The sequence below is a fragment of the Methylobacterium sp. J-059 genome (assembly GCF_022829485.1).
GTDB lineage: Bacteria > Pseudomonadota > Alphaproteobacteria > Rhizobiales > Beijerinckiaceae > Methylobacterium.
In genome coordinates this window covers 1-43,156 of record NZ_JAKSYA010000144.1, presented here as the reverse complement: position 1 = coordinate 43,156, position 43,156 = coordinate 1, and the positions used below count along the sequence as shown (strand labels likewise).

Annotated in this window: 36 protein-coding genes and 2 pseudogenes; 16 read left to right on the top strand and 22 right to left on the bottom strand. The window is 68.3% G+C overall.

The window, feature by feature from the left end:
* Nucleotides 1–1,091 (bottom strand): DUF2252 domain-containing protein (locus tag MKK55_RS21605; protein WP_243937596.1); only part of this gene is annotated, 1,091 nt, incomplete at its 3' end.
* 138 nt (nucleotides 1,092–1,229) lie between these two features.
* Complete coding sequence (gene xth, locus MKK55_RS21600; protein ID WP_147726667.1) at nucleotides 1,230–2,024, bottom strand: exodeoxyribonuclease III; 795 nt, start codon at nucleotides 2,022–2,024, stop codon at nucleotides 1,230–1,232.
* 101 nt (nucleotides 2,025–2,125) lie between these two features.
* Here xth and MKK55_RS21595 point away from each other — a divergent pair, with 101 nt between their 5' ends.
* The 3 genes from MKK55_RS21595 to glpX all read left to right on the top strand — a co-directional run bounded on the left by MKK55_RS21595 (nucleotide 2,126) and on the right by glpX (nucleotide 5,441).
* Nucleotides 2,126–2,806, top strand: a complete 681-nt coding sequence (locus MKK55_RS21595) for a ceramidase domain-containing protein (protein WP_243937594.1) — start codon at nucleotides 2,126–2,128, stop codon at nucleotides 2,804–2,806.
* Nucleotides 2,807–2,975: 169 nt separating this feature from the next.
* A complete protein-coding gene (locus MKK55_RS21590) occupies nucleotides 2,976–4,298 on the top strand; it encodes a homoserine dehydrogenase (RefSeq protein WP_243937592.1) in 1,323 nt (440 codons plus the stop codon).
* A 147-nt stretch (nucleotides 4,299–4,445) separates the two neighbouring features.
* The gene (gene glpX, locus MKK55_RS21585; protein ID WP_243937590.1) at nucleotides 4,446–5,441 is read left to right on the top strand and encodes a class II fructose-bisphosphatase; all 996 of its coding nucleotides are present in this window, start codon (nucleotides 4,446–4,448) and stop codon (nucleotides 5,439–5,441) included.
* Between the two features lie 59 nt (nucleotides 5,442–5,500).
* Here the strand turns inward: glpX and MKK55_RS21580 are convergent, their stop codons facing one another.
* Entirely contained in the window at nucleotides 5,501–6,487 is a 987-nt protein-coding gene (locus tag MKK55_RS21580) for a L,D-transpeptidase (protein WP_243937588.1), read from the bottom strand.
* Between the two features lie 445 nt (nucleotides 6,488–6,932).
* On the opposite strand from MKK55_RS21580, the gene MKK55_RS21575 reads away from it, so the two are divergent.
* The 5 genes from MKK55_RS21575 to MKK55_RS21555 all read left to right on the top strand — a co-directional run bounded on the left by MKK55_RS21575 (nucleotide 6,933) and on the right by MKK55_RS21555 (nucleotide 12,623).
* A complete protein-coding gene (locus MKK55_RS21575; RefSeq protein ID WP_147844085.1) occupies nucleotides 6,933–7,196 on the top strand; it encodes a hypothetical protein in 264 nt (87 codons plus the stop codon).
* Between the two features lie 400 nt (nucleotides 7,197–7,596).
* A complete protein-coding gene (locus MKK55_RS21570) occupies nucleotides 7,597–8,850 on the top strand; it encodes an MFS transporter (protein ID WP_147728409.1) in 1,254 nt (417 codons plus the stop codon).
* A 418-nt stretch (nucleotides 8,851–9,268) separates the two neighbouring features.
* Entirely contained in the window at nucleotides 9,269–10,561 is a 1,293-nt protein-coding gene (locus MKK55_RS21565) for an MFS transporter (protein ID WP_147844086.1), read from the top strand.
* A gap of 10 nt (nucleotides 10,562–10,571) precedes the next feature.
* Nucleotides 10,572–11,792, top strand: coding sequence for a CaiB/BaiF CoA transferase family protein (locus MKK55_RS21560; RefSeq protein ID WP_243937586.1), 1,221 nt, complete (start codon nucleotides 10,572–10,574; stop codon nucleotides 11,790–11,792).
* A gap of 21 nt (nucleotides 11,793–11,813) precedes the next feature.
* Nucleotides 11,814–12,623: an enoyl-CoA hydratase/isomerase family protein gene (locus MKK55_RS21555; RefSeq protein WP_243937584.1), complete on the top strand. Its 810-nt coding sequence runs from the start codon at nucleotides 11,814–11,816 to the stop codon at nucleotides 12,621–12,623.
* Nucleotides 12,624–12,897: 274 nt separating this feature from the next.
* Here MKK55_RS21555 and MKK55_RS21550 read toward each other — a convergent pair whose 3' ends face one another.
* The 3 genes from MKK55_RS21550 to dctP form a co-directional block, all read right to left on the bottom strand.
* Entirely contained in the window at nucleotides 12,898–14,250 is a 1,353-nt protein-coding gene (locus MKK55_RS21550) for a TRAP transporter large permease (RefSeq protein ID WP_147726679.1), read from the bottom strand.
* Nucleotides 14,247–14,942 (bottom strand): TRAP transporter small permease, encoded by a 696-nt coding sequence (locus MKK55_RS21545; RefSeq protein WP_243937583.1) that lies wholly within the window; start codon nucleotides 14,940–14,942, stop codon nucleotides 14,247–14,249. The genes MKK55_RS21550 and MKK55_RS21545 overlap by 4 nt, the downstream gene beginning before the upstream one ends.
* A 112-nt stretch (nucleotides 14,943–15,054) precedes the next feature.
* Nucleotides 15,055–16,077: a TRAP transporter substrate-binding protein DctP gene (gene dctP / locus MKK55_RS21540; protein WP_147726682.1), complete on the bottom strand. Its 1,023-nt coding sequence runs from the start codon at nucleotides 16,075–16,077 to the stop codon at nucleotides 15,055–15,057.
* A 160-nt stretch (nucleotides 16,078–16,237) separates the two neighbouring features.
* Between dctP and MKK55_RS21535 the strand changes: the two genes are divergently transcribed.
* Both MKK55_RS21535 and MKK55_RS21530 read left to right on the top strand, forming a co-directional pair.
* On the top strand, nucleotides 16,238–16,894 hold the full coding sequence (locus MKK55_RS21535; RefSeq protein WP_147843307.1) for a GntR family transcriptional regulator: 657 nt from the start codon (nucleotides 16,238–16,240) through the stop codon (nucleotides 16,892–16,894).
* Nucleotides 16,895–17,051: 157 nt separating this feature from the next.
* On the top strand, nucleotides 17,052–17,978 hold the full coding sequence (locus tag MKK55_RS21530; RefSeq protein WP_243937582.1) for a class I SAM-dependent methyltransferase: 927 nt from the start codon (nucleotides 17,052–17,054) through the stop codon (nucleotides 17,976–17,978).
* A 4-nt stretch (nucleotides 17,979–17,982) separates the two neighbouring features.
* On the opposite strand, the gene MKK55_RS21525 is transcribed toward MKK55_RS21530, so the two are convergent.
* Together MKK55_RS21525 and MKK55_RS21520 are read right to left on the bottom strand one after the other, a co-directional pair.
* Nucleotides 17,983–18,684: a GntR family transcriptional regulator gene (locus MKK55_RS21525; RefSeq protein ID WP_147726689.1), complete on the bottom strand. Its 702-nt coding sequence runs from the start codon at nucleotides 18,682–18,684 to the stop codon at nucleotides 17,983–17,985.
* A 56-nt stretch (nucleotides 18,685–18,740) separates the two neighbouring features.
* On the bottom strand, nucleotides 18,741–21,698 hold the full coding sequence (locus MKK55_RS21520) for an FAD-binding and (Fe-S)-binding domain-containing protein (protein WP_243937581.1): 2,958 nt from the start codon (nucleotides 21,696–21,698) through the stop codon (nucleotides 18,741–18,743).
* A gap of 114 nt (nucleotides 21,699–21,812) precedes the next feature.
* Here MKK55_RS21520 and MKK55_RS21515 point away from each other — a divergent pair, with 114 nt between their 5' ends.
* Nucleotides 21,813–22,904, top strand: a complete 1,092-nt coding sequence (locus tag MKK55_RS21515; RefSeq protein WP_243937599.1) for a threonine aldolase family protein — start codon at nucleotides 21,813–21,815, stop codon at nucleotides 22,902–22,904.
* Between the two features lie 136 nt (nucleotides 22,905–23,040).
* On the opposite strand, the gene MKK55_RS21510 is transcribed toward MKK55_RS21515, so the two are convergent.
* The gene (locus MKK55_RS21510) at nucleotides 23,041–24,459 is read right to left on the bottom strand and encodes a TadE/TadG family type IV pilus assembly protein (RefSeq protein ID WP_243937580.1); all 1,419 of its coding nucleotides are present in this window, start codon (nucleotides 24,457–24,459) and stop codon (nucleotides 23,041–23,043) included.
* 301 nt (nucleotides 24,460–24,760) lie between these two features.
* Nucleotides 24,761–25,021 (bottom strand): PepSY domain-containing protein, encoded by a 261-nt coding sequence (locus MKK55_RS21505; protein WP_243937579.1) that lies wholly within the window; start codon nucleotides 25,019–25,021, stop codon nucleotides 24,761–24,763.
* Nucleotides 25,022–25,146: 125 nt separating this feature from the next.
* Here MKK55_RS21505 and MKK55_RS21500 point away from each other — a divergent pair.
* Nucleotides 25,147–25,803: pseudogene (locus MKK55_RS21500) on the top strand (magnesium chelatase domain-containing protein); the annotation flags it as partial.
* A gap of 562 nt (nucleotides 25,804–26,365) precedes the next feature.
* On the opposite strand, the gene MKK55_RS21495 reads toward MKK55_RS21500, so the two are convergent.
* The 5 genes and pseudogenes from MKK55_RS21495 to MKK55_RS21475 form a co-directional block, all read right to left on the bottom strand.
* Entirely contained in the window at nucleotides 26,366–26,575 is a 210-nt protein-coding gene (locus tag MKK55_RS21495; RefSeq protein WP_243937577.1) for a hypothetical protein, read from the bottom strand.
* A 26-nt stretch (nucleotides 26,576–26,601) separates the two neighbouring features.
* Nucleotides 26,602–26,832: pseudogene (locus MKK55_RS21490) on the bottom strand (histidine kinase); the annotation flags it as partial.
* A 218-nt stretch (nucleotides 26,833–27,050) separates the two neighbouring features.
* On the bottom strand, nucleotides 27,051–28,025 hold the full coding sequence (locus tag MKK55_RS21485) for an HWE histidine kinase domain-containing protein (protein WP_243937575.1): 975 nt from the start codon (nucleotides 28,023–28,025) through the stop codon (nucleotides 27,051–27,053).
* Nucleotides 28,026–29,241: 1,216 nt separating this feature from the next.
* Nucleotides 29,242–29,523: a hypothetical protein gene (locus MKK55_RS21480; protein WP_243937573.1), complete on the bottom strand. Its 282-nt coding sequence runs from the start codon at nucleotides 29,521–29,523 to the stop codon at nucleotides 29,242–29,244.
* A 2-nt stretch (nucleotides 29,524–29,525) separates the two neighbouring features.
* Entirely contained in the window at nucleotides 29,526–30,290 is a 765-nt protein-coding gene (locus tag MKK55_RS21475) for a Crp/Fnr family transcriptional regulator (RefSeq protein WP_243937571.1), read from the bottom strand.
* A 178-nt stretch (nucleotides 30,291–30,468) separates the two neighbouring features.
* Here MKK55_RS21475 and MKK55_RS21470 point away from each other — a divergent pair, with 178 nt between their 5' ends.
* Entirely contained in the window at nucleotides 30,469–31,179 is a 711-nt protein-coding gene (locus MKK55_RS21470) for a Crp/Fnr family transcriptional regulator (protein ID WP_243937569.1), read from the top strand.
* Nucleotides 31,180–31,226: 47 nt separating this feature from the next.
* Here the strand turns inward: MKK55_RS21470 and MKK55_RS21465 are convergent, their stop codons facing one another.
* Complete coding sequence (locus MKK55_RS21465) at nucleotides 31,227–32,354, bottom strand: HWE histidine kinase domain-containing protein (protein WP_243937567.1); 1,128 nt, start codon at nucleotides 32,352–32,354, stop codon at nucleotides 31,227–31,229.
* A gap of 597 nt (nucleotides 32,355–32,951) precedes the next feature.
* Here MKK55_RS21465 and MKK55_RS21460 point away from each other — a divergent pair.
* The gene (locus tag MKK55_RS21460) at nucleotides 32,952–33,305 is read left to right on the top strand and encodes a hypothetical protein (protein ID WP_243937565.1); all 354 of its coding nucleotides are present in this window, start codon (nucleotides 32,952–32,954) and stop codon (nucleotides 33,303–33,305) included.
* Between the two features lie 42 nt (nucleotides 33,306–33,347).
* Nucleotides 33,348–34,301: an alpha/beta hydrolase family esterase gene (locus MKK55_RS21455; RefSeq protein WP_243937563.1), complete on the top strand. Its 954-nt coding sequence runs from the start codon at nucleotides 33,348–33,350 to the stop codon at nucleotides 34,299–34,301.
* A gap of 94 nt (nucleotides 34,302–34,395) precedes the next feature.
* Here the strand turns inward: MKK55_RS21455 and MKK55_RS21450 are convergent, their stop codons facing one another.
* The gene (locus MKK55_RS21450; protein ID WP_313898979.1) at nucleotides 34,396–34,905 is read right to left on the bottom strand and encodes a response regulator; all 510 of its coding nucleotides are present in this window, start codon (nucleotides 34,903–34,905) and stop codon (nucleotides 34,396–34,398) included.
* A 131-nt stretch (nucleotides 34,906–35,036) separates the two neighbouring features.
* Between MKK55_RS21450 and MKK55_RS21445 the strand changes: the two genes are divergently transcribed.
* The gene (locus tag MKK55_RS21445; RefSeq protein ID WP_243937562.1) at nucleotides 35,037–37,580 is read left to right on the top strand and encodes an HWE histidine kinase domain-containing protein; all 2,544 of its coding nucleotides are present in this window, start codon (nucleotides 35,037–35,039) and stop codon (nucleotides 37,578–37,580) included.
* A gap of 72 nt (nucleotides 37,581–37,652) precedes the next feature.
* On the opposite strand, the gene MKK55_RS21440 is transcribed toward MKK55_RS21445, so the two are convergent.
* The 5 genes from MKK55_RS21440 to MKK55_RS21420 form a co-directional block, all read right to left on the bottom strand.
* The gene (locus MKK55_RS21440; RefSeq protein WP_243937561.1) at nucleotides 37,653–38,936 is read right to left on the bottom strand and encodes a cation:proton antiporter; all 1,284 of its coding nucleotides are present in this window, start codon (nucleotides 38,934–38,936) and stop codon (nucleotides 37,653–37,655) included.
* A gap of 153 nt (nucleotides 38,937–39,089) precedes the next feature.
* On the bottom strand, nucleotides 39,090–39,467 hold the full coding sequence (locus tag MKK55_RS21435) for an acyl-CoA thioesterase (protein ID WP_243937560.1): 378 nt from the start codon (nucleotides 39,465–39,467) through the stop codon (nucleotides 39,090–39,092).
* A gap of 61 nt (nucleotides 39,468–39,528) precedes the next feature.
* Entirely contained in the window at nucleotides 39,529–40,743 is a 1,215-nt protein-coding gene (tal, locus tag MKK55_RS21430; RefSeq protein WP_243937559.1) for a transaldolase, read from the bottom strand.
* A 97-nt stretch (nucleotides 40,744–40,840) separates the two neighbouring features.
* A complete protein-coding gene (locus MKK55_RS21425; RefSeq protein ID WP_243937558.1) occupies nucleotides 40,841–41,092 on the bottom strand; it encodes a hypothetical protein in 252 nt (83 codons plus the stop codon).
* A gap of 417 nt (nucleotides 41,093–41,509) precedes the next feature.
* Nucleotides 41,510–42,682 (bottom strand): chromosome partitioning protein ParA, encoded by a 1,173-nt coding sequence (locus tag MKK55_RS21420; RefSeq protein WP_243937557.1) that lies wholly within the window; start codon nucleotides 42,680–42,682, stop codon nucleotides 41,510–41,512.
* Nucleotides 42,683–43,156: the final 474 nt, after the last annotated feature.

Here is a 43,156-nt window from a genome sequence, read left to right as displayed (position 1 = left end):
GGGGCGTGGGCCGGGCGCACCGCCTCCTTCACCTGCAGGAAGAGCACGTCCTGGTCCGAGTTGCCGCAGAGCAGCGCCACGTAGGCGCGGGTCCCGACGCTGCCGACCCCGACGACGCGGTGGGCGACGTCGACCACGTGGTAGCGGCTCAGCATGAACCGGCGCTCGCGCGGCAGCGTCTCGGCGTAGTGCTCGAGCCCGGTGATCACCGACTCGCGGGTGTCGTCGTCGACGCGCGTGAGGATCGGGGCGTCCTCGCGGAAGCGCCAGCCTCCGTCGACGCGGCGCTCGCCGACGCGGGCGAGCAGGCTCTGGTTGTTCTTCTTGCGCGCCTTCTCCACCGCCTTGCGCACGACGGCCTGGGACGCCTCGTCGATGCGGACGCCGGAAAAATCGAGCTCGTCGGCGCGGGTGGCCTGCTGCCAGACGTCGAGGGACCCCTGCGGCGCGAGGTCCAGCATCGTGTGCTGGTAGCCGCCGACGGCGGCCATCACCGCCTGCCGGCGCTGATCGGCGGGCACCCCGTCCTCGCGGGCCGCGACCTCGATGCTGGCGACGAGGCGCTTCAGGTCCCACTCCCAGGGGCCGATCGTGACCTCGTCGAAATCGTTGAGATCAAGCACGACGTCGCCCTGCGGCGTCCCGAAAAGGCCGAAATTCGAGATGTGCGCGTCGCCGTTCATCACCACCATGATCTCGCTGCGCGGGCTGTGCGCGAGATCCCAGGCCATGACGTGGGCCGCCCCGCGCAGGAAGGCGAAGGGCGAGCTCGCCATGCGGGCGACGCGCAGCGGCACCAGCTCGGGCTGCCGCCCCTCGTGGGCGCCCGCGATCCGGTCGACCGGATCGGGCCGGTCGGCGGGCAGGTCGAGGGCGGCGTGAGCTGCGTGGTCCACCACCTCGCGCAGGCGCTTGCCGGCGGCGCGGCGCTTGTCCCAGGGCTCGCCGCCGGCGCGGAGATCGATGTGCGGGTAGTCGGCCAGCGGCTCCAGGACGCCGGCTTCGGCGGCCTCGTCCGCGGCCGCGTGGTCCTGGCCGGTCTCGGCGCCGGCGGACGCGTCCTCGCCGTGGATGGGGTTCGGTCGTTCCATGGCTGCCTGCGACTCCGATCGACCGGGGACAACCTTGACCGCATAAGTTCGTTGCGGCGGCGGGGATTATGTCGCCATCGAATCCGTGGGGCGTAGCGCGGAAGGGTTACGATATCGGACGCCGGGCCGATCCGGCCTTCACGTCAGCTCCACCGTCACGGGCACGTGGTCCGATGGTTTCTCCAATCCGCGCAGGTGCTTCTGCACCGAGGCCGCGACCAGGCGGTCGGCGGCCTGGGGCGAGAGCAGCAGGTGGTCGATGCGGATGCCGAAGTTTCGCGACCAGGCGGCAGCCTGGTAGTCCCAGAAGCTGTAGAGGCCGGGGCGCGGGTCGCAGGCGCGGACCGCGTCGGTCAGCCCTTCGGCGAGGAGCGACCGGAACGCCGCGCGCGTCGTCGGCAGGTAGAGCGCGTCGTCGGCCCAGGCCGCGGGCTCGGCCGCATCCTCCGGCTCGGGAATGACGTTGTAGTCGCCGGCCAGCACCAGGGCGGTCTCCTCGCGCATCCGCGCGCGGGCATGCAGGCGCAGGCGCTCGAGGAAAGCGAGCTTGTAGGGGTATTTCGGGCTCGCCACCGGGTTGCCGTTCGGCAGGTAGATCGAGGCCACCCGAACCGGCGCGACGCCGTCCCCGGCGACCAGCGCCTCGACGTAGCGGGACTGCTCGTCCTCGGCGTCGCCCGGAAGCGCGCGCAGAACGGTCTCCGGATCGTAGGTCAGCGGCGCGCGCACCAGCAGCGCGACCCCGTTATAGGCCTTCTGGCCCACGGCCTCGACGGCGTAGCCCGCAGCCTCGATCTCGGCGCGCGGAAACGCCTCCTCCTGGCACTTCAGCTCCTGCAGGCAGACCACGTCCGGCTTGGCCTCGTCGAGGAAGGCGAGCAGGTGCCCGACCCGCTGCTTGATCGAATTGACGTTCCACGTGGTGATGCGCATCGCTGGCGTCCTGGAGAGCGGAGCCCGTCATCGGGCCTTCGCACCGCCCTGACAAGCGGAAGGCCGGACGCATCGTCGTCCGTCCCGCAACGAGGTCGCCGGTGGACTGGTTCGAGCCGATCGCCGGCTATTGCGAGCGCGGGAGCCCGGCGTTCTGGGCCGAGCCGGTCAACGCCGTCTCCAACGCCGCCTTCCTCGTCGCCGGCACCGTCGCGTTCCGGCGTGCCCGCACGGTGGACGATCGGCCCGCCGCCGCTCTCGCGCTCCTGACGGCAATCGTCGGCGTCGGATCCTTCCTGTTCCACACCCTCGCCGTGCGCTGGGCGATGCTCGCCGACGTGGTGCCGATCACCGTGTTCATCCACGCCTACTTCTTCCTGGCGATGGTGCGGTTCCTGCGATTCGGGCGCGTGGCGGCGGCGGCGGCGACCCTGGCGTTCGCGGGCTTCGGCTTCGGGCTCGTCCCCGCCCTCGATGCCGCCGCCGGGCGCTCGGTCGAGGCCCTCACCGACGGCTCGGTCGACTACCTGCCGGCCGTGCTGGCGCTCCTCGGCGTCGCGGTCGGGCTGCGATGGCTCGGCGACCCGTCGTCGACCGCCCGGCGGCTCGCCGCGCTGGCGCTCCTGTTCGGCGTCTCACTCGCCCTGCGCACGATGGACCGCAGCGTCTGCGCGCGCGTGCCCGTCGGCACCCACGCCCTCTGGCACCTGCTGAATGCCGGCATCCTCTTCGGCCTGGTCGTCGCCGCCGTGCGGCATCGGGCGGCGTCGCGCCGCCGGTGACGGGGGGCGCCCGGAGACGACCGCGCGACCGGCCGATTTCTTGCGCCTCCCGGCAAATCGAGGCAGAAGGACGCCGCCGCAGCCGATGGGGCGCGCGGCGTACCCCGCGCCCGTCCGCGCTGGCCGACAGGCCGCCGACGGCGCAGGGCAGAAGGCTACGAAAACCAGCATGTCCCAGAGCTTCCGCCTCGGTGTCGCCGGTCTCGGCACGGTCGGTGCCGCCGTCGTCCGCATGATCGCGCGCCGCTCGGCGGCGCTCGCCGCCGCCACCGGCCGCGACATCCGCGTCGTCGCGGTCTCCTCCCGCGACCAGACGCGCGACCGCGGGTTCGACGTCGCCGGGCTGCACTGGTTCGACGACCCGGTGGAGATGGCGCGCTCGGCCGAGGTCGACTGCGTGGTCGAGCTGATCGGCGGTTCGGAAGGGCCGGCCAAGGCGGTCGTCGAGGCGGCGCTCGCCGCCGGCAAGCCGGTCGTCACCGCGAACAAGGCGCTGCTCGCCCTGCACGGCGCGGCGCTGGCGACGTCCGCCGAGACCGCGGGCGTGGCCCTGGCCTACGAGGCGGCGGTCGCCGGCGGCATCCCGGTGATCAAGGCGCTGCGCGAGGGGCTGGCCGGCAACGCGGTGAGCCGCGTCTACGGGATCATGAACGGCACCTGCAACTACATCCTCACCCGGATGGAGCGCGAGGGCCTGACCTTCGAGGCCTGCCTCAAGGACGCGCAGGCGCTGGGCTACGCCGAGGCCGACCCGACCTTCGACGTCGAGGGCTTCGACACCGCCCACAAGCTCGCGATCCTGACGAGCCTCGCCTTCGGCACCGCGATCGACGCCGAGGGCGTCTCGGTCGAGGGCATCTCCGGCGTGAAGCCGCTGGACCTGCTGATGGCCGAGGAGCTCGGCTACCGGATCAAGCTGCTCGGCGTCGCGCAGGCGACGGAGGCCGGGATCGAGCAGCGCGTGCACCCGACCATGGTGCCGAAATCCTCCAGCATCGCCCAGGTGATGGGCGTGACGAACGCGGTGACGATCGACGCGGACGCCGTCGGCGAGCTGACCCTGATCGGCCCGGGCGCCGGCGGCGAGGCCACGGCGTCGGCGGTCGTCGCCGACATCGCCGACCTCGCCGCCGGCCTGACCCGCCCAACCTTCGGCTGCCCGACCGCGCAGCTGCGCCCCGCCGAGCGGGTCGAGATGCAGCGCCACGAGGGCGGCTATTACATCCGCCTCACGGTCCACAACCGGCCCGGCGTCGCGGCGGGCGTGGCCACCCGCATGGCCGAGCGCGAGATCTCCCTGGAGAGCATCCTGCAGCGCCGCACCGGGGAGACGGCGGAGAGCGATCCGCACGGGCGCTCCGGGCAGCCGGTGCCGCTGGTGCTGATCACCTACGCCGCGACGGAGGGCAACATCCGCGCGGCGCTCGACGCCATCGCCGCCGACGGGCTGCTGGCCGAGGCGCCGCAACTCATCCGAATCGAGCGGGAATAAGCCTCCTCGGCGCTCGAAGGATAAGCACTATCGTTCCTCTTGGCTGGAAATTCGGAAACCTGAGTTATTTTCGTGCATCCTGCCTGCGCTAAGCTGTAGGAGCAGGGCACCGAAAACGTTCGGGCCGCGGGAAGGGCTTGGGAAACGATGGACGAGGCGCTCATGCAGGGCTCGCGGAGCGTCGTCGCGCGCACGCTCACCCTCGAACTCGCGCGCGTGACCGAACGCGCGGCCATCGCCGCGGCGGCCCTGCGCGGGCAGGGCAACGAGAAGGCCGCCGACCAGGCCGCCGTCGACGCGATGCGGGCCGAGCTCAACGCGCTGCCGATCGACGGCACCGTGGTGATCGGCGAGGGCGAGCGCGACCAGGCGCCGATGCTGTTCATCGGCGAGCGCCTCGGCAGCGGCAGCGGGCCGCGCGTCGACCTCGCGGTCGATCCGCTGGAGGGTACGACCCTGTGCGCCAAGGACATGCCGGGCGCCATCGCGATCATGGCGATGGCCGAGCGCGGCTCGCTCCTCGCCGCCCCCGACGTCTACATGCAGAAGATCGCGATCGGCCCGGGCTATCCACCGGGGATCGTCGACCTCGACGCCAGCCCCGCCGACAACATCGCTACGCTCGCCCGCGCCAAGGGCGTGCCGGCCTCGCAGATCGTGGCGATCGTCCTCGACCGGCCGCGCCACGCCGACCTCGTCGCCGCGATCCGCGCGGCGGGCGCCGGGGTCCGCCTGATCTCGGACGGCGACATCGCCGGCATCATCTTCACCAACTCGCCCCACGAGACCGGCGTCGACATCTATCTCGGGACCGGCGCGGCGCCCGAGGGCGTGATCGCGGCCGGCGCGCTGCGCTGCATCGGCGGCCAGATGCAGGGCCGGCTGATCCTCGACACGCCCGAGAAGCGCCGGCGGGCGCAGGACATGGGCATCGGCAACCCGAACCGGAAATACGAGCTCACCGACCTCGCCCGGGGCGACGTCATCGTGGCGGCGACCGGCGTCACCGACGGCGCGCTGCTGCGCGGCGTGCGCTTCAGGCCCGGCGTGATCGAGACCGAGACCGTGGTCTATCGCTCGGCCACGGGCACGGTGCGGCGCATCCTCGGCGAGCACCGCCGCACGGAGCGCAACGTCGACTGAGCATGCGCGAACGCCGTCCGCGGAGGCTTCCCCTGCGGACGGCGCGGTCGTTTACCCGATCAGTTCAGGACGACGACCTTGGTGCCGACGTTGACGCGGCTGAACAGGTCGATCGCATCCTGATTGATCATGCGGATGCAGCCCGACGAGACGCTCTTGCCGATCGAGTTCGGATCGAGGGTGCCGTGGATGCGGAACAGCGTGTCCTTGTTGCCCTGCCACAGGTACATGGCCCGGGCGCCGAGCGGGTTGCGGTTGCCGCCGGGGACGCCGACGCCGCTCGGCAGCGTGTCGACCTCGCGGGCGAGGTGCGGCGTCCGGGCGATCATCTCCTTGGGCGGGTACCAGTCGGGCCAGGCCTGCTTCAGGTTCACCGTGGCGGTGCCCGACCACGAGAAGCCCTGCTTGCCCACGCCGACGCCGTAGCGCCGCGCCCGGCCGTCGGCCTGGACGAGGGTGAGCTGGTGCGCCCGCGGGTCGACGATGATCGTGCCGGGCTCGTAGGGCCCGGTATAGGCGATCTCCTGGCGCAGGAACGCCGGGTTGGTCTTCTTCCAGTTGAACGCCGCCACCGGGAACGCGTCGTCGGCGATCGCGGCATAGGCCTTGTCGTAGCTGATCGGGCCGTTGTCGATCGGCCGGTTGATCGCGGCGGCCATGGCCGGGGAGAGCTGGTTGGCGCCGGGCTTCGGCCCGACGGTGAGCGGCGCGGCGGGCGCGTCGGCCGGGCTCTCGGCCAGCGTCTCGGGCGGGCGCTCGGCGAGCTGCTGGCGCTCGGGGGCGAGGCGGCGCTCGGACGTCGCGGCGCGATCGGGAACGGCGCGGCCGAACTCGACGCGGCCGGCATAGGGCTCGTAGCGGCCGGCGCGGAGGCGGTAGAGCGCGCCGGTCTGGTCCTGGAACAGGCGGTCGTCGTCGCCGACGCCGTCGATGGCGCTCGAGGCGAGGGTGCCCCGTCCCTGGGCGTGACCGGGCGCGGTCGCGGACAGGCTCGCGAGGCTGGTCATCGCGCCGACGAGCAGAAGGCTTCGCAGGGTATTCGACATGGCGGTTCGAAACGTCCTTGATCCGAGGTCCCCGGGTCGGCGCGGGGCCGGCACGGAACCTTGAGTCACGCGGTCGTGCAGCGGCGGCCGCGATCCGGTGGTGACGATCCAAGGCTTAGCAAGTCCCGGCCCGTCGCGTCATCCTCCGCAGCGTCCCGGACGCCGTTTCATCGCGTGCCGTCGATTCCTTGCAACGGTCGGCGCCGAGCGCGCGCTCGTCTATCGAGAATCTGCCGGGTCGTGAGATCTGCAGTGCAGAGCCGGTGCGTGGCCGGAACGGGAGGCGAGAGCTGGATCGCAGCATCCGGGCGCCCGTCGGCACCCGCCCTTTACCATGCCCGATCGTTCCCGGCAGAGCGGGGACAAGTTGCAGAGACGCGATTGATTTGTCGCCCCTCTTGGCGCCAACAGTATCGCAGATCACACCATCTTCGGACATCGACCCGTGTCATCCGCTTCGAACTTGCGCGCGCGCCTCGCGGCGTCGCTCCTGGCGCTCGCCTGCGTCGTCGCGGTCCCGGCCGTCGCGCGGGACGCCGCGAAGCGTCCGGAGCGCCCGCGCCCGGTCCAGACCGTCGAGCCGGACGCGTCCGAGCCGAAGGCCGCCTGGACGGCGGGGACCGCGCCGCCGGATTGCACGCGTGCCCGCCGCAAGTTGTGGCAGCCCGAGCAGGGCTGGATCGTGAAGGCCATCACCACCTGCCATTGAGGCTGCGATCCGGCATCCGATCTCGGAGACGTGATCGGTTGATCCGTGGGCCATGCACCCGCACGGGATGCCCGTGGATTGGGCGGATTCCGGCGATCGCATCCTGCCCAGGCATCGTTGCCCTGAAACCCAGCACCGGGTGCTCGCGGGACGGCCGCATCCCGTCCCGTCGCCGGGCCCATTGCACCCCGAAGGTCCGACCCTCCGGAGCGCCGGTTCGTCAGGCCGGGGGCATCCGGCGTCGCGTCCGCGTCTGGCACGGTTGCTGCTTGGGGTGGTGCGCTGCGCCATGCGCGGCACGCTGGGCAACGAAGCCTCGCAATGCGGACGGTGTGAGTCCGGTTCCTCCGGCATGAGCGGCTGCGCCCGAGCGCCCGCCCGATCAAGACGAGCACCCACGATGGCCTCCTTCAAGACCGTGATGAAGTCGGGACATCCCCCGACGCTGTTCGCCGCCTTCCTCTACTTCGACTTCTGCTTCGCGATCTGGGTCCTCAACGGCGCCATGGGGCCGTTCATCACCGAGACCTACAAGCTCTCGCCGGCCCAGACCGGGTTCATGATCTCGCTGCCGATCCTCGCCGGCGCGATCATGCGCTTCCCGCTCGGGGTGCTCGCCCAGTACATCGGCCGGAAGAACGCCGCCATCACCGAGATGAGCGTCATCATGCTGGCGATGGCCTACGGGTTCTTCTTCATCTCCAGCTACAACGACGTGCTCGCCATGGGCGTGCTGCTCGGCATCGCCGGCGCCTCGTTCGGCGTGGCCCTGTCGCTCGGCTCGGGCTGGTTCCCGCCGGAGCACAAGGGGCTCGCGATGGGCATCGCCGGCGCCGGAAATTCCGGCACCGTGCTCGCCGTGCTGTTCGCGCCGCCGCTCGCCCAGGCCTACGGCTGGCAGGCGGTCTACGGCTTCGCCGGCTGCGTCATGGCGATCCCGCTCATCGTGATGATCGTCCTCGCCAAGGAGCCCCCGGATCTCGAGCACCAGTCCTTCAAGGACCACATCTCGTGCCTGTTCACCAAGGACGGCTGGGCCTTCTCGCTGATCTACGTCATCACCTTCGGCGGCTTCATCGGCCTGTCGAACTTCCTGCCGACGTTCTTCTACGAGCAGTTCGCGGTGACCAAGGTCGAGGCCGGCCGTCTCACCATGCTCGCCGCCTTCATGGGCTCGGGCATCCGCATCCTCGGCGGCTACTTCGCCGACCGCCTCGGCGGCATCGCCGTGCTCTCGGTCGTCCTGCTCGCCTCGATCGCCTCGTTCCTGGCGCTGACCGCGACGCCGTCGCTGGCCGCGACCACGATCCTGTTCATGCTCTGCTTCGCCGCGCTCGGCGCCGGCAACGGTGCGCTGTTCCAGCTCGTGCCGCTGCGCTACCCCACCAACACCGCGGTGTCGGGCTCGATGATCGGCGAGATCGGGGCGCTCGGCGGCGCGATCCTGCCGAACGTCATGGGCTTCTCGAAGCAGTATACCGGCGCCTTCGCCACCGGCTTCGTCGTCTACGCCGTCTTCGCCGGGATCGTGCTCGGCTGCCTGTTCCTGTGGCAGCGCAAGTGGGTCGGCACCTGGGTCGGCCCGCGCGGCAAGGTGCTCGATCCGTCGGCCACCCCGGCCGCGAACGACGGCATGCGCGCCGCCACGGCCTGAACCCTCCACCATCGTCACGGATTAGCACGGGGGCTTCGGCCCCCGTTTTTCGTTTCGCCACCAGCCGACGGCGAGAAGGGCGAGCGGGGACGGCGCGACGCGACCGTCGCGTTCGCTGCCTCAGCTCGACGCGAGGGACGCGCAGTCCGGTGCCGTGCTCGGCCCGCCACGGGTGCGATCGACCCGCCCCAGCCTCGCTCGCGCTGCCCGAGCCATCCCGACGCCGCCGTCGGCCGACGTCGCGGTGGATTGCGCCTGCGGAAAAAACCGGGTCTTTGTCACCGACGGTTGCACTCCGGCATCGGCCGAGCGTACTGAATACGTAATGCGAAACGTCGCATCCGGTCGCGAGGCCAGGGTGCCGGCGAGGACCGCCACAAGGCGGCTGCGACAAAAATCCTGCCGGAGGATCGACGCCATGATCAAGCGCCTGAGCGCCACGAACAGCGTGCTGTTCCTGCTCTGCCTGATGTACTTCATCACCTATCTCGACCGCGTGAACATCGCCACCGCGGGCGCCGTGATCATCAAGGATCTCGGCATGTCGAACACCCAGTTCGGCCTGATCCTCTCGGCCTTCGCCTACCCCTACGCGATCTTCCAGGTGATCGGCGGCTCGGTCGGCGACAAGTTCGGCGCGCGGCGCACGCTGCTGGTCTGCGGCCTGATCTGGGCCACGGCGACGATCCTCACCGGGTTCGTCGGCGGCCTCGTCAGCCTGTTCCTCGCCCGCGTGCTGCTGGGCTTCGGCGAGGGCGCGACCTTCCCGACCGCCACCCGCGCCATGCAGAACTGGACCGCGCCCGGACGGCGCGGCTTCGCGCAGGGCATCACCCACGCCTTCGCACGGCTCGGCAACGCGGTCGCGCCGCCGATCGTCGCCTTCCTGATCTACCATTTCGGCTGGCGCTCGAGCTTCGTCATCCTCGGCGCGATCAGCTTCGTCTGGGTCGTGGTCTGGTACCTGTACTTTCGCGACGACCCGTCCGACCACAAGTCGATCACCCGAGCCGAGCTCGACCAGCTGCCGCCCCCGCGCAAGGTCGGCGCCAAGCAGTCGGTGCCGTGGGGCGCGCTGACCAGGCGCATCCTGCCCGTCACGATCACCTATTTCTGCTACGGCTGGACCCTGTGGCTGTTCCTCGGCTGGCTGCCGAGCTTCTTCAAGCAGAGCTACGGCCTCGACCTGAAGAACTCGGCGCTGTTCGCCTCGGGCGTGTTCTTCGCCGGCGTCGTCGGCGACACGCTGGGCGGCGTGCTCTCCGACCGGATCTTCGAGAAGACCGGCAACCTCAAGCTCGCGCGCCTCTCGATCGTCGTGATCGGCTTTCTCGGCGCGGCAGCGAGCCTGACCGGCGTGTTCTTCACCCGCGACCTCACCTACGTCGCGCTGCTGCTGTCCTCGGGCTTCTTCTTCGCCGAGCTGGTGATCGGGCCGATCTGGTCGGTGCCGATGGACATCGCGCCGAAGTTCGCCGGCACCGCGAGCGGGCTGATGAACACCGGGTCGGCGGTGGCGGCGATCGTCTCGCCGATCGTGTTCGGGCTCATCGTCGACGCGACCGGCGACTGGACGCTGCCGTTCGCGGGCTCGATCGGCCTGTGCCTGCTCGGCGCGGCCACCGCCTTCACCATGCATCCCGAGCGGCCCTTCGTGGAGCCGGCCGAGGCCGGTCTCGTCCCGCCGGGGGCGACCCTTCCGGCACGCTGAGAGGATGCCGATGACGGAGACCCGACGCGAAGGCCCGCTCGCGGGCGTCAAGGTGGTCGAGCTCGCCCACATCATGGCGGGCCCGGTCTGCGGCCTGATGCTCGGCGACATGGGCGCCGAGGTGATCAAGGTCGAGAAGATCCCGGGCGGGGACGACACCCGCCGCTCGGTGCCGCCCGCGATCGAGGGCGAGAGCGCCGCCTACATGATGATGAACCGCGGCAAGCGCGGCCTCGCCCTCGACCTTAAGAGCGAGGCCGGCAAGGCGGTGCTGCACCGCCTGCTCGCCGATGCCGACGTGCTGATCGAGAACTACCGCGCCGGCACGATGGAGAAGCTGGGCTTGAGCTACGAGGCCCTGCGCGAACGCTACCCCGCCCTGGTCTACTGCTCGCTCTCCGGCTTCGGCCGCTCCGGCCCCTACGCCGAGCGCGCCGGGTTCGATCTCGTCGCGCAGGGGATGAGCGGGCTGATGAGCGTCACCGGCGCCGGGCCGGGCGAGCCGCCGATGAAGTGCGGGCCGCCGGTCACCGACATCACCGCCGGCATCCTCGCGGCGATGGGGGTGCTCGCCGCCTACACGCACCGGCTTAAGACCGGCCTCGGCCAGGTGGTCGACACCTCGCTGTTCGAGGCCGGCATCACCCTGACCTACTGGCAGTCGGCGATCGCCATGGCGACCGGGATCGCGCCGGGGCCGATGGGCTCGGCCCATCCGCTGAATGCCCCCTACGAGGCGTTCGAGACCGAAGACGGCTGGATCACCATCGGTGCGGCCAACCAGACCAACTGGCTGCGCCTGCTCGACGTGCTCGGCGCCGCGGAACTCGCCGCCGACCCGCGCTTCGCCCTCAATGCCGGCCGCATGGAGCATCGGATCGCCCTCGCCGAGGCGCTGGCGCCGTTCTTCCGCGGCGCCACCTCCGAGGCCTGGCTCGCGCGCCTGGAGGCGGGCGGCGTGCCGGCCGGGCCGGTGCTCGACGTCAACCAGATGCACCGCGACCCGCACACGTTGGCCCGCGAGATGGTGGTCCCGGTCGATCATCCCCGCGCCGGGACGATGACGACGCTCGGGCTGCCGGTGAAGTTCTCGGCGACGCCGGGCAAGGTCCACGGCCCGGCACCGCTCTTCGGCGAGCACTCGCGCGCGATCCTGCGCGGGGCCGGCTACGACGCGGCGGCGATCGACGGCTTGATCGCGGCGGGCGTCGTGGGCGAGACGACGGCGTGACGATTGGAGAGGACTTCCACCATGAGCGACGCCGCCCCGACCGATGAGCTGCTGGTCTCCCAGGACGGCGCGATCGCCCGCATCGTCCTCAACCGGCCGCACGCCCGCAACGCGCTGACCTTCGCGATGTACGAGGGCCTGGTCACGCAGTGCCTGCGGATTCAGGAGGACGCCTCGGTCAAGGCGCTGGTGATCACCGGCGCCGGCGAGAAGGCGTTCGCCGCCGGCACCGACATCGCCCAGTTCCGCAGCTTCGAGACCGCCGAGGACGCGCTCGGCTACGAGCGCTTCATGGACCGGGTGCTCGGCACGCTGGAGCGGATGCGGGTGCCGACCATCGCGGCGATCGCGGGCGCCTGCACCGGCGGCGGGGCGGCGATCGCCGCCGCCTGCGACCTGCGCATCGCCACGCGCGACGCCCGCTTCGGCTTCCCGATCGCCCGCACGCTCGGCAACTGCCTGTCGCAGGGCAACCTCAAGCGCCTGTCGGACCTGATCGGCCCGGCGCGGGTCAAGGACATCATCTTCACCGCCCGCCTCGTCGGCGCCGAGGAGGCGCTCGCCATCGGCCTCGTCGGCGAGGTGGTGGCCGATGCCGCCGCCCTGGCCGCGCGCGCGACGGAGCTGGCGACGCTCCTGACCGGCCACGCCCCGCTGACGATGCAGGCCACCAAGGAAGGCCTGCGCCGGCTCGCCGAGGAGGCCGCCGCCCCCGAGGGCGAGCCGCAGCCCGGCGACGACCTGATCCTCAGCTGCTACATGAGCCGCGACTTTCGCGAGGGCATGGAGGCGTTCCTCGCCAAGCGCACGCCGGACTGGCAGGGGCGCTGATCCGCTTTCCCGCACGGGCGATCGAACCTCGCTCGATCCGCATTGGGTCGCCCGTTCGCCGCGCATCCCCTCGCTCCGCCTGCGGGAAGAGGGCCGCGACGACCTCGTCGTCGGCGCGGCGCGGCGGCAGCCGAAGGTGAGGGGGCTTCGACGAAGGAGCCTCGTTCGTCCCCACCCCCTCACCCTCGCTACGGCTTCGCCTCCGCTTCCCGCAGGCACGACGAGGTGCCTTCGGGCCTCTCTCCGCGTGCGGGGAGAGGGGAGAAGGGCCGCGCTACCGCGTCGACGGCAGCAGCAGGTCCGGCAGCCACAGGGCGATGCCCGGCACGAGGCACAGGATCAGGATCGCGACCGCCATCAGCACCACGAAGGGGAGCGTGCCCCAGATGATGTCCGAGAGCGGGATGTCGGGGGCGATGTTCTTGATGACGAAGATGTTGAGCCCCACCGGCGGGTGGATCAGGCCCATCTCCATGGTGATCGTCATCACCACGCCGAACCAGACGAGGTCGAAGCCCGCGGCCTTCAGCGGCGGCAGGATGATCGGCGCCGTCATCAGGATGATCGAGACTGGCGGCAGGAAGAAGCCGAGCCCGATCACCAGCCCGAGGATCGTGACCAGCAGCACCCAGGGCGAGAGCTGCATCGCCACGATCGCGGCGGCGGCCGACTGCGAGATGTGAAGGTAGCTCATCACGTAGGCGTAGAGCAGCGACATGCCGATGATCAGCATCAGCATGGTCGATTCGCGCAGGGTCGCGGTAAGGATCGGGCTGACGTCCCGCGGGCGCCAGACGCCGTAGATCGCCGCGATCAGGCCGAGCGCCAGGAGGCCGCCGAGGCCCGCGGTCTCGGAGGGCGTCGCGTAGCCGCCGTAGAGCGCGACCATCACGCCGGTGAGCAGCACCACGAAGGGCAGCACCCGCGGCAGCGTCTCGAACCGCTGGCGCATGCTGTAGGTGTCCTCGGCGAGGATCGGCGACTGGACGCCGCCCCGCTCGTAGGCGGCCTTCGCGGTGGCGTACTCGGCGCGGAAGCGGAACATCGCCCACGCCGCGAACAGCCCCACCAGCAGCAGCCCCGGCCCGATGCCGGCGAGGAACAGGCGCCCGAGCGACTGCTCGGCGGCCACCGCGTAGAGGATCATGGTGATCGACGGCGGCAGCAGGATGCCGAGCGTGCCGCCGGCCGCGATGATGCCGGCGGCGAAGCCCGGCGAGTAGCCGCGCTTGCGCATCTCGGGGATGCCGGCCGAGCCGATCGCCGAGCAGGTCGCGGGCGAGGACCCCGCCATGGCGGCGAACAGCGCGCAGGCGAAGACGTTGGCGATGCCGAGCCCCCCGGGGATGCGGTGCATCCAAGCATGCATCGCCGAGTACAGGTCCTGCCCCGCCTTCGAGCGCCCGATCGCGGCGCCCTTCAGGATGAAGAGCGGGATCGAGAGCAGGGTGATCGAGGCCATCTCCTCGTAGACGTTCTGCGCCACGGTATCGAGCGAGGCCGACGGCATGAAGAAGAACATGAACGCCAGCGCGACGAAGCCGAGCGCGAAGGCGATGGGGATGCCGGCCAGCATCGCCGAGAGGGTGGCTCCGGCATAGAGGAAGCCGATCGCGGCGGTGCTCATCGGGTGATCCTCGCGGTGTCGACGGTGTCGCCCATCGGGTCGGTGCCGCGCGGCGTCGCGTCGGGCCGCCCGTGCATGTCCTTGTTCAGGTCGGCGCCGACGCCGATCTTCGGCGCGACCCAGCCGGCGGAGTTCGGGCCGTAGGTCAGGGCCTGGACGATCTGCACGGCGAACTGGATGCCGAGCAGGCTCATGCCGACGGCCATCAGCGCGTAGGGGATGGCGAGCGGCGGGCCCCAGCTCGATTGCGAGACTTGCCCGTCGACCCAGGCCTCGTGGAACAGCGTCCAGCTCTTCCAGGCGAAGAACACCACGAAGACGAAGCTGATCACGTCGGCCATGAGCAGGCGGGCGCGGTTGAGCTTGGGCGACAGGAACCCGGTCAGCGCCTCGATCGCCACGTGGCCGCGCTTGGCCTGGACCGCGGCCGCCGAGAAGAAGGTCGCGCCGACGATCAGGAACACGGCCATCTCGTCCTGCCAGTCGGTCGGCTCGTGCAGGACGTAGCGGATCACCACGCTGTAGCTCAGCACGAGGCAGGCGCCGACGAGCGCCAGCCCGCCGAGCACCATGATCACCCCGTTCAGGCGCTTCATCGCGCGATCCATGACGCCGAGCGCCCCGGGGATCCGGGGCTCGGCGACCGCCTTCGTCTCGGAGGCGGCCGAGGCCGCGTCGAAGGCGTGGCTCATCGTGTGTGCTCCCGATGCCGACGTCTCGGGAGCGTTCCGCGGCACCGGCCGCGGCGCGCATTCGCGCTTGCCGGCCGTTGGCCGGATGGCCCGGACTGCGCTTGCCTCGCGCTCATGCGACCTGCTCCGCGAGCTTGAGGAGCTCGGCGCACTGCGCGTTCTTGGAGGCGTAGTCCTTCCACGCCGTGTCGCGGGCGATGTCGCGCCACTGCCCCATGGTCTTCTCGTCGAGGTTCTGCACCTTGGCGCCGGCCTTCGCGAAGACCTGCTCGACATGGGTGTCGTCGGCCTTGGCGCCGTCCTGGCCGAAGGATTCGAGCTCGGCGCCGACGGTCATGATCAGGTCCTGCTGGTCCTTCGGCAGGCCGCTGAAGATCGACTTCGACATCATGATCGGCTCGAGCATGAACCAGTACGAGCGCTCGCGGCCGGAGGTGAGCGCCTTCGACAGCTCCTCGAGGCGGAACGAGATCAGGCTGGTGGAGGAGGTGATGACCGCGTCGCACGCGCCGGTCTGCATCGCGGCGTAGGATTCGCTCGACGGGATGGAGAGGGTGGCCGCCCCCGCCTGCTTCATCATCAGGTCCATCTCGCGCGAGCCGCCGCGGACCTTGAGGCCCTTGGCGTCGGCCGGCGCGTAGAGCGGGCGCTCGCGGCTGGCGACGCCGCCCGCCTGCCAGACCCAGGAGACGAGGATGATGCCCTTGGCGTCGAGGATCTCGGTGAGCTTGCGGCCGACCGGCGCCGCCTTCCAGGCGACGCCCTGCGCGTAGGAGGTTACCAGCCCCGGCATCAGCCCGATGTTCAGCTCGGGGATCTCGCCCCCGGCGTAGGGCGACGGATAGAGCGACATGTCGAGCGCGCCTTTGCGCATCGCGCCGAACTGGGCGTTGGTCTTCATCAGCGACGAGCCGGGATACACCTGCACCTCCAGCGCGCCCTTCGAGCGCTCGCCGACGGCCTTCGCGAGCTTCCGGCACATGCGGTCGCGGAAGTCGCCTTCGTCGATGGTGCCGCCCGGGAACTGATGGGAGAGCTTCAGCACGGTCGCGGCCTGGGCCGCGCCGAGGCCGAAGCGCAGCAGGGCCGGCGCGGCGAGGCCGCCGGCGAGGAGGGCGCGTCGGGTCGGCATCATGATGTTTCTCCCGCGTCGCACAATCGCGACTGTATTGTTTTGCGCCGCACAATATACGGGATGCAACGCTTGGTATACATTGAAGGGGCTCTTGTATATTTTGTCAACGCCCCTGCATAATGAGCGGAGAGAAAACGTTGCGCCCGGGAGGGGTTCGGCGATGAGCCAGGCACAGCGCCTGCGGCAGACCATCGAGGACGAGATCGTGGCCGGCCGCCTGGCCGTCGGCGCGCGCCTCGACGAGGTCGTTCTCGCCGAGCGGTTCGGGGTGTCCCGGACGCCGATCCGCGAGGCGCTGCTGCAACTGGCGGTCACCGGGCTCGTCGAGACCAAGCCGCGCAAGGGCACCATCGTCAGCGCGCCGGAGCCGCAGCTCCTGCTGGCGATGTTCGAGACCATGGCCGAGCTGGAGGCGGCCTGCGGCCGCTTCGCGGCCCGGCGCCTGACGCCGGACCACGAGGCCGCGCTGAAGGCGGCGCTCGCGGCCTGCGAGACCGCCGCCGCGGCCGGCGACACCGAAGGCTACTACGCGGAGAACCACGTCTTCCACGCGGTGGTCTACGGCGCCTGCGGCAACGCCTTCCTCGCCGAGCAGGCGCGCCTGCTCAGCCGGCGGCTCGCGCCCTATCGCCGCCTGCAGCTTCGGACGCGGCATCGGCTCGGTCAGTCGCTGGCGGAGCATGACAGCATCGTCGCGGCGATCGTCGGCGGCGACGACGCGGCGGCGGCCGAACGGCTGCGGACGCACGTGGTGGTGCAGGGCGACCGCTTCTCAGACCTGGTCGCCGGCCTGCGCTCCCTCGGCAACGCCGCCTGAACCACCGACCGGACGGAACCATCCGGCTCGGGCGGGCAGCGGGAATTGCATTTACCGCGATTGCGATCGGAGCGGGCGTCTACGCAGAACAACTCAACCACAGATTGTTTTTGATGGTACGATCCTTCGTCTTGGGGCGTGCGGGTCGGAGTCGTCGATGCTCAAGCACTTGGTGAAGACCGCGGGCCGGAAGGCGGGTCTCGACATCTTCCGGGCGAGCACCGATCCGTTCCGGTGGAGCCACACCGTCCACGATTACTATCCGGTCGCCCCGCAGGCACGCTGGCAGCCGCAGACCCTTCCGCACAGCCGCCTGCGAACGGTGCTCGACCAGGGCCGCCCGGATTACGAGCGTTTCGTGTCGGCGCTGGAGGACCACGCGGCGCTGATCCACGGGGTCGCCCACGCGCCCGACATCGCCAACCCGACCGCGCCGTGCTGGAACAACACCTGGTTCACGGCGCTCGATGCGGCGGCCCTCGTCACCTTCCTCGCCTGGAAACGGCCGGCGCGCTACGTCGAGATCGGTTCGGGCACCTCGACCTGCTTCGCCCGCTACGCCGTCGAGGCCCTGTCGCTGCCGACGCGGATGACCTCGATCGATCCCAACCCGCGCCGGCACATCGACCAGATCTGCGACCGGGTGATCCGCCAGCCGCTCGAGGTCTGCGACCTCGCGGTCTTCGACGCGCTGCAGGCCGGCGACGTGCTGTTCTTCGACGGGTCGCACCGGGCCTTCGCCAACTCCGACGTGGTGGTGTTCTTCTTCGAGATCCTGCCGCGGCTGGTCCCGGGCGTGATCGTGCACATCCACGACATCTTCATCCCCGACGACTACCCGACCGCCTGGAACTACCGGCTCTACAACGAGCAATACCTGCTCGCCGCGATGCTGATGTGCGGACGGCCGCCGTTCAAGGTCACGGCGCCGATCACCTATCTCTGCCAGGATGCCGGCTTCGGCGAGCGGGTGAAACGGGTGTTCGCGGCGCCCGCCGGCGGCCCGGACATCCCGTTCCACTACCCGAACGACACCGGCCTGCCGGGCGCCTCGTTCTGGTTCGAGATGACGGACGCCGACTAAAGCCTCAGTCGGCGGCGTCCGCCGGCAGGTCGGCGGAGGCCTCGCCGAAATTGGCGGCGATCACCGGCTTCTTGCCGCGGATGTGCTCGCGCATCAGCTGGGAGAGCGCGGTGCCGTCGCGGGCCCGCAGAAGCTGCACCATGCGGTCGTGCTCCTCGATCGCCCGGGTCCACTGCTCGGGCGTCTGGTGCGCGGAGTAGCGCGAGCGCTGGATGCGGCCCGACAGGCTGCGATAGATCCCCGCCAGCGTCGCGTTGCGGCTCGCGGCCATGATCGCCTCGTGGATCTGGCGGTTGAGGCGGAAGTAGCCGGCCTCGTCGGAGGCCTTCCACATCCCGACCATCGCGTCGTGATCCGCCTGGATCGCGGCGATCTCGTCCTCGGTGACGGTGCGGCAGGCGAGGTCGGCGGCCGTCGCCTCGAGGCCGGCGATGACCTCCATCATCTCCTCGATCTCCACCTGGGAGATGCTGGCGACCCGCGCCCCGCGATTGGGCAGCAGCTCGAGGTGGCCTTCGGTGGCCAGGATCTTGATCGCCTCGCGAAGCGGCGTGCGCGAGATGCCGAAGCGTTCGGTGAGCTCGCCCTCGTTGACGCGCGCCTTGGGCTCCATCTCCCCGGATTGAATCAGCGCCCGGATCCGGTCCGCCACCTCGTCGTGAAGATAACGTCGATTGATGCCGAGGCCGGGATCGATCTTGTTCATGCGTTCGATGCAATCGCGGGCGAGCAGGAGGCGCCCCTGTTTAGGCGCCTCCGAAATCAGTGTCGAGGCATCAGGGCTCGGTCCAGGATCCTGATCACATGTTCTGCCTCCAACCCGAGCCCGTCGTGGATCTGGTGGCGGCAGCTGGTGCCGTCCGCGACCACGAGATCGCCGGGGCCGGCCTTGCGCAAGGCCGGAAACAGCGACAGCTCGGCCATCGCCAGCGAGGTGTCGATGGTCTCGGCGCCGTAGCCGAAGGCGCCGGCCATGCCGCAGCAGCTCGATTCGATCGGGCGCACGTCGAGCCCGGGCACGCTGCGCAGCACGCTCTCGACCGCGCCCATCGCGCCGAAGGACTTCTGGTGGCAATGGCCGTGCAGATGCGCGACGCGGCCCCCCTGGTCGGCGAAGTCCGGCGCGATCAGCCCGGCCTTGAGGTCGGCGGCGAGCAGCTCCTCGATCAGCAGGCTCTGCTTGGCCAGCAGGTTCGCGTCCGGCCCGGGCAGCAGGGCGACGAACTCGTCGCGGAAGGTGAGCAGGCAGGATGGTTCGAGGCCGACGACGCGGGCGCCGGCCCTGACGAAGGGCAGGAGCGCGTCGAGCGTCCGTCGCGCCTCGGCCCGCGCCCGGTCGGTCTGGCCCGAGGCGAGCCACGTCCGCCCGCAGCAGAGTGGGCGTTTGCCCTTGGCGGGAAAGACGCGGTGCAGCCGATAGCCGGCGGCGACGAGCACCCGCTCGGCCGCCTCCAGGTTCTCGCGCTCGAAGGCGCGGTTGAAGGTGTCGCCGAACAGGATCACGTCGCGGTGCTCGCCCACCACGTCCTGCGGATGGGCCGGCTCGCCGGTCTCCTTCCAGGGCCTGCGCCAGCGCGGCAGCGAGCGCCGGGCGGAGAGGCCGGCGACCTGCTCGGAGATCCGCGCCAGCGCCGGCACCCGGTCGCGCAGGTTGAGCAGCGGCGCGAGCCGGGCGGCGATGCCGGCGTAGTGCGGCATCGCGCCGATCAGCCGGTCCTTCAGCGGCAGGCCGTGGCGGGCGTGGTAGTGGTGCAGGAACTCGACCTTCATCCGCGCCATGTCGACGCCGGTCGGACATTCGCGGCGGCAGGCCTTGCACGAGACGCAGAGGTCCATCGTGCGCTTCATCTCGGGCGACGTGAACGCGTCCTTGCCGAGCTGGCCCGAGATCGCCAGCCGCAGGGAGTTCGCCCGTCCGCGGGTCAGGTGCTGCTCCTCGCGCGTGACGCGGTAGGACGGGCACATCGCCCCGCCGGCGAGCTTCCGGCAGGTGCCGTTGTTGTTGCACATCTCGACGGCGCCGCCGAAGCCGCCGGTCTCGGGCCAGTCGAGCGCCGTCGCCTGCGGCTCGCTCACCCGGTAGTCCGGCGCGAACCGCATCAGCGTGCGGTCGTCCATCCTGAGCGGGCGCACGATCTTGCCCGGGTTCAGGCGGTTCTCCGGGTCGAACGCGTCCTTGACCGCATCGAAGGCGCGGGCGAGGCGCGGCCCGAACAGGGGCGCGATGTATTCCGAGCGCGAGATGCCGTCGCCGTGCTCGCCGGAATACGAGCCCTTGTAGCGGCGCACCAGCTCGGAGGTCTCCTCCGCGATGGCGCGCATCTTGGCGACGTCGCCGCCCAGCTTCATGTCGAGGATCGGGCGGACGTGCAGGCAGCCGACCGAGGCGTGGGCGTACCAGGTGCCCCGCGTGCCGTGCTTGGTGAACACGTCGGTGACGGCGTCGGTGTAGTCGGCGAGGTGCTCGAGCGGCACCGCGCAATCCTCGATGAACGAGACCGGCTTCGCGTCGCCCTTCATCGACATCATGATGTTGAGGCAGGCCTCGCGCACCTCCCATACGGACTTCTGGCGCGACGGCTCGTGGATCTCGACCACCGCGTCGGGGAAGCCGTGGTCGGCCATGCAGGCGTCGAGGCGCTTCAGGTCGCGCTTCAGCCCGGCGAGATTCTCGCCGGCGAACTCCGCGAGCAGAAGGCAGTTCGGCGTGCCGCGGGTGATGTCGGCGAGCGTCGCGCGAAACAGCGGGATGTCGGCGCCGAGCACCAGCACGTTGTTGTCGACGAGCTCCACCGCCACGGGGTCGAGGTCGACGATGTGCCGCGTGGTCTCCATCGCGGCGCGGAACGACGGGAAGTGGCACACCCCCATCACCCGGTGCGCCGGCAGCCGCGACAGCTTCAGCGTCACCGCGGTGGTCGCCGCCAGGGTGCCCTCGGAGCCGACCAGCAGGTGGGCGAGGTTCGGCCGCGCCTCGATCAGGGCATCGAGGTTGTAGCCGCCGACCCGGCGCTGGACCTTCGGGTATTTGTCTCGAATTTCCTGGCGCTCCGATTCGGCAAGCGCGATCATCTTGCGCGCGAGGTCTTCCGCGCGGGCCGAGCCGGTGACGCCGTCGGACGCGTTGCCGGTCAGCCCGAAGCCGAAGGCCTCCGCATCGTGGAACAGCGCCTCCATGGCGAGCACGTTGTCGCTCATCTTGCCGAAGCGCAGCGAGCGGGCGCCGCAGGAATTGTTGCCGGCCATGCCGCCGATGGTGCAGCGGGTCGCCGTCGAGGGCTCGACCGGGAAGAACCAGCCGTCGGCCTTCACGCGGGTGTTCAGGCGCTCCAGCACCATCCCCGGCTCGACGGTGACAGTGCCGGCCTCGGCGTCGTAGTCGCGGATGCCGTTGAAGTGGCGGGAGCAGTCGACGACCAGCCCGGAGCCGATCGGCTGCCCGTTCTGCGAGGTGCCGCCGCCGCGCATGATCACGGGCACCCCGTGCTCGGCGGCGATCGTCAGGGTCGCGGCGATGTCGGCCGCGCTCCGCGGCAGCACCACGCCGGCCGGCATGATCTGGTAGATCGAGGCATCCGTCGCGTAGCGTCCGCGCGTGAAGGCGTCGAACCGGGCCTCGCCCTGCAACGCCTCGGCGAGACGCCGCGCAAGACCCGCTCCGTTCCGCCCCGCGACGCGTGCGCCCTGTCGTGCACCCTGGGGCGCCGTTCCAACCGCCACCTGCTCGGCCCTCCGTGCGACCGAACGCGGCCGCCTCTCCTAAATGTATTCAAAATTCATTTTTAGGGAAAGATGGCGCGCATCGCCTTCGCGATCCCGCGCGGCCATGGCACTATGGCGCCGCAACCCCGCCCAGAGGCAAGCCTTCCCGTGACGATCGATCTCTACAGCGACACCCAGACGCGGCCGACGCCGGGCATGCGGGAGGCGATGGCGCGCGCGGTGGTGGGCGACGAGCAGTCGGATTCCGACCCGACGACGCGCGAGCTCTGCGACCGGGTCGCGGCGCTGCTCGGCCAGGAGGACGGCGTGTTCATGCCCTCCGGCACGATGTGCAACCTGGTCTCGATCCTGGTGCAGACCCGGGCCGGCGACGAGATCGTGGTCGACGACCAGTCGCACATCTACAACACGGAAGCCGCCGGCTCGGCCGCGATCGGCGGCGTCTCGGTGAGGGCGCTCCCGACGTCGGCGGGCGTCTACACGCCCGAGGCGTTCCGGGCCGCGATCCGTCCGCCGGCGCGCACCGCGCCGCGCAGCGCCCTCGTCTCCATCGAGCAGACCACCAGCTTCTCCGGAGGCTCGGTCTGGGATCTCGCCGACATGCGGGCGATCCGCGACATCGCCTGCGCGCACGGCCTCAAGGCGCACATCGACGGCGCCCGTCTCCTCAATGCGGTGGCCGCCACCGGCATCCCGGCGAAGGACTACGCCGAGGGGTTCGACAGCGTCTGGCTCGACCTCAGCAAGGGTCTCGGCTGCCCGGTCGGCGCGGTGCTGTGCGGCGCCCGCGACTTCGTCGTCGAGGCGTGGCGCTGGAAGTACCGCCTCGGCGGCGCCATGCGCCAATCTGGCGTGATCGCGGCCGCCGGCCTCTACGCGCTCGACCACCACGTCGATCAGCTGAAGACCGACAACGCGCATATCCGGCTGATCCACGCGGCGATCGCCGACGTGCCCGGCCTGCATTTCGACCCGACGGCCGGGCAATCGAACATCCTGTGCTTCGGCGTCGCCGGCCTCGGCGTCACCGCCTCGGACTTCGCCGAGGCCTGCCTCGCGCACGACGTCCGCATCCGCGCCATCGGCAGCCAGATCCGGGTCACGACCCATCTCGACGTCGACCGCGCCGGCGCCGAGCGGGCCGCCGAGGTGATCTGTGCGACGGCGATTTCGTTCGCCGAGCGCCGGGGGGGCGTTCGTTGATGGTCGAACCCTGACGGGTGGTACCTACATCGAGGGTCCGCATTCGACCCTTTGCAAACATCAGAAAGGTCGCTTGCGACTGTCGACGAGGCAAAGGCCTACGGTCGGGTTGGATAGATCTCCGCCGGCCTGTGTTCTATTGTGTAAGTACGACCTTGCCGTTGACGGGCCCGACACCCTTGGGCACCGGCACGCTCGTCGCGTCGTAGTTTGCGTTCAGATACAGTGTTGGACCGTCGTAGAGGTCGAGGAGCTGCACGACGATGACCGTGTAGGCCGACTGATCGCTCACGGCCGCGCTGCCGTCGATGATGAGCCGACCGGCTGGCAGGTAGATCGTGCCCAGCATCGTGCGGGCATTGTTGCTGATGATACGGTACTCGCGCAGCGGCTTCGAGGGGGGAGATGGCGGGGGCGGGGGTGAGCCTTTCGGGCCCGGTGGTGGTGGAACCGGCGCGGACACGCTTGGCTGCTCTGTCATCAGGAAGCCCGCCAGGGGGCCGCTCACCGGCGCCGACAGGCTGATCGTGGTGTTGGCATCGAACCGCAGACCAGCGGCGTCGCCCATGAAATAGAACCCGACATTCTGACCCGACATGCTGGCTTGCTGATCCAGGATCAGCGGACCGTCCTTGATGATGTAGACGCCCGGGTTGAGCGTGACCTTGGCCGTTCCGGTGATGTGCAGGCCGCCGCAATACGTGCCGGGATCAAGCGTCGTGCTGGCCGTCACCGCAACGTTGCCGGCTGCTGGTCCTCCCGGTCCCTTTCCTGGGCCAGGGCCGGCCGCCGAACTCACCGTCACGCAGCCCCCGGGGGGCGGTGCGGTCACGATGCTGGCCAAAGGATCGTTGATCGCAGGGCAACCCGTGGTCACAGGCGGCGCGAAGTTGGCGCGGGCTGTGCTCGATCCACCGACGCTGCAGATCCTGTCAGCCTTGGCGATGGCGTTGTCGTCACCCTGGATCGCCTTGGCATCTTTGGAGTTGGCATAAAGGGAGCAAGACGTCGCCGACAGGTTCGCGTTCTTCTCCAGATGCAGGCTACCCGTAGCAGCGGGATCGAGGGTGAGCAGGCACAGGCGCATCTTGCCCATGACCGTCGCGGTCGAGCGGGCTGTAATCGGCACCACCTTCACGCCGACGAAGGCTCCGAAGGTGAGTTTGAAATTGTCGGTCGCGCTGGCTGAGACGCCGGTCTTGTCACTGGTGACCGACACCTGCACGGTCAGGGGCCGATCAGGCGGGGAGGGTGCATTTTCGACGATGATCCGCTGAACGATGCTGGCCACCGCAGTCGAATTCGATGGCGCGAGCTTCAAGGCATTACCTGCCGCGAGCGTGGCATTGTCGACGGCGCTCTGCAATTGGCTACGGCGATAGGCTATGCGGCTGTAATCGATGCCGCCGCCAACCAAGCCAAGGAGGACCACGCTGGTCAACGCAAAGATCAGAGCGACTGCACCGCGGCGATCCGCATGGAAGCGTTGCCAGGTCTGCAGCGCGCGCTGCCAGTAGGGGACACGGTACGCGTGGGGGCGGCTTTGCCGAGCCATTCAGGTACCGTTTGCGAGCGTGTTCCCCCGAACGCTCACACAGCAGCACACACACGTTAAAGATGCATTGGCTCTTGGTCTTCAGCGCCTCGGTCTCTGCGACGTGCCCAGTCCCGAACCTCGCCTACACCTCGACGGCAGGCTTGGATTGAAGGCAAAACGTCCGCTTCGGGGCAAACGGCCAGGGTCCGGTTGCCACTCTTCTCGGAAGTTTGGCTACAGGTACCAAGCGTCGGATTTCGACCCCTGGCAGGGTGGGCGCCGGTCGGCAGAGCCGCACGGCGCCCGCATCGTCCCTGCGCTACTCGGCCTTGCGCTTGACGATGGCGAGGGTCTTCGGATCGAGCTTCAGGTCGAACTGCTTGCCGAAGCCGTCGACGGCATCGTCGACCTCGATCATGCCGTCGTCCAGCTCGATCTCCTTCCACTGGGTGAAGCCTTCCTGCTTCAGCATCGCCTCGACCTTGGCCTGCTGGTCCGGCGGCAGCTTCTCGTCGGCCCGCGCCGCACCGGACAGGCCGGCGGCGAGGACGAGGGCGAGGACGGTGGAAGTCGGGCGCATGGCGGTTTCCCTTCGTGGTTGTCGACCGGCGGAGAACAGCCGCGCGAGGAGCCGGTTCCTGAGGTTGTCAGGCTCATAGGCGCCGCCTAGGCTTACTTTCCCGTAAGCCGAAGGCTCCTCACGTCATGGTCACCCGCGTCGCCACCGTCGCCTTCGAGGGCATCGAGGCGCGTGCCGTCGACGTCCAGGTGCAGATCATCCCCGGCGCGGTGAACTTCACCGTGGTCGGCCTCGCCGACAAGGCGGTGGGCGAATCGCGCGAGCGCGTGCGCGGCGCGCTGATCGCCTCGGGGCTGGCGATGCCGGCCAAGCGCATCACCGTGAACCTCGCCCCCGCGGATCTGCCCAAGGAGGGCTCGCACTACGACCTGCCGATCGCGCTGGGCGTGATGGCGGCGATCGGCGCGCTGCCGGCCGACGCGCTCGCCGGCTACTGCGTGCTGGGCGAGCTGGCGCTCGACGGCACGATCACCGCGGTCAACGGCGTGCTGCCGGCGGCGATGGCGGCGGCCGCGCGCGGGCTCGGGCTGATCTGCCCGGCCGCAACCGGGCCCGAGGCGGCCTGGGCCGGCGGCGACCTCGACGTGCTGGCGCCGCGCTCGCTCATCCAACTCGCCAACCACTTCAAGGGCACGCAGGTGATGGCCCGGCCGGTGCCGGCGGTCGTCGCTCCCGGGGCGCCCCTGCCTGACCTCCGCGACATCAAGGGCCAGGAGGGCGCCAAGCGCGCACTGGAGATCGCGGCCGCCGGCGGCCACAACCTCTTTGCTGGTGGGCCTCCCCTAGCCCATCCTGGCCCGCGGCATCGAAGTGGTGACGCCGCTGTAGGTAGGATGATTGCGCTACAGGCTGCGTGCCCTGGCGGCCAAGAGCGTCGCGCTCGCCGAGCGCGAAGGCCGCTACGTCTCTGCCGAGGTGGGCACGGTTGCTACGCCCTGGCCGCATGCACCCTGCTTGGTGGACCACGAGCCGCCGATCACGAACGGCGACGCGGTGATGCGGGACATCCGCGATGTGCTCGTGAGGGAGGGGCCGCTATAACCCTCAGAGATCTTTGGGAAGCTGCCGTCCGGGATGATGGTTCTAGCCAAACGATACTGGTCGGATGGCTTTGAGCGCTTTGCGAAGAAGATGTCCAATCGGGTCGGACCCAAGAACTACTTCCGTCCGCTCGGCGACGGTCGCTATGCCGCTGCCCGAGGGGAAGCAGATCAAGCGACTCCGAAGGTAAAGCATTGCGGATAGCGGCACCTGCTATCCGATACGAATTCATCGAACCCGCCCCGGCCGATCCACGTGCCCGACTGGAAGCCGGATAGCCCAGCGGGATCCTCGGGACCGGCGTCAGCTACGCTTGCTCATGTTGCCGGCCATGCCTTCGCAACAGCAGTCGCCCTTCTTCATCGTGCCGTGGTTCATCGCCATCCGGCCCTTCATGCCGTCCTTGGCGCACATGCCGGGCTTACCCTTGGCAGGGCTGCCACAGCAGCCCATCGCCAGGGCGGGTGCGGCACTCAAGGCCAGCAGAGTGGCGGCGATGATGATCTTGGTCATATGAAATCCCTTCCCTTTCACGGTCACATAGCAGCCTGACGACAAAACGAACTTTCCAGTGGTGTCTCGCGCACGCCCAGGCCGACTTCGGCCTTGAAGAACTGGCGCCCGCCGCCGATGAGGTTCACTACCGCGATGGGCGTTTCGCAGAGTTCGGCAGCGGCCTCGGCGATGTCGTCGAAGTCCTGCTCGCGTGGCGTATCCAGCAGCCGGTAGCGGTCGAGGGCGCGAAGGCGTTCGACCTCCTCGTCGCTCATCGTGGCGCGATCCATGGGGGGTAGGCGCAAACACCCTGAATCATTCCGGAGGATGAGGCTTCCGACGGCACAGGCGATCACATTCAAACTCTCAAAGCCAACCTCGGACCCATTCCTACGGATGCCCGCCAATTCTATCGCGGCAGGGGCCGGGCAACCATAGCAACTGCGTATCGTCCCGGCCGACCTCGGCCGATTACGACATCTCACGGCGACCATCACCGGTTCGGAAGAGATATCCCGATGCTGATCCGAAGGCCATCGGCGTCCGCCGCGACGTCGACCTCGGCGCCCGTCTGCGCGGCGAGGATCCTGTTGATCAGCCGCATGCCGAAGCCTTCCCGGGTGGGGAGCGCCGGCGGCGGACCGTCGTGTTCGTTCCAGACCCAGGCCAGCCACCTGTCATCCATCCGATCTTCGACCGTCCAGGTCACCGTGACCCGACCGCTCGGATGCGCCAGGGCCCCGTGACGGAGGGCGTTGCTGGTGAGCTCGTGCAAGGCCATGCCGACCGGCACCGCGAGTTCGGAGGGAAGGCTCAGGTTCGGCCCCCGGAGCGTGATGCGGTCGTTCTCGTTGTAAGGGTCGAGCTCCGCCCTAAGCAGACCCTCGAACGAGGCGACCTGCGCCTGGTCCTCGGTGATCAGAGCGTGGGTCCGGGCGAGGGAGACGATGCGACCGGTAAAAGCCTTTCCGAACTCCGCCATCGTCACGGACGAGCGCATGGTGGCGTTCAGGACGGCCTGGACGGTCGCCAGGGTGTTCTTCACCCGGTGGTGGAGCTCGCGGACCATCATGGCCTGCCGGTCCTCGAAGGCACGGCGGTCGGTGACGTCGCGCTGGGCCGATACCCAGTGCGTGATCCGACCATCCGCGTCCCTGACGGGGGTGATCAGCCACTCGACCATGTAGGTCGAGCCGTCCTTGCGATAGTTCAGCGCCTCACTCTGGAATGCCTCCCCCGCCTCAAGCGATGCCCGGGCATTTTTAAGGATGGCACGCTCGGTCTTCGGTCCCTGCAGGAAGCGAGGGCTGCGGCCCAGGACCTCCTCCGACGCGTAGCCGGTCAAGCGCACGAAGGCTTTGTTGGCGTATTCGATGCGCGGACCCGGTTCTTCAAGCTCCGCCGTGGTGATCAGGATGGCCTCGCCCGTCGCCTCAACCGCGGCCTTGAGCAGCCGGAGGTCGATCACAGCCGGTTCTCTCTCGTCTCGAAGCGGCACCGCAACCCCCTCCCGGAGCCACCCATAGGTGGAAACCCTACGCCCAGGACGGATGAGATCCTCTATCCCGCCGACCAGGATAGAACCGGCGTTAAACGACTCGGTTGCCCCCCGGAACCATGTGTCACGCCGTTTCCACGGGAGATGTGTTTCCGCGATCCGTCGGAAACCCGAAATGCCGAATTCAAAACTTTGCCAATAAATAGTGGTAAGCGGGATGCAGCAGGTGCAGACCCACCAAGTCGAGGCTATGTCCGAGGCGATACGTGGTCCGCAATCGTCAAGTCAGAACAGGTATCCCCGCCAAACGCGCTCGACGCTCACTAGGATGTACGCCCCGTTCTCGGACTCAGATCGCACACGCCTCTCACTATTGCCCTGCCCCTCTAATGCCGCTGCCGAGAGCCTGACCGGCATGAAAATTGTCTCAGCAGAGCGGGGCGGCCGCAGTGGCGCCCTTTGGCTTGATAGACAAACCCTCCACTCGGCCGCTGGACACACGCTGCACGAGAGCCTTCGCAAACTTGTCGAAGGAAGAAAATCCGTTCGCACCCTAGATTTTATGCAGCCTACTCGGGCTTCTGCATCGCGTGCGAGAGGGCCACGGGCTCGCCGGACGCCTGCGCCTTAGCGCACATGTTCCGCAGAAGTGCCAGAACCTTCGCGCGATCCTGTCCCTCCTTGATCCCTAGCCACAGATTTAGCAGTTCGAGCGTATGGGTTAGCTCGTGTGGAGCCTGATTGGAAAAAACCTCTGTCGAGCAGCCGAGAGACCTAGCAAGCCGATCAAGCACGGCTGTCGATTTTTCGTGATCTTTAGACCGATCATCGAGAATATTCATTGTGTGTCCAATGATTTTCTATGGGTTGGATATGAAATTACAAGGCTCGTTTGGCGTCGAAGTTAGCAAAATCGATTGCTACGATGGCCCTTCATGTATTTATGGTCCGGAGGTGATGGACGGGGCAGGCGAAATCGACGTGATGGCTGAGACGTGCCTTAAGGCTTACGAGGCCGTCGAACAGCACGGCACGCCTGAGATGCACTTATCAGTCGCATCCCACTTGAAATGCTTGTGTTATGCATACCTTGATATGCACGGATTGACTTAGATCTTGATTTCAAGGCGAAAACAAAATCAGACCTTATCTTTATTGGCGCCTTAATCCGAGGCTGGGCCCATTTTCAGGTGAGACACGCGTCTGATACCCGGAGGTGTTGGCGCATCCAGCGGGTCGCATCGTCCAGATTTCCGAACGTCGGGGCGAGGTGGGCCCTAAGCGGACCTAGCGCCACCTCTACGAACCAGTCGCCCACCTGCTCGTGCCCGGGCGTGGAGAGCCGGACCAGGACCGCGACCAGCATCCCGTTCGCCATGACGAGCATCCCGTCCCGGTCGTCGCTACCGGTGTTCACGGCAATGGGCTGCATCGTGACCAGCGTCTCGACGTTGCCCCGCGCGGGCACCGCTACCCTCCCTGCAATTGGCTGGGCCAGTTGACGCTGCGCCGGTCGATCCAGCGCGCGTTCTTAAGATGCAGGTAGTTCGCGTTGAACTTGCAAAAGTCCTTGAGGCGCTCGACGTCGAGGATGGTCAGGACCCTGTGCTTGAGTGTGATCAAGCCCATGGCCCGGAGGTCGCGAAGTGTCCGGTGCACATGGACGTTCGAGAGCCCCATCGTGTCGGCGATATCGGTCTGGGTGAAGGGAAACGCGTAGCTGTCGTCCTTGGAGTGCCCCACGGCCTCCAGACGCGCGTGAAGCTCGCAGAGCAGGTGGGCGATGCGCTCGTCGGCGGCGCGAGCCCCCATGTTGACCAGCCACTCCCGCAGGACGGCCTCGTCGACAAGGGCGCACCACCAGAACGCCCGCGTAATGAGCGGATAGTTTGCCGTGATCTCTTCGATGGCCTCGCGCGGGATGTCAGCGACCTGGCACTGCGAGATCGTGCCGATGTTGTGGTCCATCTGGTCGAGGATGAACACGTTGAGGTCGCAGAAGTCGCCCGGGACGAGGTAGGCCATGATCTGGCGCTTGCCGTCGGCGAGAACCTTGTAGCGGCAGGCGAACCCGTTGAGGATCAGGTGGATGTTGTCGGGCGGATCACCCTCTCGGGCTAAGTCTACGTGGGCACCGACTTGACGAATTTTGGGCACCAACGCGTTCAGCGCCCGCCGGTCCTTGTCGGACAGCGTCTCGTAACTCTCCAATTTCCGGATCAGGGCATGCTGCATCAGGCCGTTTCTTTTCAGGCAGATGAGGAAGCCTATGTCGGAAATGCGACCTCCGTCCAATCATAGGATAGGTTCTGGCCCGAATTACCCTTGGCCCCCTGTCAATTGGCGGCTGCAGGGCGCATGGTGATGGAAGTGGTCGAGGCTCCGCGCCCCCCGTCCCATCGAGGACGGAACCGTGTCGAAACCCATTCAGGATCAATGCCGAAACCATCTGCTTTCGATTCTGATCCCTGACGATTTCGCATTGTTGACCACCCATCTCGATATCGGTCCTCTCGCGGTGGGCGAGGTACTGATCGCAGCCGATACCCTCATCCCCCGGGTCTGGTTCGTCGAGCAGGGCATCGTTTCCATCATCGCGGCGTCTACCGACGCTGGGCAGATCGAGCTTGGATTGGTCGGACGGGAGGGCATGGTGGGTGTGCCGGTACTTCTGGACGCGGGCCGCACCCCCGAGGAGGGGCGCGTCCAGATGGCCGGTATGGCTTGGTCGATGCCGGCGAACAGTTTGCGTGCAGCCCTGATCGAAAGTCCCCGTCTTCACCGAAGCCTGCTTCGGTACGCCCAGGCCGCCAACGTCCAGGTCGCCTCGACGACGCTCGCCAACGCACGTTACAAGCTAGAGCAACGGCTCGCGCGATGGCTGCTGATGTGCCACGACCGGGTCGATGGCGACCTTCTTCTGACGACGCATCGGTTCCTGTCGTTGATGCTGGGGGTCAACCGCACCGGCTTGACCACCGCCGTGGCCGCACTTGAGCGCGCGGGCGTGATCGGAACGAGGCGAGGCACCATCACGGTCCGCAGCCGAGAGGCACTGCTCAAGCTCGCCGGCAGCTCCTACGGCGTGGCGGAAGCCGAATATGTCCGACTCGTCGACGGCTAAGCCGAAGCGCAGCCTTTGATCATCCGGTGAGCCGGCTGGCCAAGTAGTCAAGACGCCAGGTTGGCCCATGGCAGGCCGATGACGACCCTCAGGCCTTCGACATCCCAGTGGAGCGAGATCGTCCCGGCAAGCTGACCTCGGACGGTTCGCTCAATGAGCTTCGATCCGAAACCCTCATGGCACGGTGGCTTGCCGATGCAGGGACCGCCGCGTTCGGTCCAGACGAGACCCATGTCGTTACCATCCCGTCGACAGTCGATGGTGACGGTGCCGCCCTCATCGGACAGTGCTCCGTGCTTGATCGCGTTCGTGGCCAGCTCGTGGATGACGAGCGCCAGGCCCGTCACTGATCCGTCGCCGACTGGGACGTCGTCCACCGCGCCATGGACGAACCGACGGTCCTCGGCGTCGTCGTCGTAGGGGCCGAGCAACGCGACCAGAAGCCCCTGGAGGGTCTGCTGCGGACGGGATGACCGTTCGTCGGGCGGGGCTACATGGAGATATTCGATTGCACGGCTCATCGCCGTGAAGCGGTCTCGCAAGATCCCGGCATAAGATTGCACGCCCGGGAGGTTCCGTGCGGACAGGGTGACGAGCCCGTTGACCAGGGCGAACATGTTCTTGAGGCGATGGCTGAGTTCGCGACTGCGCAGGTCGTGGCTGTCCTCGATCCGTCGCATCTGCGTCATGTCCCGGGAGACGGCGAGGATGCCTACGAGCCGGCCGTCGACGTCGACGATGCGTGAGAGGACGACATCCCAATATACCATCCCGCCCTGGGCTGCGGCGCGCCACCCGTCGAAGCGCGCCGTGCCGACCGTGGATGCCACGGCCAAGGCGTCCGACGCGACTTCGCGAACGACCAGGGGCCACGACAGGGACCATGATCCGTCGCCGGCATCGGCGATGTCGTCGTCGCCGAGCATGCGACGGGCCAGCGGGTTCCGAAGGCGGAGCTGACCGAGGTCGTCGATTACCTCGACGCAGTCCTGGCTCGCGGAGATGAGTTCGCGACCGAGGTTCCAGGCGTTCCACCGGTCGTAGGCATTGTCCTCGGTCTCACCCGAGGGAAGATCCAGACGATACGGACCGCTCGGCGCTCCAGAAGACGGAAGGACGCCGGTCCGCAGGGGGACCACGTTCGAGGTCTGCCCCCGGTCGGTGCCCTGGGTCATGGCCTGATCCTACGTAGCCAGTGAATGCTCGGGCCACATGCGATGATACAGGGATACCGTCACTGATACCCGGCGGCATCATCATAGGATCGAATATTTCAATTTGCCTGACCGGTTGCGGACCGCGTGGGGCCTTCCTCGGTACGCGCAACTACCGCGGTCACATGGGCCGAGACAGCAATCCGCCATCCGGCAGGGTGCCCTATATAGTTAAGGATTCCTGAATCCATGGCGTGTGCGACTGGACGCGTCGCCTTGGCATGCCGTTCAGCCGGCAACCAATGTCGAAACGACCTGTTGAGACCTCATGTCGACCCAGCGTCCACTGATCGTACTCGTGGTCGATGATGACGGCCTCGTGCGCCTCAGCTTGTCCAGGGAGGCATATTTCCAACCGGGTCGAGGTTCTGGACGTTAGCTGAGACAGGCCACGTGCAGGGTGCAGGCCAGCCCGGCGTTTCCATGCTGCAGTGCAACACAAGGCTCCAATGGCCGTTGATTGGACGCTACCCTCGCATCGCGGCGTGAGGGACGGCGTCTGACCATTCGTTCGTCGAACGGAGTCACGATGCTGCTACCTCGCCGAAGGCTAACCCGATGCGCTTCATCCCGACTTTTTCCGTCGTCATCCTCGCCCTGGCCCCGCTTCCCGCGTTCGCTTCTTCCTGCGCCGAGCAGATCGGCACAATCGAGCGCCGCCTGGACAGCGCGGGTGCCATAGAGGTCGCCGGCCTTCGGGATGGCCATAGCCTGCGCACCGGGTCCCCTCGCGGCTTGACGACCGCACGCCTCGACCCTCCGAGCGACCCCGACACGGTCTCGACCCCAGACAATATCGCCATCGCGCGGACTCTCATCATCCGCGCGACCGACGAGGACCGCCACGGCGACAAGCGCGCCTGCGAGAACACCATGAGCGAGGCCAAGGGCATGATCGGCGCGTTGCCGTAGCCCGGATCGAACGCCCCGGGGCCCTCTGCTGGATCGATGACGATGACGGAAAGCCTGGGGCTCGCCCCGACGAACCCGCAATTGCAAGCCATTGGTCGGCCATGCGCACTCGCGCGCCGGTTCGCCAATGCGGCCGGGAGCCGGGCCTACGACCTGTTCGTCCCAATAGGACGTAGGAACGTCCCCCTTTCGCTCGTGGTGATGCTGCATGGCTGCTCGCAATCGTCGCGGGATTTCGCCATCGGCACGCGAATGAGCGAGTTAGCTGAGGAGATGGGCTTCCTCGTCGCCTACCCGGACCAGCCGAGGTCGGCCAACATGGCCAAGAGCTGGAATTGGTTCAGGGACGGCGACCAACGTCGCGACCGGGGCGAGCCGTCCATCATCGCCGGCCTGACGCGTCATGTCGTGAACGAGTTCAACGTGGATCCCACGAGGGTCTACGTTGCCGGCCTTTCTTCGGGAGGGGCGGCGGCAGCCGTCATGGCAGTGACCTACCCGGACCTCTATGCCGGTGTCGGTATCCACTCTGGATTAGCTTGCGGGTCAGCCGCGTCGATGACGGGGGCCCTCCTGGCGATGCGTCGCGGGGCGTCGTCACGACCACGGCGGGCTACGCATTCGGTGCCGACCATCGTATTCCATGGCGACCGCGACACGACCGTCTCGCCCGTCAACGCCGACCAGGCCATCGCTCAGGCACAGCCCGATGCGGAGTTGGACATCGCTACCGACCAGGGACGCTCGGACGGGGGGACGGCGTATACCCGCACCGTCCTGTCCAGACCGGACGGAACCTGGTCATCGGAGCAGTGGGTCTTGCACGGAGCACGGCATGCCTGGTCCGGCGGGCATCCGGCGGGCTCCCACACCGACCCCGCCGGGCCCGATGCCAGCCGAGAGATGCTTCGGTTCTTCATGGCACACCCGATGGGTCGTGCATCCGACCACATTGATGACCGTCGATTACCGACCGGTGAGGCCATGAACGCCTAGCCGTACGCGCGCCGCCTGTTGGGCGGGAATCGATGATGCCCGAGACCGCCACCTACATGGTGCAGTACGGTGCCTCCGGTGGTGCAGTACGACCTTATCCGCGGCGAGCCTTCAACGGCTCCGGCTTCCGGCCATCCGGCAGGATCTTGTCCAGGTGCCGGTGGACGATCTCGGCACTGAAGGGCTTTCCGAGAAACACCGCACCTTCGGGAAGGTCGTCCGGCCCAGGCTTCACGCCGCCCGATGCGACCACGATGGAGATATCGGGCCATCGCCTTGAGGTCGTTCGCGCCAACTCGAAACCGTCCGGCCCGCCGGGCATCTCCACGTCGGTGAACAGCAGGACGATGGACGGTGCGTGCAGCTCCAGCAGCCTGAGCGCCTCCACTCCGTTTTCTGCCGACAAGGCGTGGAAGCCGGCATCTTCCAGGATCGTCTCCGCATCCATCCTGATCAGGAAGTCGTCGTCGGCGACCAGGGCATAGGGTGCGTCGGGAGGGTTCGCCATCCGCATCAAAGCGGGCGTTCTTCGAAGGTTCAAATCGACATGGACGCGGACGTTATCGAAACATCGGCGCCCGTCCGCGACATGACCGGTCGCCATGCCGACGATCTACCAACTTCCGGAGCGAACGCCGCTAGACGCGTTTGATGCCACCGGTTTGCCTTGAACGCGTTGGATGAGAACACAGGGCGAACCGAATGTCGGTTCGCACGACCGAAGTCTCCAAAGACATGAACCAGCTGCCCGCCGGTCAACCGCCGACATCCATCGACCTGTCATCCTGCGACCGCGAGCCCATCCACATCCTCGGGGCGGTGCAGCCGTTCGGCTTCCTGCTCGCCGTGTCGCCCGATTGGATCGTCGCTCGGGTCAGCGCGAACGCGCCGGACTGGCTTGGTCGGCCGGTCGACGCGATGCTCGGGCTGCCCCTCGACCAACTCATGGACGGCGAGGCCATCCACGTCCTGCGAGGGCATCTCCAGACGCTTCGCGGACCCGACGCCGTCGACCGGGTGTTCGGGGTGCGCCTGCTGCCGGACAAGGCCCTTTTCGACGTTGCCCTTCACCTCTCAGGCGGGTCCATCGTCATTGAGGCCGAACCCAGCGCGCCAGAGCACCTTAGCGCCGGCAACCTCGTGCGCAGCATGGTCACGCGCCTGCAGCAGACCGCTGGCTTCGAGCCGCTCTGCCGCGAGGCTGCCCGGCAGATGCGGGCGCTGACTGGCTTCGACCGGGTCATGGTCTACCGCTTCTCCTCCGACGGCTCGGGCGAGGTGATCTCGGAGGCTGTGCGATCCGGCCTCGACCGATATCTCGGACTGCACTACCCGGCCTCCGACATCCCGAAGCAGGCAAGGGCTCTCTACGAGCGAAACTGGCTGCGCATCATCGCCGACGTCGATGGGCCCGGCGCCGCGGTGGTGCCTGCGCGCGACCCAGACGGCGAGCCGCTCGACCTGTCGCTCTCCACACTTCGAACGGTCTCGCCGATCCACCTGGAATACCTGCGCAACATGGGCGTGGCCGCCTCACTGTCGGTCTCCATCCTGCGCAACGGGAAGCTGTGGGGGCTGTTCGCCTGCCACCACATGGAGCCCCGTCACATCTCGCTGGAGCGCCGGACCGGCTCCGAGCTGTTCGGGCAGATGTTCTCGTGGATCCTGGAAAGCCGGGAGCGCGAGGCCGAGGCCGCCCAGGAAGGCCGGTCGCGCGAGATCCACACCCGCCTGATGAGTGCGCTGGCTTCCGGAGGCACCAGCCTGGAGGACCTCTCCGGCTTCCTTGACGAGCTCTCCGGCATCGTGCCTTGCGACGGCATCGGCCTTTGGGTCAACGGCGAGGTCACCCTACAGGGCGCGACCCCGACGGCAGAGGAATTCACCGGACTGGTGCGCTTCCTCAACCGGACCGCCGCGAGCCGACCCTACGCCGCCGACGAGATCGGCCGCGTGCATGAGCCCGGACGCGACTTCACAGAGCGAGCCGCCGGCATGCTCGCCATTCCGGTGTCACGCACCCCACGCGACTTCCTGGTGTTCTTCCGCTCCGAGGTCGCACGCACGGTCACCTGGGCCGGCAACCCCGAGAAGCCTGCCACCCCGGGCCCGAATGGCGTTCGCCTGAGCCCGCGCAAGAGCTTCGAGGCCTGGCGCGAGGTCGTGCACGGGCGTTCGCTCCCCTGGGCCGACGTCGACCTGCGGGCCGCGGAGGCGCTGCGCGTTACGCTGCTGGAGGTCATCCTGAGGCTGACGGATTCGGCAGAGAAGGAACGCAAGGGCGCCCAGGAGCGGCAGGAGCTCCTCATCGCCGAGCTGAACCACCGTGTCCGCAACATCCTCAACCTGATCCGCGGCGTGGTTACTCAGAGCCGGTCGGAAGAACTCAGCGGCAAGGAGTTCGCAGCCCTGGTCGGCAGCCGCATCCAGGCGCTCGCCCGGGCGCACGACCAGATCACCACCGCGAACTGGGGGCCGGGGTCACTGCGCAACCTCATCCTGCTGGAGGCGGGCGCGTACCTCGGGCCGAAGGCCGACCGCCTCGTCCTCGATGGCACGGACGTCCTGCTGGAGCCGCAGGCGTTCTCGGCGATGGCCCTCGTCGTCCACGAGATGATGACGAACTCGGCCAAGTACGGCGCCCTGTGCGACACCCGAGGCCGGGTCGACATCCGCTGGGAGCGCGATGCACTCGACTACCTCGTCCTGCGCTGGCGCGAGAGCGGCGGCCCTGCGGTCCGCGCGCCGACCCGCCGGGGGTTTGGCACCACCATCATCGAGCGATCCATCCCCTACGAGCTTCAGGGCGAGGCCGAGATCCGCTACGAGCTCACCGGTGTCGAGGCGCGGTTCACCCTGCCGCCCGCCTTCGTCCAGGCCGCCCCGCCAGCGCCCGTCGTCTCCGTCGTCCGCGAGGAGGCGACGGAGCCCCTCAGGTTCGCCGGCACGGTGCTCGTGGTCGAGGACAACATGATCATCGCGCTGGAAGCCGAGGAGGTGCTCACGTCGCTCGGTGCGGATGCCGTCGACATGGCGGCCTCGACCCGGGATGCGTTGCGCCTGATCGAGGCGTCGCCGCCGGACCGAGCGCTCCTTGACGTCAATCTCGGCTCCGAGACCAGCATCCCGGTCGCGCGGCGGCTGGCCGAGCTCGGCATCCCCTACGCCTTCGCGACCGGCTACGGGGAAAGCTTCAAAATCCCCACCGACCTCAGAAGGGTGCAGGTGGTGAAGAAGCCGTACGATGCCGACGCACTACGACGCGCGTTCGCCCCCTGAAGCCTTCGGAACATCGTGTGGTTGATACGCAAAGGTTCGGACGCCTCCGTTGGTCGAACGTTTCCGGCCCGGTCAGGCCGTTGGCCGCGGCAGGGTCAGATCGAGTTGGGCGCTCTCCGTGTCCCGCCCCATCCGGCGGTCGAGGGCGCGCAACACTGGCGTGACCGTGACGCCGTGCAGGAGAATGGAGATCAGCACGGTTAGGCCAGCCGTGGACCACAGTAACCCCGTCCCCTCGAAGGACGCGTGCCCGGTCGCGAACGCAAGGTAGTATATCGTCCCCAGTCCGCGGATGCCGAAGAAGCTGACGACGGCACGGTCCTCGACGGGTCGACCGCTTCCGAGCAGGCCGATCCAGCAGGCCAAAGGGCGGACGACGAGGAGGGCAACCAGGGCGAAGGCGACGGCGGTCCAAGTCAGGCCATGGAGCAGTCCCCCGCCGACGAGCACCGCCCCGAACCCGACGAGCAGCACCATCATCAGGAGGCGTTCGAGTTCTTCGGCGTAGTCGTGCATCTTGCGATGGTAGTCATGCCCGCGGCTAGAGGAGCGTAGCGCCAAGGCTGACGCGAACACGCCGACGAAGCCGTAGCCGTCGACGACCTGGACGCATCCGTAGGCGATGCAGGTCACGCCGAGCGCCACGAAGCCGTCGCCGGTGCGGGAGAGCTTCGAAAGGTTGGGCAGGTGGAACATCAGCCATCCCAGCGCTCGACCGATAACCGCCCCGAGCACGCCGCCGACGGCGATCTTCCAGAGTACGTCGATGGCAAGCCAATGAGACCACGACAGACCGGCCAGGCCACTGGTGCCCGCCAAGGCGATGGCGAGGTTCACGAAGGGGAAGGCGAGGCCGTCATTGAGACCCGCCTCGGAGGTCAGGGCGAACCGTGGCTCGTCCTCGTGGTCCTCGTCGGGGTGGCCGACCTGGACGTCGGATGCCAGGACCGGGTCCGTCGGCGCCAGGGACGACGCCAGGAGAAGCGCCGAGGCAAGTCCGAGCCCGAGAAGGGTAGACCCCAGGATGGTCAGCGCGAGGATGGTCAGAGGCATGCCGATGCCGAGGAGGCGCCATGTCACCGACCAGCTCCGCCAACCGAACAGACGGTCGATCTTGAGGCCGGCACCCATCAACGAGATGACGACCACGGCCTCGGTGGCATGCTCGATGAGCTTGGCATGGGAGCCGGGATGGGGCGTGAGCTCCCCGATTGCGGGGATGGCCGACAAGGCCGCGCCGATCCCGACGCAGCAGATGGGAAGCGACAGGGGCAGGGCCCGGAGCACCATCGGCAACCACGCCGTAAGAAGCACCAGGACACCGAACCCGGCGACGACGACGACATAGATTTCCATGTGGACTTAAGTGATTCCGGAACCCTCGGTTCAATGTATCGAAGCATCCGCGACGATGGCGACGGGTCCATGCAGACCGGGCTGGTCGGATAAGTGCGATGGAATGCCCACGGACCGCGGATGTCGCCATGTCCAGTTCCGCCGATCCTTCTCCTACTTCCTCGAATTTCCGTCGTCGTCCAGGGCGACGTAGGTAAAGACCCCTTCGGTGACCTTCTCGGGATCGCCGCCTGTTCGGTCCCGAGCCCAGACCTCGACCCTCACGCCCAACGACGTCTCGCCATCCTGTTGTAGGGTGCAGTAGCAACTTACCTCGTCGCCGACAGCAATCGGACGGAGGAAGCGCATCGCGTCGATGCTGACGGTCGCGACGCGTCCCTTGGTGCGCTGGGCGGCGAAGGTTCCGCCCGCAAGGTCCATCTGGGACACCGTCCAGCCGCCGAAGATGGCGCCGGCGGCGTTAGTATCGCGTGGCATGGCGATGGTGCGCAGGTGTGGGCCATCGGAGACGTTCGGGACCACGTCGCTCATATCGTATGCCTCGCCCCTGGTTTTGGTCGGGTCGAAATACGGACAATCGACGCGGACGGGTTCATGTCCGAGCGCCGTTCCCTGATCGCTCCGGGGCCGCCGCCGCCGGGGCATCCTTCGGCGCGTCCTCGCCGGATGCGGGGCTGACCGCCCCCGCCGGCATGACGCCGGCGCCGGCCCGTTCGAGTTGCCTAGTGACCGAGGCGATGAGTTCGTCCCAGCTCGCCTCGAACGAGGCCACGGCCTTGGTCTCCAGGGTGGTAGCGACGTCCGCCATATCGATGCCGAGCCGCTCCAACTCATCGAGGACGGCCTCGGCTGCGCCGGCGGGCGCATGGATCGTGTCCGGGCGGATACGGCCATGGTCCGCCACGGCACGAAGCGTCGGCTGCGCCATGGTGTTGACCGTCTCGGGTCCGGCAAGCTCGACGACGTAACGGGTGTCGTCGAGGGCCGTGTCCTTCACCCCGGTAGATGCCCATAGAAGGCGTTGGGGCCGTGCTCTCTCCAGGGCGTGCCAGCGCGCGGAGGCGACGCTGTCCTCCCACACCCCGTACGCCAGGCGGGCGCTGGCGATGGCCGCCTGGCCGCGAACGCGGTCGCGTTCGTCCGCACTGCCCGCCCCCTCCGCCAGCCGGCGATCCACCTCGATGTCGACGCGGCTGAGGAAGAACGAGGCGACGCTCTCCACCCCAGCGAGGCTTTCGCCGGCGGCCGCCCGACGTTCGAGTCCCGTGAGGAACGCGTCGAGCACCGCCTCGTAGCGGGCCACCGAGAAGATCAGGGTCACGTTGACCGAGATGCCCTCCGCCAAGCAGGTCGAGATGGCCGACAGCCCGGCATCGGTCGCGGGGATCTTGATGTAGAGGTTCGGCCTGTCGACCAACCACCACAGGCCGCGCGCCTCGGCCACCGTGCGCTCGGTATCGCCCGAGATGCGCGGATCGACCTCGATGGAAACGCGGCCGTCGCGGCCGCCGGTGCGGTCGTAGACCGGGCGGAGGACGTCGCACGCGGTCCGGACGTCCCAGGCAGTCAGCAGCCGCACCGTCTCGCCGATGGCGGTTCCACGCAGCGCCAGGTCACGCACGTGGCCGTCGTAGCCCTCCCCGGACCCGATGGCCTTGGCGAAGATGGTCGGGTTGGTGGTGATGCCGATGACGCCATCGCGCTCGACCGCCTCCGCGAGGGCTCCGGACTCGATCATCGGCCGGCTGAGATCGTCGAGCCAGATGGCGACGCCGGCCGCTGCGAGGTCATTGAGGGGATCGGTCATCGGTGCTTTCCGTCAGAACGGATGGGGGCGGGCCGACCCGCCGTGGGCCGGCGACGGTCGTGCCGACGAACCCCGCGGGTGACCGTCGGGTGCCGGTTCAGCCGCGGACGTCACCGTGGAAGGTCGCGAAGGAGGACAGCACCTTCTCGGTGATGGCGTCGTCGACTTCGACGGAGACCCTGACCTTACCGGCCAGGGCGGGTTCGCCCTCGGTCCCGGCCTTCAGGTGCCCGTCCTCGATATCCGCCCGCGCCGCCTCGGTCCCAGCCGTGTTCTCGTCCGAGGCAGGACCGACCTGCACCGAATTCCGATCAAGGCCGTGATCCTGCACGATGTGCTCGACTGCCATCTCCGCATCCCGGCGGGATTTGAAATCGGCTGAGATCGTCCTGGACATGTCGCCTCCGGTTTATTGCAGATGGTCCGGAAGAATCGCGAAAGTACATTCGGGATCGACTTCCATCGTCTTGGGCAATGGGCCAGCGCGCGGGACTGTTCCGGTAGCGAACCGCGAATACGGGCTGAGAGTGGTTTTCACGATGACTCCCGAAGTGGCCTCGACCACCGCGGTTAAGGTCGCAGTAAGCTTCCGCACTAGGCAACTGTGATGCCTCGTCCGGAAATCCGTCGGTAAGAGCGCTTCCTCCTCATCCGGCCGATCTGGACCCACCTGTCCTTCCCCCGCACGGCGAAAAGACAGGGCCAGTCCCAGACGGGGCTCGCCCCATCCTGGTTCAGCGCCGCTTCGACCCACGTTCCGAGAGGTTCATTCGGCCTTGGGGGCGACGGTGGGCGCTTGCGGCTGGGATGGGCCGGGATGCACCGTCATGGCAGAAGGCTGGTCCGAGAGCTGCTGACGCCCCTCGGCGAGCTTGGCCTGGGCCGCAGCAAGTTCCTGCCGGGTCGTCCCAAGACGGTCCTCAAGGGTGGCCATCTCCTTGTTGCGGGAGGCCAGTGTCTCGGTCAGGGTCGCCAACTGCGCCTGCGCGTCAGCTTGCTTCCTTTGCAGTGCCTCTACCGCCGAGCTCGCACCGTCGCGGTCTGATACCAGCTTCTGGACCGCCTGCTCGGCCTGGGTGCGCTCGGAGATGACCCGGTCCCGCTCGGACTTCGCCGTGGCGAGATCTTTCCGGGCCGCCGCCAACCCGTCCTTGGCCTGCTGCACCTGTTGGTCGGCCTGGGAGACATCGCTCGTCAGTTTTTCACGGTTCGCCGTCAGGCCGGCGATGGCCTGCTCCAATTCGGCCCTTTGCTTCGTAACCTGCTCAGCAGCTGTGCGGGCATCGGCAAGATCCTTCTGCGCGGCGGCCGAGCCCTCGCGCGCCTTCTGCTGGCTCTCCTCGGCCTTGGCGAGGTCCGCGGTCTTAGCGGTCGCCTCCTGGGACATCGCGGCGATATCCGCCCGAAGCTTCGCCTCCTGCTGCCGCGTCTCCTCCAACCGGCGTCCGACTTCCGCCAGTTCCTTGGTCCTGGCGGTCGCCGCCTGCTCGGCGGCCGTGGTGGCCTCCTTCATCGGCGCGAGCTTCTGCTCCGCTTGGGCGACCTGCGCCTGTAGTCCGGTGAGCTTGGCGGCCTCGGCTTCCGCGGTGGCCTTGGCCTCTCCGGCCTTGCGCTCAGCCGCCTGCTGTTCCGTCGCCAGGCTCGCAGCGCTCGCCTTGGCCTGTTCGCCGGCCTGGGTGATGTCCCGCTCCTGCTGCTGGGCCGATGCGATCCTCGCCTTGAGCCCTTCGAGGGTACCCGCCGCCGCCCGCTGCTGGTCGAGGTCCGATTGCAACGCAACCTGCCGCGTCTCCAGGTCCTGGATGCGGTGGTCCCTCGCTGTCCTCTGCCTGGCACCGGCGATGGAGGCGACGACGAGCCAGACCAAGAGGACCGCCGCCACGATGGCGAGGCTGAGAGGAATGGGCCTGCGGAGTTCGGGACGGTAGTCGATGGCCATGGCGTTCTCGCGGGCGCTGGAGGGGACGGGTCAGGGTGAGGTAGCGGCCTCGCCGGGCGTCGGTTCGGCACCGGCAGCCCCCGACTCGGAGGTGGGGACGCTCGCTGCGAGGTCGGTACGATCCATCCCGACGAGGGAGCCGGTCATGCTGATAAGTGCCTGATGCTGGACGGCCTTCCGCCGGACGGCACGTTTGGCTCGCGAAAGACGTACACGTCGGCTTGGTCGTCACCGCGGCATGGGTACCAGCGGTGATCGTTCGAGCCGACGTCGATCCGCGTGCACATGGGTAGCATCGGATGGCCCCACCGTCTCATCCCCGGTCGCGGACCACGCCCGTCGTAAGCGTAGCCCCGGACGTCGACCGTTCAGCGACGGCCGTGGACGACCATCGCGAGCAGGTATCCGATGGCCCCGGCCATGGCCGCAAGCATCAACGGGGACTCCTTGGCGTAGTCCGTCACCGTATCGGCG

Excerpts from the sequence above, each read along its gene's own strand:
- MKK55_RS21580 (WP_243937588.1), bottom strand. The coding sequence starts at position 6,487 with ATGTCGAATACCCTGCGAAGCCTTCTGCTCGTCGGCGCGATGACCAGC.
- MKK55_RS21455 (WP_243937563.1), top strand. The coding sequence starts at position 33,348 with ATGACGGAAAGCCTGGGGCTCGCCCCGACGAACCCGCAATTGCAAGCC.
- MKK55_RS21450 (WP_313898979.1), bottom strand. The coding sequence starts at position 34,905 with ATGGCGACCGGTCATGTCGCGGACGGGCGCCGATGTTTCGATAACGTC.
- MKK55_RS21535 (WP_147843307.1), top strand. The coding sequence starts at position 16,238 with ATGAGCCAGGCACAGCGCCTGCGGCAGACCATCGAGGACGAGATCGTG.
- tal (WP_243937559.1), bottom strand. The coding sequence starts at position 40,743 with ATGACCGATCCCCTCAATGACCTCGCAGCGGCCGGCGTCGCCATCTGG.
- MKK55_RS21445 (WP_243937562.1), top strand. The coding sequence starts at position 35,037 with ATGAACCAGCTGCCCGCCGGTCAACCGCCGACATCCATCGACCTGTCA.
- MKK55_RS21465 (WP_243937567.1), bottom strand. The coding sequence starts at position 32,354 with ATGACCCAGGGCACCGACCGGGGGCAGACCTCGAACGTGGTCCCCCTG.
- MKK55_RS21570 (WP_147728409.1), top strand. The coding sequence starts at position 7,597 with ATGGCCTCCTTCAAGACCGTGATGAAGTCGGGACATCCCCCGACGCTG.
- MKK55_RS21505 (WP_243937579.1), bottom strand. The coding sequence starts at position 25,021 with ATGCGCCCGACTTCCACCGTCCTCGCCCTCGTCCTCGCCGCCGGCCTG.
- MKK55_RS21435 (WP_243937560.1), bottom strand. The coding sequence starts at position 39,467 with ATGAGCGACGTGGTCCCGAACGTCTCCGATGGCCCACACCTGCGCACC.
- MKK55_RS21495 (WP_243937577.1), bottom strand. The coding sequence starts at position 26,575 with ATGACCAAGATCATCATCGCCGCCACTCTGCTGGCCTTGAGTGCCGCA.
- MKK55_RS21530 (WP_243937582.1), top strand. The coding sequence starts at position 17,052 with ATGCTCAAGCACTTGGTGAAGACCGCGGGCCGGAAGGCGGGTCTCGAC.
- MKK55_RS21510 (WP_243937580.1), bottom strand. The coding sequence starts at position 24,459 with ATGGCTCGGCAAAGCCGCCCCCACGCGTACCGTGTCCCCTACTGGCAG.
- MKK55_RS21460 (WP_243937565.1), top strand. The coding sequence starts at position 32,952 with ATGCGCTTCATCCCGACTTTTTCCGTCGTCATCCTCGCCCTGGCCCCG.
- MKK55_RS21565 (WP_147844086.1), top strand. The coding sequence starts at position 9,269 with ATGATCAAGCGCCTGAGCGCCACGAACAGCGTGCTGTTCCTGCTCTGC.
- MKK55_RS21550 (WP_147726679.1), bottom strand. The coding sequence starts at position 14,250 with ATGAGCACCGCCGCGATCGGCTTCCTCTATGCCGGAGCCACCCTCTCG.
- MKK55_RS21555 (WP_243937584.1), top strand. The coding sequence starts at position 11,814 with ATGAGCGACGCCGCCCCGACCGATGAGCTGCTGGTCTCCCAGGACGGC.
- MKK55_RS21440 (WP_243937561.1), bottom strand. The coding sequence starts at position 38,936 with ATGGAAATCTATGTCGTCGTCGTCGCCGGGTTCGGTGTCCTGGTGCTT.
- MKK55_RS21515 (WP_243937599.1), top strand. The coding sequence starts at position 21,813 with ATGGCGCCGCAACCCCGCCCAGAGGCAAGCCTTCCCGTGACGATCGAT.
- dctP (WP_147726682.1), bottom strand. The coding sequence starts at position 16,077 with ATGATGCCGACCCGACGCGCCCTCCTCGCCGGCGGCCTCGCCGCGCCG.
- MKK55_RS21545 (WP_243937583.1), bottom strand. The coding sequence starts at position 14,942 with ATGAGCCACGCCTTCGACGCGGCCTCGGCCGCCTCCGAGACGAAGGCG.
- glpX (WP_243937590.1), top strand. The coding sequence starts at position 4,446 with ATGGACGAGGCGCTCATGCAGGGCTCGCGGAGCGTCGTCGCGCGCACG.
- MKK55_RS21560 (WP_243937586.1), top strand. The coding sequence starts at position 10,572 with ATGACGGAGACCCGACGCGAAGGCCCGCTCGCGGGCGTCAAGGTGGTC.
- MKK55_RS21525 (WP_147726689.1), bottom strand. The coding sequence starts at position 18,684 with ATGAACAAGATCGATCCCGGCCTCGGCATCAATCGACGTTATCTTCAC.
- MKK55_RS21420 (WP_243937557.1), bottom strand. The coding sequence starts at position 42,682 with ATGGCCATCGACTACCGTCCCGAACTCCGCAGGCCCATTCCTCTCAGC.
- MKK55_RS21475 (WP_243937571.1), bottom strand. The coding sequence starts at position 30,290 with ATGCAGCATGCCCTGATCCGGAAATTGGAGAGTTACGAGACGCTGTCC.
- MKK55_RS21590 (WP_243937592.1), top strand. The coding sequence starts at position 2,976 with ATGTCCCAGAGCTTCCGCCTCGGTGTCGCCGGTCTCGGCACGGTCGGT.
- MKK55_RS21425 (WP_243937558.1), bottom strand. The coding sequence starts at position 41,092 with ATGGCAGTCGAGCACATCGTGCAGGATCACGGCCTTGATCGGAATTCG.
- xth (WP_147726667.1), bottom strand. The coding sequence starts at position 2,024 with ATGCGCATCACCACGTGGAACGTCAATTCGATCAAGCAGCGGGTCGGG.